Annotated in this window: 52 protein-coding genes (2 of these 52 cut by a window edge); 29 read left to right on the top strand and 23 right to left on the bottom strand. The window is 67.0% G+C overall.

Annotated elements, in window-relative coordinates; translation table 11 throughout:
- Positions 1–364, top strand: the 3' portion of a protein-coding gene (metE, locus tag MAY35_RS17080; RefSeq protein WP_238422499.1) for a 5-methyltetrahydropteroyltriglutamate--homocysteine S-methyltransferase. The gene continues 1,940 nt to the left of window position 1, outside the view; only the last 364 of its 2,304 coding nucleotides appear in the window; its start codon lies beyond the left edge, outside the window; its stop codon occupies positions 362–364.
- A gap of 91 nt (positions 365–455) precedes the next feature.
- Here metE and MAY35_RS17075 read toward each other — a convergent pair whose 3' ends face one another.
- From MAY35_RS17075 to prpD, 4 genes are read right to left on the bottom strand one after another with little or no spacing between them, the layout of a single operon-like run.
- Entirely contained in the window at positions 456–3,884 is a 3,429-nt protein-coding gene (locus MAY35_RS17075) for a pyruvate carboxylase (RefSeq protein WP_238422498.1), read from the bottom strand.
- A gap of 33 nt (positions 3,885–3,917) precedes the next feature.
- Positions 3,918–5,069, bottom strand: a complete 1,152-nt coding sequence (locus MAY35_RS17070) for a bifunctional 2-methylcitrate synthase/citrate synthase (RefSeq protein ID WP_238422497.1) — start codon at positions 5,067–5,069, stop codon at positions 3,918–3,920.
- On the bottom strand, positions 5,066–6,010 hold the full coding sequence (gene prpB, locus MAY35_RS17065) for a methylisocitrate lyase (protein WP_238422496.1): 945 nt from the start codon (positions 6,008–6,010) through the stop codon (positions 5,066–5,068). The genes MAY35_RS17070 and prpB overlap by 4 nt, the downstream gene beginning before the upstream one ends.
- Positions 6,010–7,512, bottom strand: a complete 1,503-nt coding sequence (gene prpD, locus MAY35_RS17060; protein ID WP_238422495.1) for a 2-methylcitrate dehydratase PrpD — start codon at positions 7,510–7,512, stop codon at positions 6,010–6,012. Before prpD ends, prpB begins: the two co-directional genes overlap by 1 nt.
- Positions 7,513–7,666: 154 nt before the next feature.
- On the opposite strand from prpD, the gene MAY35_RS17055 reads away from it, so the two are divergent.
- The 6 genes from MAY35_RS17055 to fdhD all read left to right on the top strand — a co-directional run bounded on the left by MAY35_RS17055 (position 7,667) and on the right by fdhD (position 13,973).
- The gene (locus tag MAY35_RS17055; protein WP_238422510.1) at positions 7,667–9,094 is read left to right on the top strand and encodes a short-chain fatty acyl-CoA regulator family protein; all 1,428 of its coding nucleotides are present in this window, start codon (positions 7,667–7,669) and stop codon (positions 9,092–9,094) included.
- A 177-nt stretch (positions 9,095–9,271) separates the two neighbouring features.
- Complete coding sequence (locus tag MAY35_RS17050) at positions 9,272–9,664, top strand: phage holin family protein (RefSeq protein ID WP_238422494.1); 393 nt, start codon at positions 9,272–9,274, stop codon at positions 9,662–9,664.
- Positions 9,661–10,401 (top strand): SIMPL domain-containing protein, encoded by a 741-nt coding sequence (locus MAY35_RS17045; protein ID WP_238422493.1) that lies wholly within the window; start codon positions 9,661–9,663, stop codon positions 10,399–10,401. The genes MAY35_RS17050 and MAY35_RS17045 overlap by 4 nt, the downstream gene beginning before the upstream one ends.
- A gap of 14 nt (positions 10,402–10,415) precedes the next feature.
- Positions 10,416–10,865, top strand: coding sequence for a D-aminoacyl-tRNA deacylase (gene dtd / locus MAY35_RS17040; protein WP_238422492.1), 450 nt, complete (start codon positions 10,416–10,418; stop codon positions 10,863–10,865).
- Positions 10,866–11,100: 235 nt separating this feature from the next.
- Positions 11,101–12,975: a hypothetical protein gene (locus tag MAY35_RS17035; protein ID WP_238422491.1), complete on the top strand. Its 1,875-nt coding sequence runs from the start codon at positions 11,101–11,103 to the stop codon at positions 12,973–12,975.
- A gap of 83 nt (positions 12,976–13,058) precedes the next feature.
- Complete coding sequence (fdhD, locus tag MAY35_RS17030) at positions 13,059–13,973, top strand: formate dehydrogenase accessory sulfurtransferase FdhD (RefSeq protein ID WP_238422490.1); 915 nt, start codon at positions 13,059–13,061, stop codon at positions 13,971–13,973.
- On the opposite strand, the gene MAY35_RS17025 is transcribed toward fdhD, so the two are convergent.
- The 5 genes from MAY35_RS17025 to MAY35_RS17005 form a co-directional block, all read right to left on the bottom strand.
- Positions 13,903–15,036 carry an ABC transporter ATP-binding protein gene (locus MAY35_RS17025; RefSeq protein ID WP_238422489.1) on the bottom strand — a complete coding sequence of 378 codons (1,134 nt, stop codon included), beginning with the start codon at positions 15,034–15,036 and terminating at the stop codon, positions 13,903–13,905. The genes fdhD and MAY35_RS17025 overlap by 71 nt on opposite strands.
- A gap of 52 nt (positions 15,037–15,088) precedes the next feature.
- Positions 15,089–16,396, bottom strand: a complete 1,308-nt coding sequence (locus MAY35_RS17020) for an ABC transporter substrate-binding protein (RefSeq protein ID WP_238422488.1) — start codon at positions 16,394–16,396, stop codon at positions 15,089–15,091.
- A gap of 121 nt (positions 16,397–16,517) precedes the next feature.
- On the bottom strand, positions 16,518–17,354 hold the full coding sequence (locus tag MAY35_RS17015; protein ID WP_238422487.1) for a carbohydrate ABC transporter permease: 837 nt from the start codon (positions 17,352–17,354) through the stop codon (positions 16,518–16,520).
- A 113-nt stretch (positions 17,355–17,467) separates the two neighbouring features.
- Entirely contained in the window at positions 17,468–18,382 is a 915-nt protein-coding gene (locus MAY35_RS17010; RefSeq protein WP_238422486.1) for a carbohydrate ABC transporter permease, read from the bottom strand.
- Between the two features lie 109 nt (positions 18,383–18,491).
- Complete coding sequence (locus tag MAY35_RS17005) at positions 18,492–19,106, bottom strand: TetR/AcrR family transcriptional regulator (protein WP_238422485.1); 615 nt, start codon at positions 19,104–19,106, stop codon at positions 18,492–18,494.
- A 64-nt stretch (positions 19,107–19,170) separates the two neighbouring features.
- Between MAY35_RS17005 and kstD the strand changes: the two genes are divergently transcribed.
- Positions 19,171–20,844, top strand: a complete 1,674-nt coding sequence (gene kstD / locus MAY35_RS17000) for a 3-oxosteroid 1-dehydrogenase (RefSeq protein WP_238422484.1) — start codon at positions 19,171–19,173, stop codon at positions 20,842–20,844.
- Here the strand turns inward: kstD and MAY35_RS16995 are convergent.
- The 10 genes from MAY35_RS16995 to rpsH form a co-directional block, all read right to left on the bottom strand.
- Positions 20,830–22,917 (bottom strand): bifunctional lysylphosphatidylglycerol flippase/synthetase MprF, encoded by a 2,088-nt coding sequence (locus MAY35_RS16995; protein WP_238422483.1) that lies wholly within the window; start codon positions 22,915–22,917, stop codon positions 20,830–20,832. The two genes, kstD and MAY35_RS16995, sit on opposite strands and share 15 nt — an antisense overlap.
- An 88-nt stretch (positions 22,918–23,005) precedes the next feature.
- Positions 23,006–23,803: a type I methionyl aminopeptidase gene (gene map / locus MAY35_RS16990; protein ID WP_238422482.1), complete on the bottom strand. Its 798-nt coding sequence runs from the start codon at positions 23,801–23,803 to the stop codon at positions 23,006–23,008.
- A 38-nt stretch (positions 23,804–23,841) separates the two neighbouring features.
- Positions 23,842–24,396: an adenylate kinase gene (locus MAY35_RS16985; RefSeq protein ID WP_238422481.1), complete on the bottom strand. Its 555-nt coding sequence runs from the start codon at positions 24,394–24,396 to the stop codon at positions 23,842–23,844.
- Positions 24,393–25,721, bottom strand: coding sequence for a preprotein translocase subunit SecY (gene secY, locus MAY35_RS16980; RefSeq protein ID WP_238422480.1), 1,329 nt, complete (start codon positions 25,719–25,721; stop codon positions 24,393–24,395). The genes MAY35_RS16985 and secY overlap by 4 nt, the downstream gene beginning before the upstream one ends.
- A 205-nt stretch (positions 25,722–25,926) precedes the next feature.
- Positions 25,927–26,367 (bottom strand): 50S ribosomal protein L15, encoded by a 441-nt coding sequence (gene rplO, locus MAY35_RS16975; protein WP_238422479.1) that lies wholly within the window; start codon positions 26,365–26,367, stop codon positions 25,927–25,929.
- Positions 26,364–26,549, bottom strand: a complete 186-nt coding sequence (gene rpmD, locus MAY35_RS16970; RefSeq protein ID WP_058251976.1) for a 50S ribosomal protein L30 — start codon at positions 26,547–26,549, stop codon at positions 26,364–26,366. The genes rplO and rpmD overlap by 4 nt, the downstream gene beginning before the upstream one ends.
- Positions 26,550–26,551: 2 nt before the next feature.
- Entirely contained in the window at positions 26,552–27,202 is a 651-nt protein-coding gene (rpsE, locus tag MAY35_RS16965; protein WP_238422478.1) for a 30S ribosomal protein S5, read from the bottom strand.
- Positions 27,203–27,248: 46 nt separating this feature from the next.
- Positions 27,249–27,653, bottom strand: a complete 405-nt coding sequence (gene rplR / locus MAY35_RS16960; RefSeq protein WP_238422477.1) for a 50S ribosomal protein L18 — start codon at positions 27,651–27,653, stop codon at positions 27,249–27,251.
- A gap of 3 nt (positions 27,654–27,656) precedes the next feature.
- The gene (rplF, locus tag MAY35_RS16955; RefSeq protein WP_238422476.1) at positions 27,657–28,193 is read right to left on the bottom strand and encodes a 50S ribosomal protein L6; all 537 of its coding nucleotides are present in this window, start codon (positions 28,191–28,193) and stop codon (positions 27,657–27,659) included.
- Between the two features lie 13 nt (positions 28,194–28,206).
- A complete protein-coding gene (gene rpsH / locus MAY35_RS16950) occupies positions 28,207–28,605 on the bottom strand; it encodes a 30S ribosomal protein S8 (protein WP_010842213.1) in 399 nt (132 codons plus the stop codon).
- 273 nt (positions 28,606–28,878) lie between these two features.
- Here rpsH and MAY35_RS16945 point away from each other — a divergent pair, with 273 nt between their 5' ends.
- The 7 genes from MAY35_RS16945 to MAY35_RS16915 all read left to right on the top strand — a co-directional run bounded on the left by MAY35_RS16945 (position 28,879) and on the right by MAY35_RS16915 (position 38,796).
- Entirely contained in the window at positions 28,879–29,961 is a 1,083-nt protein-coding gene (locus MAY35_RS16945; protein ID WP_238422475.1) for a sorbosone dehydrogenase family protein, read from the top strand.
- Positions 29,962–30,287: 326 nt separating this feature from the next.
- On the top strand, positions 30,288–30,629 hold the full coding sequence (locus MAY35_RS16940; protein WP_238422474.1) for a cupin domain-containing protein: 342 nt from the start codon (positions 30,288–30,290) through the stop codon (positions 30,627–30,629).
- A 128-nt stretch (positions 30,630–30,757) separates the two neighbouring features.
- Complete coding sequence (locus tag MAY35_RS16935; protein WP_238422473.1) at positions 30,758–34,477, top strand: nitrate reductase subunit alpha; 3,720 nt, start codon at positions 30,758–30,760, stop codon at positions 34,475–34,477.
- Positions 34,477–36,168 (top strand): nitrate reductase subunit beta, encoded by a 1,692-nt coding sequence (narH, locus tag MAY35_RS16930; protein ID WP_238422472.1) that lies wholly within the window; start codon positions 34,477–34,479, stop codon positions 36,166–36,168. The genes MAY35_RS16935 and narH overlap by 1 nt, the downstream gene beginning before the upstream one ends.
- Positions 36,165–36,830: a nitrate reductase molybdenum cofactor assembly chaperone gene (narJ, locus tag MAY35_RS16925; RefSeq protein WP_238422471.1), complete on the top strand. Its 666-nt coding sequence runs from the start codon at positions 36,165–36,167 to the stop codon at positions 36,828–36,830. Before narH ends, narJ begins: the two co-directional genes overlap by 4 nt.
- Positions 36,831–36,838: 8 nt before the next feature.
- Complete coding sequence (gene narI, locus MAY35_RS16920) at positions 36,839–37,588, top strand: respiratory nitrate reductase subunit gamma (protein WP_238422470.1); 750 nt, start codon at positions 36,839–36,841, stop codon at positions 37,586–37,588.
- The gene (locus MAY35_RS16915; RefSeq protein WP_238422469.1) at positions 37,585–38,796 is read left to right on the top strand and encodes a NarK/NasA family nitrate transporter; all 1,212 of its coding nucleotides are present in this window, start codon (positions 37,585–37,587) and stop codon (positions 38,794–38,796) included. Before narI ends, MAY35_RS16915 begins: the two co-directional genes overlap by 4 nt.
- A 70-nt stretch (positions 38,797–38,866) precedes the next feature.
- On the opposite strand, the gene MAY35_RS16910 is transcribed toward MAY35_RS16915, so the two are convergent.
- The gene (locus MAY35_RS16910) at positions 38,867–40,090 is read right to left on the bottom strand and encodes an MFS transporter (RefSeq protein ID WP_238422468.1); all 1,224 of its coding nucleotides are present in this window, start codon (positions 40,088–40,090) and stop codon (positions 38,867–38,869) included.
- Between the two features lie 151 nt (positions 40,091–40,241).
- On the opposite strand from MAY35_RS16910, the gene MAY35_RS16905 reads away from it, so the two are divergent.
- The 13 genes from MAY35_RS16905 (at position 40,242) to MAY35_RS16845 (ending at position 55,303) form a co-directional block, all read left to right on the top strand.
- Positions 40,242–40,709 (top strand): MarR family winged helix-turn-helix transcriptional regulator, encoded by a 468-nt coding sequence (locus MAY35_RS16905; protein WP_238422467.1) that lies wholly within the window; start codon positions 40,242–40,244, stop codon positions 40,707–40,709.
- Between the two features lie 89 nt (positions 40,710–40,798).
- Positions 40,799–41,404, top strand: a complete 606-nt coding sequence (locus MAY35_RS16900; protein ID WP_238422466.1) for a DUF4262 domain-containing protein — start codon at positions 40,799–40,801, stop codon at positions 41,402–41,404.
- Between the two features lie 139 nt (positions 41,405–41,543).
- Complete coding sequence (locus tag MAY35_RS16895) at positions 41,544–42,944, top strand: O-antigen ligase (protein WP_238422465.1); 1,401 nt, start codon at positions 41,544–41,546, stop codon at positions 42,942–42,944.
- A gap of 32 nt (positions 42,945–42,976) precedes the next feature.
- On the top strand, positions 42,977–43,927 hold the full coding sequence (locus MAY35_RS16890; RefSeq protein WP_238422509.1) for a glycosyltransferase family 1 protein: 951 nt from the start codon (positions 42,977–42,979) through the stop codon (positions 43,925–43,927).
- 8 nt (positions 43,928–43,935) lie between these two features.
- Positions 43,936–45,474: a flippase gene (locus MAY35_RS16885; RefSeq protein ID WP_238422464.1), complete on the top strand. Its 1,539-nt coding sequence runs from the start codon at positions 43,936–43,938 to the stop codon at positions 45,472–45,474.
- Complete coding sequence (locus MAY35_RS16880) at positions 45,471–46,568, top strand: glycosyltransferase family 4 protein (protein ID WP_238422463.1); 1,098 nt, start codon at positions 45,471–45,473, stop codon at positions 46,566–46,568. Before MAY35_RS16885 ends, MAY35_RS16880 begins: the two co-directional genes overlap by 4 nt.
- A 61-nt stretch (positions 46,569–46,629) precedes the next feature.
- Positions 46,630–47,727 carry a cellulase family glycosylhydrolase gene (locus MAY35_RS16875; protein ID WP_238422462.1) on the top strand — a complete coding sequence of 366 codons (1,098 nt, stop codon included), beginning with the start codon at positions 46,630–46,632 and terminating at the stop codon, positions 47,725–47,727.
- Between the two features lie 145 nt (positions 47,728–47,872).
- Positions 47,873–49,387, top strand: coding sequence for a hypothetical protein (locus MAY35_RS16870; protein WP_238422461.1), 1,515 nt, complete (start codon positions 47,873–47,875; stop codon positions 49,385–49,387).
- A complete protein-coding gene (locus tag MAY35_RS16865; protein ID WP_238422460.1) occupies positions 49,377–50,483 on the top strand; it encodes a glycosyltransferase in 1,107 nt (368 codons plus the stop codon). Before MAY35_RS16870 ends, MAY35_RS16865 begins: the two co-directional genes overlap by 11 nt.
- Positions 50,470–51,747 carry a hypothetical protein gene (locus MAY35_RS16860; protein WP_238422459.1) on the top strand — a complete coding sequence of 426 codons (1,278 nt, stop codon included), beginning with the start codon at positions 50,470–50,472 and terminating at the stop codon, positions 51,745–51,747. The genes MAY35_RS16865 and MAY35_RS16860 overlap by 14 nt, the downstream gene beginning before the upstream one ends.
- Before the next feature lie 35 nt (positions 51,748–51,782).
- A complete protein-coding gene (locus MAY35_RS16855) occupies positions 51,783–52,958 on the top strand; it encodes a lipase family protein (protein ID WP_238422458.1) in 1,176 nt (391 codons plus the stop codon).
- 51 nt (positions 52,959–53,009) lie between these two features.
- Positions 53,010–53,678 carry a GAF domain-containing protein gene (locus MAY35_RS16850; protein WP_238422457.1) on the top strand — a complete coding sequence of 223 codons (669 nt, stop codon included), beginning with the start codon at positions 53,010–53,012 and terminating at the stop codon, positions 53,676–53,678.
- 131 nt (positions 53,679–53,809) lie between these two features.
- Complete coding sequence (locus MAY35_RS16845) at positions 53,810–55,303, top strand: sugar transferase (RefSeq protein ID WP_245404199.1); 1,494 nt, start codon at positions 53,810–53,812, stop codon at positions 55,301–55,303.
- A gap of 14 nt (positions 55,304–55,317) precedes the next feature.
- Here MAY35_RS16845 and MAY35_RS16840 read toward each other — a convergent pair whose 3' ends face one another.
- Positions 55,318–55,458: a hypothetical protein gene (locus tag MAY35_RS16840; protein ID WP_238422455.1), complete on the bottom strand. Its 141-nt coding sequence runs from the start codon at positions 55,456–55,458 to the stop codon at positions 55,318–55,320.
- A 267-nt stretch (positions 55,459–55,725) separates the two neighbouring features.
- Between MAY35_RS16840 and MAY35_RS16835 the strand changes: the two genes are divergently transcribed.
- Positions 55,726–56,385, top strand: coding sequence for a TetR family transcriptional regulator (locus MAY35_RS16835; protein WP_238422454.1), 660 nt, complete (start codon positions 55,726–55,728; stop codon positions 56,383–56,385).
- A gap of 53 nt (positions 56,386–56,438) precedes the next feature.
- Here the strand turns inward: MAY35_RS16835 and MAY35_RS16830 are convergent, their stop codons facing one another.
- The gene (locus MAY35_RS16830) at positions 56,439–57,419 is read right to left on the bottom strand and encodes a PDR/VanB family oxidoreductase (protein WP_238422453.1); all 981 of its coding nucleotides are present in this window, start codon (positions 57,417–57,419) and stop codon (positions 56,439–56,441) included.
- A gap of 46 nt (positions 57,420–57,465) precedes the next feature.
- Positions 57,466–57,671, bottom strand: the final stretch of a protein-coding gene (locus MAY35_RS16825) for a GNAT family N-acetyltransferase (RefSeq protein WP_238422452.1). It continues 781 nt past the right edge of the window; 206 of the gene's 987 nt are visible here — the last part of the coding sequence; its start codon lies beyond the right edge, outside the window — the gene reads right to left on this strand; the stop codon is at positions 57,466–57,468.

Genomic DNA, 57,671 nt, shown 5'->3' with positions numbered 1-57,671 from the left:
CCACACGCACCTCTGCTATTCGGAATTCGGCGAGGTCATCGGAGCGATCGCCGACCTCGACGCCGACGTCACCTCGATCGAGGCGGCGCGGTCTCACATGGAGGTGCTCGACGACCTCGACGAGGCAGGCTTTCGTAACGCGGTGGGCCCGGGTGTCTACGACATCCACTCGCCGCGCGTGCCCGACCAGGACGAGATCTTCTCGGCCCTGTCGTCGGCGCTGTCGAGCGTCGGCGCTTCCCGTCTGTGGGTCAACCCGGATTGCGGGCTGAAGACCCGCGGGACCCCGGAGGTGGTGGGCTCGCTCACCAACATGGTGGCCGCGGCAACGCGACTGCGCGGGACGATCCCGCTGTCCGGCTAGGCAGTCAACCGGCTCCACAAATGACCCCGGCCGTCGCACTCTCCCGTGAGTGCGACGGCCGCGGTCTGCAATACCGACTGCGTGTTGTGCGTCAACCGATCTCGACGAGCAGATCGCCAGGCGCGACCTGCGTGATCGCGTCGATCGCCAGCCTCGCGACCCTGCCGTCGACGGGTGCGGTGATCGTGGCCTCCATCTTCATGGCCTCGATGGTGCCGATGGCCGCGCCGGCGGCGACCTCGTCGCCGACACCGACACTCAGCGAGACGACCCCGGCAAACGGTGCGCCGACGTGACGGGGGTCGGCCCGGTCCGCCTTCTCCGAGACAGCCACCTCGGCGTCGACCGATCGGTCACGCACCTGCACCGGCCGCAGTTGTCCGTTGAGAATGCCCATGACGGTGCGCATGCCGTTGTCGTCGGGTTCGCTGATCGCCTCGAGCCCGATGAGCAACTCCACGCCCGGTTCGAGCTCGACGCGGTGCTCCTCGCCGTAACGCAACCCGTAGAAGAACTGATTCGCCGACAGCCGTGAGGTGTCGCCGTAGGTTTCCTGATGGTCGTCGAACTCCTTTGTGGGACCTGGGAACAGGAGTCGGCTGAGGGTGTGCTGCCGCTCCGGCCCCGCGGTGTCCAATGCCACCGAGTCCTCGGCCGACAGGTCCTCGGTCGCCGCCGCGTCGGCGCGTCCTTCGAGCGCGACCGTTCGCAACGGTTCCGGCCACCCGCCGGCCGGGTCGCCGAGCTCGCCTCGCAGGAAACCGATCACCGAGTCCGGGATGTCGTGGGACCGCGGATCGGCGGCGAACTCCTCGGCGGTGATCCCCTTGCCCACCAGTGCCAGCGCGAGATCGCCCACGACCTTCGACGACGGGGTGACCTTGATCAGCCTGCCCAGCATGCGGTCGGCGGCGGCATAGGCTTTTTCGACCGCCTCGAATCTGTTCCCGAGTCCGAGCGCGATGGCTTGTTGCCGCAGGTTCGACAATTGCCCGCCCGGGATCTCGTGCGTGTACACACGTCCGGTCGGCGCCGGTAACCCCGATTCGAAGGGCGCGTACACTTTTCGCAGCGCTTCCCAGTATGGCTCGAGATCGCAGACCGCCTGGAGGTCGAGGCCGGTGTCGCGGTCGGAATGCGCGGCCGCGGCGACGATCGCGGACAGCGCGGGCTGGCTGGTGGTGCCGGCCAGCGCGGCGCTGGCGCCGTCGACCGCCGATGCTCCGGCCTGCCACGCCGCGAGATAGGTCGCCAACTGCCCACCGGGGGTGTCGTGGGTGTGCACGTGCACCGGCAGGTCGAACTCCCGGCGCAACGCCGACACCAGCGTTGTCGCAGCAGGGGCACGCAGCAGCCCGGCCATGTCCTTGATCGCCAGCACGTGCGCACCGGCATCGACGATCTGCTCGGCCAGCCGGAGGTAGTAGTCGAGGGTGTACAGATCTTCGGCCGGGTCCGCCAGGTCGCCGGTGTAGGACATCGCCACTTCCGCCACCGCCGTGCCGGTCTCGCGGACCGCATCGATCGCCGGGCGCATCGCCTCGATGTTGTTGAACGCGTCGAAGATCCGGAAGATGTCGATCCCAGTCGCCGTCGCCTCGGCGACGAACGCGGTGGTCACCTTCGTGGGGTACGGCGTGTAGCCGACGGTGTTCGCGCCGCGCAGCAGCATCTGCAGACAGATGTTGGGCACCGCTTCGCGCAGCTGCGCCAGCCGATCCCACGGGTCCTCCTTCAGGAAGCGCAGCGCGACGTCGTAGGTGGCACCACCCCAGCACTCCAGAGACAGCAACTGCGGAGTCATGGCCGCGATATACGGAGCCACGGCCATCAGGCCGGTCGTACGCACCCTTGTTGCCAGTAGCGACTGATGCGCATCGCGGAAGGTGGTGTCGGTGACGCCCAGCGCCGTCGCATCGCGGAGGTCATCGGCGAATCCCTGTGGCCCCGATGCCAGCAACCGTTGCCGCGATCCGTCCGGAGGCGATGCCAGCGTCACCCGGTCCAGGGTGGGTAGCTTGTCGCGCGGGTAGACCGAGGTCGGGCGCTCGCCATGGGGCTTGTTGACGGTGACATCGGCCAGGTAGGTCAGGATCTTCGTGCCGCGATCGGCCGACGATCGCGAGGTCAGCAACCAGGGCCGGTCCTCGATGAACGAGGTCGTGACCCGCCCCTCGCGGAAGTCGACGTCGTCGAGCACCGCCTGCAGGAACGAGATGTTGGTGGCCACACCGCGGATGCGGAACTCGGCCACCGCACGTCGGGCCCGTCGCGCCGCAGTGGCGAAATCGCGTCCTCGGCACGTCAGTTTGACGAGCATCGAGTCGAAATGACCGCTGACCTCCCCACCGAGTACCGCGCCACCATCCAGGCGCACCCCGGCACCCCCGGGACTGCGGTAGGCGGTGATACGCCCGACGGCAGGCCGGAAGTCGTCGGCCGGATCCTCGGTGGTGATGCGGCACTGCATCGCCGCACCGCGGATCTGTAGCCCGTCCTGACTCAGACCGAGGTCGTCGAGTGATTCACCCGAGGCGATCCGCAACTGCGCGGCAACCAGATCCACGTCGGTGATCTCCTCAGTCACCGTGTGTTCGACCTGGATTCGCGGATTCATCTCGATGAACACATAAGGCTTGGACTCACTCGCCCCGCTCGCTGCGCTCCCGGCGGCGGCCTGTTCATCGAGCAGGAACTCGACGGTCCCGGCACAGGTGTACCCGATGTGCCGGGCGAAGGCGACTGCGTCGGAACAGATCTGCTCCCTCAGCGCCGAGGAGAGGTTCGGTGCCGGCGCCAGCTCGATCACCTTCTGGTGACGGCGCTGCACCGAGCAGTCCCGCTCAAAAAGATGGATGACATTGCCCTGGGTGTCGGCGAGGATCTGCACCTCGATGTGGCGCGGGTTGACGACAGCTTGTTCCAGGAACACCGTCGCATTGCCGAAGGCGGCCTCGGCCTCTCGAGAGGCCACTCTGATCGCATCGGCCAGGCCGGCGATCTCCTCCACCCGGCGCATACCTCGGCCCCCGCCGCCGGCGACGGCTTTCACGAACACCGGGAAGTCCATGTCGTGCGCGGCCCGCACCAACTCGTCCACATCCGCCGACGGCTCCGACGACGCCAGCACCGGCAGTCCGGCCGCCTTGGCAGCGGCCACCGCCGTCGCCTTGTTTCCGGTCAGCTCGAGCACGTCGGCCGACGGCCCGACGAAAGTGATCCCGGCCTCCGCGCACGCCCGGGCCAATCCCTGGTTCTCCGAGAGGAATCCATAACCCGGGTAGACCGCGTCAGCGCCGGAGCGTTCTGCCGCCGCGACCACCCCCTCGACCGACAGATACGCGCGCACCGGTTGACCCGGATTCCCGATCTGATACGACTCATCGGCTTTCGTCCGGTGCACCGAATTGCGGTCTTCGTAAGGGAAGACCGCAACCGTTCGGGCACCGAGTTCGAAGGATGCGCGGAAGGCGCGCACAGCGATCTCGCCGCGGTTGGCGACCAGGACTTTCTCGAACACGTGACTCTCTCTCGTCGGGCTGGGATGTGGCGGCTAGGCCGAGGTCAGCGACCGCTGGGGCGATCCGGAGTACTGGCTGAGCGGGCGTATCAAGGCGTTGGAGGCCACTTGCTCCATGATGTGGGCGGTCCAACCGGTGATCCGGCTCATCACGAAGATCGGGGTAAAGGAACCGATGTCGAAACCCATCAGGTAATACGCAGGACCCGTGGGGAAATCGAGGTTGGGTTTGATCCCGGTCCGCGCATCCATGACGGCTTCGAGTTCACCGTAGATCTCGCACCACTTCGTCTCGCCGAGATGATCCGCAACGTCGAGGAGGGCCCTCTTCATGGTCGGCACTCGCGAGTCACCGTTCTTGTAGACGCGATGGCCGAAACCCATGACCTTCTCCCTGGCGTCGAGTTTCGCGGTGAGCCAGGGCGCGGCGCGGTCGGGCCGATCGATGTCGATCATGTCGTACATGACCGCCTCATTGGCCCCGCCGTGCAACGACCCCTTCAGCGCACCGATCGCCGCGGTGACCGCACTGTAGATGTCGGACTGCGTCGACGTGACCACGCGGGCGGCGAAAGTCGATGCGTTGAAACTGTGTTCGGCGTACAGCACCATCGACTGCTCGAACGCCCGGACGATCACCGGATCGGGAACCTCACCGAAGCACATGTTCAGGAAGTTCTCGGCATACCCCAGTCCGTGGTGCGGAGCGATGGGATCCTGACCGCGGCGACGGCGCATGTCGGCGGCGACGATGGTCGGCAGGACGGCGAACATCCGAAGCGACTTGTCGTAGTTGGCTTCCGGGGTGCTGAGTTCTTCGTCAGGGTCCTCGGTGCCCAGGAAACTGATCGCGGTGCGCACCACATCCATCGGGTGACAGTTCTCCGGAATACGGTGCACGACAGACAGGATCGTTCGATCGAGTCGCCGGTACGCGCGTTCACGCTGCGTGAACAGCGCCAGTTGCCCGTCGGTGGGGAGTTCGCCGTGCCAGAGCAGGTAGGCGACCTTCTCGAACGAGCAGTGCTCGGCCAGATCCTGCACGGCGTACCCGCGATAGGTCAGCGAATTGGTCTCGGGGACGACCTTGGAGATGGCCGTGGTATCGACGACGACACCGGCGAGTCCTTTGTAGATGGTGGGGGTCTCGACCGTGTCGGCGGCGCCCGCGTCGGCTGTGGTCATTGCGGTGCTCCCTCGATGGTGAAATTGAACAGGTCGGAGTCGAAGTCGTTGTAGTCCTCGTAACGAAGCAATTCGTACAGCCTGCTGCGGTGCTGCATGTCGTCGAGCATCGCGGATTGTGTTCCCTGCGAGTCGATGTCACGCAGGCCGCGCTCGACCGCGCCCATTGCGATCCGCAATGTGGTCACCGGATAGATGACGGCGTTGTAACCGACACTCGTCAACTGCTCGGCAGTCAACAGGTCGGACTTGCCGAACTCGGTCATGTTGGCGAGCAGCGGCACGTCGACGGCCTTGCGGAACCGCTCGAACTCGCCGAGGTCGCGCAGGGCCTCGGTGAAGATGAGGTCGGCGCCGGCGTCGGCGTAGGCCTTGGCCCGGTCGATGGCGGCGTCGAGTCCCTCGATCGCGCGGGCATCGGTGCGGGCGCAGATGACGAAGTCGCTGTCGCGGCGGGCGGCGAGCGCCGCGCCGAGTCGCTTGACCATATCCCCGACGGGCGCGACGTCCTTGCCGTCGAGGTGGCCGCAGCGCTTGGGATTCACCTGATCTTCGAGGTGACATCCGGCGAGCCCTGCGTCCTCGAGCATCGCGACGGTACGAGCGGCGCTCATCGGTTCGCCGAAGCCGGTGTCGGCGTCGACGAGAGTGGGCAGTTCGGTTGCGCGGGCGATGGTTCCGGCGCGCGCCGCGACTTCGCTGAGGGTGGTGAGCCCGATGTCGGGAAGTCCCAGGTCGGCCGAGAGCACCGCGCCGGAAACGTAGACACCATCGAAACCGATGTCCGCGATCAGTTTTGCCACGAGTGGCGAGAATGCTCCCGGCCAACGCTGGAGGGTCCCGGAATCGAGGCTCGCCCGCAGGGTCTGCCGCTTCGCCGATGCGGAGGTGCTCGACGAGAACAGACCCGAGACCGTGGAGTCGGAGGTGGTCGATGTCATCAGAAGATGCCCTTCCCGGTCTGCGGGGCCTTGTCCAGGACCGCCGGCAGCACAAGCGTGTTCAGCGTGGAGAGACTGCCGGGGGTGAGGGTCTCGAGCTTCTCGACGTCGCCGAGGAAGCGATCCTGCTCGTCGGTGTCGATGACGCCCTCGGCCATCGACCGGAACTTGGCGATGTACTGGTCACGGCCGAACGGGCGGGCGCCGAGCGGATGCGCGTCGGCGACGGCGAGCTCGTCGGTGATGATGTCGCCGTTGCGCAGGGTAATGACCGCCTTTGCACCGAAGGCCTTCTCGTTCGGGTCGGTCGAGTGATATCGGCGTGTCCATTCGGGGTCCTCGACAGTGGAGATCTTCTGCCACAGCGTGATGGTGTCGGGCCGGTTGGCCCGCTCCGGTGCATAGGACTTCTCGTGATCCCAGGTGCCGTCCTGGAGCGCGACGGCGAAGATGTACATCACGGAGTGGTCGAGGGTCTCGCGGCTTGCACTCGGATCGAACTTCTGCGGGTCCCCCGACCCGGTCCCGATGACGACATGGGTGTGGTGGCTGGTGTGCAGCACGATCGACTCGACGTCGTCGAAATCGCCGATCTTCTCGCGCATCCGGCGGGCGAGGTCGATCGGGGCCTGGCTCTGGTACTCCGCGGAGTGTTCTTTGGTGTAGGTGTCCAGGATCGCCCTCTTCGGCTCACCCGGCCCGGGCAGCGGGATCATGTACTCGGCCTCGGGACCACTCAGCAGCCAGGCGATGACGCCGTCTTCGCCCTCCCAGATCGGTGCGGGGGCGCCCTCACCGCGCATCGCCCGGTCGACGGCCTCGACAGCGATCTTGCCGGCGTGCGCCGGTGCGAAAGCCTTCCAGCTGGAGATCAGACCCTTGCGCGACTGGCGGGTGGCCGTGGTCAGATGCAACGCCTGCCCGATCGCCTGGTAGATGGTCTCGGCGTCGAGGTCCAACATGGTTCCCAGGCCCGCGGCCACCGACGGCCCCAAGTGGGCAACGTGGTCGATCTTGTGCTCGTGCAGACACATTCCACGAACGAGGTCGACCTGGACCTCGTAAGCGGTGGCCAGCCCGCGGATCAGATCGTGGCCGCTGGCACCGACGTGCTGACCGACCGCGACCAGCGCCGGGATGTTGTCGCCGGGATGGGAGTACTCCGCGGCCAGGAAGGTGTCGTGGAAGTCGAGCTCGCGCACCGCGACTCCGTTGGCCCATGCCGCCCACTCCGGCGAGAAGCCACCTTCGACCCCGAATACCCGCGCGCCCTGCGCCTTCGGATGAGCCTGCGCCTGCCGACGTGCCGAGGTGACCGGCCGACGGATGACCGAGGCGGCACTCACGGCAGCGTTGTCGATGATGCGGTTGATGATCATGTCGCGGGTGTCCGCGGGCACCTCGACCGGATCGACCGCGATGTCGGCGATCTTCTGAGCAAGGTGCTCAGACTGTGGAAAATCCTCGGAGCTGCGGCGGGTGCGAACGTGGTGAGTGATCATGTTCGCACCGTACGCATCGCTGGTCATCCGTGAAAAGCCCTGGCAGATGCGTACTCTTGCGGATGCGATCAGCCAATCTTGCGAACGTTGTGGATTCCTCGCCCGCTATGCTGCCGTCGTGGTGAGAGCAACGGACGGAACCTCCGGTCGACGGATGTTCGTGGGTGCGCGCCTCCGTCGGCTGCGCGACGAACGAGGGCTGTCGCAGGCCGCGCTGGCCCGGCGCATCGACCTATCGACCAGCTACGTCAACCAACTCGAGAACGATCAGCGACCACTCACGGTGCCCGTGTTGTTGACGTTGTCGCGCGAATTCGACCTCGACGCCGACTATTTCGCCCCGGACGGAGACGCCCGGCTGGTTGCCGACCTCGCCGACGTCCTGGCCGCCCAGCCCGACATCCCCGACATCAGCCGCGCGGAGATCGCCGAACTCGTCGCGCGCATGCCGGCGGTCGGCACGACGCTTGTGAACCTGCATCGCCGCCTGACCGCAGCCGCCGGCGAAGTGGAGAACTACCGGGCGCAGGTGTCCGGCGACGCGGCCCGTCCGGCGTCGACCCCGATGCCTTTCGAGGAGGTCCGCGATTTCTTCTACGACCGACGCAATCACATCGACGTTCTCGACCTGGCCGCCGAGCGGATCTTCACCGAAAACGGCCTCTCGATAGGCGGTCTCGATCTCCAGCTTGCCGAGGTCCTCGCCGCCGACCACGGTATCCGCGTAGCCATCGCGCATGATCCCGATCCGACAGCGCGCGCATACACGCCCAAACGACGGTTCGATCCCGCCGACCGCACCGTGCACCTCGCCGGACGACTGACCGCGGGACAACGCGCGTTCCAGTTGGCGACCCAGTTGGCCATGGTCACCCAATCGGAGGTGATCGACGGGATTCTCGCCGACGCCGATGATCTCAGCGACGAAGCCGTCCCGGTTGCCCGTATCGGGCTGGCCAACTATTTCGCCGGAGCACTACTACTCCCCTACGAGGTCTTCCGGCGGGCCGCCGCCACCGCCCACTACGACATCGAAGTGCTCAGCCTCGGTTTCGAAGTCGGTTTCGAGACCATCTGCCATCGCCTGTCGACCCTGCAGCGCCCGGGCAGTCGCGGAATCCCGTTCATCTTCGTGCGCGTCGACCGAGCGGGGAACATCTCGAAACGTCAGTCCGCTACCGCGTTCCACTTCTCTCGGGTCGGCGGGAGCTGCCCGCTCTGGGTCGTACACGACGCGTTCGCCACACCGGGACGGGTCGTCACCCAGGTCTCGTCCATGCCCGATGGGCGCTCGTACTTCTGGCTCGCCCGCACCACCGCAGAACCCGGCGGATACCTCAGCCCCCACAAGAGCTTTGCGATCGGACTGGGTTGCGACGTCGCGCACGCCGAGCGCCTCGTCTACTCCACCGGAGTGAATCTCACCGATACCCGTACCGTCGTACCGATAGGCGCCGGGTGCAAGGTCTGTGACCGTCCGGCGTGTTCCCAGCGCGCATTCCCCCAACTCGGTCGGCCCATCCATGTCGATCCCGAGGTCAGCGACTCGGTCCCCTACCGTCCCCGCCCGACTCCGGACTAGCATTCTCACCACGCGAGTACGGAAATCAGGCTCGCGAGGTCACCCGATCGCGCGCAGCAGCGGCGCATGCCCAGACGATCTCTCCGAGGACGGCTCCCACCTGGGGCACCAACTGTTGGAACGAGGTCGAGCAGTCCCTGACCCCGAGAGTGGACCCGAACTGGCAGACTGTCGCCCATGCTTGCCTTCCTCGTCCGGACCGTGCTCACCGCGGTGGCGCTGTGGGTCGCGACGCTGATCGTTCCCGGTATCGACTTCGTGGGCGGTTCGACGACCGCCGAGAAGATCGGCATCGCGCTGGTCGTCGCCGTGATCTTCGGTGTCCTCAACGCGATCATCAAGCCCGTCGTGCAGATCATCGCGATCCCCTTCTACATCCTCACGCTCGGGTTGATCCACATCGTCATCAACGCGGCGATGCTCGAACTCACCGCGTGGATCACGCGCAACACGACGCACTGGGGTCTGGAGGTCGACGACTTCTTCTGGTCGGCGATCTTCGGCGCGATCGTCGTGTCGGTCGTCGGGTGGCTGCTCGCCCTCGTCATGCGCGATCCGGCGGATCGATGAGGACCGGCCGCGGAAACCGCACGATCGTGCGGGCGTCGGCACTGGCCGTGATCGCTGCGGTGGCGGTCGTCGTGTCCGGCTGCGGGAGTGACCCGGCCGGCGACCAGCCGCGGTCGGTGACTGTGGTCGGAACGGGACAGGTGACCGGCACCCCGGACACCCTGCGCGCCGACATCGGTGTGGAGGCCACCGCCTCCGACGTCACCACCGCGCTGAACGAGACCAGCGCCAAGGTCACCGCCGTCACCGACGCGGTGGTCGCCGCCGGGGTGGAGCGCAAGGACGTCGCGACACAGCAGGTGTCGGTGAACCCGCAGTACACGAACCCCTCCCCCGGCGCGACGAGCGAGGTCGGGGGCTACCTGGCGACCAACACGATCCGGGTGACCATCCGGGACATCGCGAAGGCCTCCGCCGTGCTGAGTGCGGCCGCCACCGCGGGCGGCGACAACACCCGCATCAGCAACGTGTCCTTCGCCATCGACGACGACTCGGATCTCCTCGACCAGGCCCGCGAGGCGGCGTTCACCGACGCACGCGGTCGCGCCGAGCAATACGCGAACCTCGCCGGCGACTCCCTCGGCAAGGTCCTGACCATCACCGAGAGCACGAGTGGTCAGGAGAAGTCCGCGGCACCGGGCACCTTCGAACGCGATGTGGCCGCGGCGCCGGTCCCGGTCGAACCCGGGCAGCAGGAACTCACGTTCACCGTGAACGTCACCTTCGCCCTCGACTGAGAGCCGACATCGACATGCGCGCCGTACTCCAACGGGTCAGCAGAGCCAGTGTGAGCGTCGACGGTGAGGTCGTCGGTGCACTCGACATCAACGACGGCGGCTCGGGACTCGTCGCGCTCGTCGGGGTCACGCACGACGACACCGCCGACCACGCCGCCAAGCTCGCCGACAAGATCTGGCGTCTGCGGATCTTCGACGGCGACGACGGACCCGAACGGGCAGCCGTCGACGTCGACGCACCGATCCTCGTCATCAGCCAGTTCACGCTCTACGCCAACACCGCCAAGGGTCGACGCCCGTCGTGGAACGCCGCCGCGCCCGGCCCCGTCGCCGAACCCCTGGTCGAGGCGGTGGTCGACGCGCTCCGGACTCTCGGGGCCACCGTGGCCACCGGGCGTTTCGGCGCGCACATGGAGGTTGACCTCGTCAACGACGGTCCGGTCACCCTGGTGATGGATGTGTGAGGCCTAGTTGGCATAGAGTTCAGGAGGTCGCGGCGTAGCCCCACCCCAAAGCTGGGTGCGAGTTCGCTCGGCGGCCCGGTGGATAGACAGCATTGCCCGCACCGACTTGCTGGGTGGCACCCGACGGCCCGCACCCGGAACACAAGACAACTGCAGAACTGCTGAGAGTCAATCTTGGCGCACTCAGGGGCCGTCCATAGCCCCGACTGGAACCTGCAGGTGACAAGATTGGCACATGGACGATGACGTGTTAGTCGATGCGGATGATGCCGAAGAGGAGTTCATACATAACCCGGCGGCAATTCCCGACATCGCAGCTGCGATCGATGCAGCTGCATCAGTCGCCGGACAGACCCTGGATTGTCTCGCTCTCGAAGCGAGTCGAAGGCTTTCACTTCCCCTCGGTGACCCTCTCGCACGCCAGCTACTGGAGCTGTTTCATCACCACATCGCGGTTGCGATGACGGACCCGAAGCGGGCTGGGGCCGAGCTGACGTCAGTCACCTCGGCCGGTTCGAAGAGTTGCTACCCCGTGCCACTTGCCGATGCTCAGGAAGATTCTGTCGAGTTTTGGAGAGCGCTTTCTGCCCAAGTGTCGCACCCACTCGTTGTCGGTTACCTCCACGATATCCTCTTTTCGCGCAGGGACGGAGACGTCGGGGCACACCTGTCGGGTGCTGTGGATGCGTACCTTGAAGCGGCATCTATCCCATCACTCGCGATTTCCGCGCGGACCGAATGCGCGATGCGCGCGTGGAGCTTGTCGCGAAACTCCAAGAATTACGCTGGGGCGGCCGTAAGTCGCCGCTTACTCGCACAATTGACGGAGGAGACGTTTGCCAATCCACAGCCTCTCCCTGGAATAGCATTACCGGCACTTGCAGCGCTTGTAACGCCGACTTCGACACAAGGTCCGGATCAGTTTGATATCGATTCGCTGTTAGATCGCGCCGTAAAGAAACACGGAACCCCCGACCACATTGACTATATAGCGCAGTTGCTCCAAAGAAACGTCATCAATCCTCTACCCGAGGTCGAGGCGAAGAAGCTTCGTATCCGGAGCAGAATTACTGCAGGCGACTCGACGACGGTAAACCACCTCAAACTCTACTGGTACAACGAAGCGGCACGCATCGCGGGAGAACTTGGAGTTCCCGAGCTTCGAGAAACGTCCGTGAAATTGATGCAGGCGATTGACCCGGCAGATTTAGAATGGATACGCTTTCCAGTTGACCTTAGCCCGAGGCCTTATCTCGTTGAGGCGTTCGTTCGGAATATCACTCGTGATCACGATTGGCGACTGGCAATTGAACGATGGCTTGACACCAGCGCCCCTTCCGGTTCCTATCAGAGAAACGTCGACTCAACTAAGACTAGTCTTTCTGGACTAATCTTTCATTCGATTTTTCCTGCACAGCAGTTCGGTGCGCACGGTCTTCCTGAGCGTTCCGAGACGGCCACTGGCGAAGGGGTACCAGATTCCGAAGTGCGGAGAACAGAGTACTTCAATGCCCTCACCATGGGCGGCATGCTGGCGCTAGCCCTTCAGAGAATTGGAGAATACGGTCCCGCAGGGCCTGAGATCGAAGAGTTCTTGCGAAACTCTCTGAAATGCAACGCCAGGGATGCTCATGTGATGGCGAGGGCAATTCTGCTTTTCTGGAATGGGCAATACCTGGAGACTGCGTACTTGATTACACCATTCGTCGAATCAGGAGCCCGAAGGCTACTACTTCTAGTCAACGCTCCATTGTATCGGGTTGAGCAGAATAAGAAGATTGGCCAGTTTCCGGGCCTCGGGGCATTGCTGCCTCTATTAGAAAAAGAAGGGATGGATGAAGACTGGATACGCTTTATTCAAACACTGCTCCTGCCCGAAGGGCAGAATCTTCGGAACCTCATCGCACACGGCTTTACCTACCAGGTCGACCAGATTCACGCCGCACTTCTCATTCGTGCTGCTGCTGTCATGATGCTCATGCCCAACTTGCCTCCGACCGGAGAAGAAGAGAGTTTGCGAAAACGTCGCGGCAGTCAGGGCCGAAAGCGTTCACTTCGCCAACGTTTCGCAGCGGCTGTTGCCGCGGCACGATGGGCTTTCGATGCGTAACTCAGCTGCTTTGAGTGGCACTCGACTTGTGAGGCCATCCCCGTCGACGACCGTCCTACGCACGGACAACTAAGGTCGGAACGGTGGGACGAATCACCGCACGGCGCCGCGTCACCCGCATCCGACGGGATGCCGCCCCGACGCAGCGTGCCGACACCCTCGCGGTGGAGGAACCGCTCGAGATCCGGGTGGGCGGGACGACCATCTCGGTGACCATGCGCACGCCCGGCAACGACTTCGAACTCGTCGCCGGCTACCTCGTCTCCGAAGGCGTGATCACGACCGGCGCGGACTATTCGACCGCCCGCTACTGCGCGGGCACCGACGCCGACGGGATCAACACCTACAACGTCGTCGACGTCTCACTCGCCGCGCACGTTCCCGCGGCGGGTCCCGGACTCGCGCGTGCCACCACCACGACGAGCGCCTGTGGCATCTGCGGCAAGGACAGCATCGAGTCCGTGCACACCGCGTCGGTCCACGACCCCGGCGCCGACCCGATGACGATCGCAGCGAACGCCGTCCTGGATCTGCCCGATCGGTTACGCGCCGAACAGACCGTCTTCGACAAGACCGGCGGTCTGCACGCCGCGGCTCTGTTCGCCGCGGACGGAACGTTGCTGACGGTCCGCGAGGACGTCGGCAGGCACAACGCCGTCGACAAGGTCGTCGGGTGGGCTGTACTCGCCGATCGACTGCCGCTCACCGGCACGGTCCTGCAGGTCTCCGGCCGAGCGAGTTTCGAACTGGTTCAGAAGGCCGCCATGGCCGGCATCCCCATGCTCTGTGCCGTGTCGGCGCCGTCCTCGCTGGCCGTCGACGCCGCCGACGACCTCGGGATCACGCTCGTCGGATTCTCACGCGGCGAGTCGATGGTGGTCTACACGCGACCCGACCGGATCACGGCCCCAGTCACCGAACACGCGGTCACCGAACACGCAGCGGTCGCCCCGAATTCAGTTCGTGGCGGCTCGGATCGTCGAGTGCGACCCCGGTGACGGGATCGAACCAGTAGGTCTCGTCGACCACCGGCGTCAATCCGATTACGTCGCCGGCCTCGATGGTCCGCCGATGGTCGACGCGGACGACGACCCGGCTGTTCCGCAGCGACAGGTCCGCGCTGCAATAGACGAACTGCTCGGCGCCGAGTTCCTCGACGAGGTCCACCGTCGCGGACAGGGTGCCGGACTGGGGAACCGCGGACACCTGCCAGGATTCGGCACGCAGCCCCACGACCACGTCGCGCGAGGTCAGCGACGCGAGCACCGAGCCCGGGACCCGCACGCTCGCATCACCGAGTCGGACCGACTCGTTCTCGACCCGGGCGTCGATCAGGCACATCTGCGGCGAACCCATGAAGGACGCCACGAACAGGTTCGCCGGACGGGAGTAGATCTCTCGGGGCGTCCCGACCTGTTGCAGCACACCGTGATCGAGGACCGCCACCCGGTGCCCCATCGTCATCGCCTCGACCTGGTCGTGCGTGACGTACAGGGTGGTGATGCCGAGTTCGCGCTGCATGGAGGCGATCTGGGCGCGGGTACTGACCCGCAACTTCGCGTCGAGATTCGACAGCGGTTCGTCCATGCAGAACACCTTGGGGCGCCGGACGATCGCACGACCCATCGCCACCCGCTGACGCTGCCCACCTGACAGTTTCGCCGGCTTGCGATCCAGCAGCGCGGTGAGCTCCAGCATCTCGGCCACCTCCGACACGCGGCGCGCGGTGTCGTCCTTGCTCATCCCGGCGTTGCGCAGCGCAAAGCCCATGTTCGCGGCCACTGTCATGTTCGGATAGAGCGCGTAGTTCTGGAAGACCATCGCGACGTCCCGAGCCTTCGGGGCCACGCCGACGACGTCGGCTCCATCGATGAGGATCGCTCCGGACTCGACCGGTTCCAGGCCCGCGACCATTCGCAGGCTGGTCGACTTACCGCATCCCGACGGGCCGACCAACACCATGAACTCACCGTCGGCGACGGCCAGGTCCAGCGCGTCCACGGCCGGTTTCTGACCGTCCGCGAAGCGTCTCGTCGCACCCTCGTAGGTCACCGACGCCACGCGTCATCCCTCCGCTCGTGTTGTGTATCCCTCGAGTTGACGCTGTGCATCATCACGGGAGTTTCGGCTTGATCTGGGTGTCGTAGATCTGGGCGATCTGCCGCTGCGTGTCGGCGAGAGTCGAGGCGACGTCGGCGTTCTGCAGACCGATCCGCTCGTACCCGGTACCGATGATCTTGTCGCCGCCGGGCACGAAGACGCGCGCGTAGTTCTGCGGCTGGGTCCGCGGCAACTGCTCGATGGCGGTCGCGAAGTTCGGGTTCTTCGCCAGGAACGCGACCATCGACGGGTCGTCCTGCGCCGCCTTGCGCACCGGCATGTACCCGACGTTCTGGGAGAAGTACGACGTGTTCTCGGTATTGGTGATGAACTCGATGAACTTGAGGGCGTTGACCTTCCGGTCCTCGGACAGCTTCGCCGGGATGGCCAGTCCGGCGCCACCCGTCGGGCACCCCGAAACCCCCTGCGGCGCGGGCAGGAACGCGGTGCCGAACTCGAAGGTGGCGTTCTCGGTGATCCCCGACAGGTCGCCGGTCGACGCGATCGTCGATGCGATGATGCCCGCACTGAAATCGCCGGCGATGTCGTTGGAGATCTTCGCGTAGCGCTTGGTGTTGATCGAATCGCTCAGGTACTGGGCGGCGGCGACCGTCTTGGGGTCGGTGAACTTCAGTTCCCAGTCGTTGGAGTAGGCACCGCCGAAGGTCCAGGTCGGGCCCTGGAAGGTCCAGCCGAGGTAGTCGACGGCGTTGCCCCACCCATGAGCGCGCTTGTCGCCACCGACCACGGTCTGGATCCGGGGACCCCACTCGTCGAACTCGTCCCAGGTCTGCGGTCCGCGGTCGGGCAGGCCGGCCCGCCGCCACACGTCCTTGTTGTAGTAGAACAGCGGCGTCGACCGGGCGTACGGCAGCGCCCATGTCTGGTCGTTCCACTTGTAGTCGCCCACAAGCGAATCGACGTAACCGGCGGTGTCGACGCCGGCGCGGCCGAACAGGTCGTCGAGCGGGGCGATCGCACCGATGAGCGCGAAGTTGAACCACCACACGTCGGACAGGATCATGATGTCGGGCACCGCGCCACCCGAGAGGGCCGCGTTGAACTTCTGGGCTGCTTCTTCGTAGTTCTTGCCGGCGTCGACGAGCTGGACGGTGATGCCGGGGTTGGCCGCCTCGAATCGCGAGATCAGTTCGCGTTCCACCTCGACCGACTTGCCCGGGTGGTTCGACCAGAAGGTGAGCTTCGAGGCATCACCCGACGACGAGCCGCCGTCGCCCGTGCCGGCGCAGGCCGTGACGAGGGCTCCGGCCGCCGCGGTCGCCGATGCGGCCAGGAAGCCGCGGCGGGACATGTTGATCATTGTCGTCTCCTGTCAATCGTTCTCATGCGAAGGCGTTCTCGTGCGAAGGCGTTCTCGTGCGAAGGTGTTCTCGTGCGAACGCAAGGTGCGTGAGGCATCGGCGGGTGCGGGCAGTGCGCGGTCAACCCTTGACCGCCCCGGACGTCAGGCCCTTGATCATGTGTCGCTGCAACGCCAGGAAGATGGCGAGCATGGGCAGCATCGTGAGCACGGTGGCCGCCATGACCGGACCCCAGTTGGTCAGCCCGTCGCTGTTCTGCAGCTGGGTGAGTCCGACGGGCAGGGTGGCGACGGTGTAGTCGTCGGCCATGAGGAACGGCCAGAGGTACTCGTTCCACTCGTTGACCAGTGTGATCGTCGCGAACGCGACCATCGTCGGGATCGACAGCGGCAGGACGACGCGGGTGAGGAGTCGGAAGTGCCCGGCCCCGTCCATCCGTGCGGCCTCGATGATCTCGGGTGGCAGCGAGAGAAAGTGGTTGCGCATCAGGAAGGTTCCGAAGGCGACGCCCGCGAGCGGGAGGATGATGCCGATAAATGTGTTGCGGAAGCCGAGTTGGGCGACGAGTGCGTAGTTCGTGATGACCGTGATCTGGTTCGGGACCATCAGCGCCGCGATGATGACGACGAACACCACGTTCTTTCCCGGAAACCGCAGGAACACCAGGCCGTAGGCGCTGAGCACGCCCAGCACGAACTTCGATGCGCCGAGGATTCCGGTCACGATGACCGAGTTGCGCAGAAAGGTCCAGAAGGGCACCGACGTCGTGGCCTCGGAGTAGTTCTCGGGACGCCACGCCGACGGCCACCAGACGGCCGGCTGCACGTAGATCTCGGTGCGATCTTTCAGCGAGGCCAACAGGATCCAGATCAGCGGCAGGGCGATGATCACCAACACCACCGCCATCGCGGCGTATCCACAGGCGTCGGCCACCCGTCGTCGGGTGGCCGGGGGCATCCTCGGCACGTCGGGGTGTCCCGGCCTCCTGGCCGACGAAGTCGGAGTCGATGGCTTTCCGGTACTCATCTGCGGGGCATCGGCTTTCGCAACCGAACCGGCGACGACGGGCCTCATCGGGTACCTCGATCCATCATGCGGACCTGGACGACGGTGATGACCAGGAGGACGACGAACATGACCGTTGCGACCGTGGCACCGTAACCGGCCCGGAAGTTGACGAAGCTCTCCTCGTACACCTGGTAGACCATCGTCGTGGTGCCGTTGCCCAGCGGCCCGCCGCGGGTCATCACGTTGATGATGTCGAACACCTGTAACGAGTTGAGCAGCACGGTGATCGACAGGAAGAAGGTGGTCGGACGCAACTGTGGAAGCAACACCTTGCGGAAGTACGTCCACCATCCGGCACCGTCGACCGCCGCCGCCTCGTCGAGGTCGGAACGCTTGCCCTGCAGGGCCGCCAGGTAGATCACGAACGTGTACCCGAGGTTCTTCCAGATGTAGGTCACCGTGATCATGAACAACGCCCAGTGCGGTTGCTGGTAGAAGTCCGGCGCGGTACCGAGTCCCAGACGTCCCATCATGTCGTTGATCAGCCCGAAGCTGGGGTCGAAGACGAACTGGAAGGCGATCCCGACGGCCGCACCGGACAGCACGAACGGCGCAAAGGCCGTCGACCGCACCAGATTGCGGCCGCGCAGCTTACGGTCGAGCAGCAGAGCCAGACCCAACCCCGCGATCATGCTGCCCGCAACGGCGGCCACGGTGAAGATGACCGTGTTGGACACGATCACCCGCGTATCGGCATGGGTGAACCACTCGATGTAGTTGTCCAGACCGATGAACGTGGCCCCCGACTGGGCGATATTCCAGTCGTAGAACGACATCCGTACGTTCTCGACGAGCGGACGATAGGTGAAGACCGCGAGCAGGATCAGGTTGGGCGCGACGAGCAACAGGAACAACCCGTAGCTCCGCCAGGGGCGTCTGCCGGTGGCGGGCAGGACATGTTCGTCGACCGATGGCACTGGCGAAGTTTCGCCGTAGGAGACGACCGGATGGTGAACTCAGGCAGCGACTCCGGTGAACGATGCCTTCACAACCGACGCTTCGGCACCAGTCGAACCCGTGGTGACGTCACGCCTCTTGTGCTCCCTCAGCAAGGATCGAGGCGGCCAGGGCCGAGTCGATGACGTCGAGCAGGGAGACGGTCTCGTCGTCGCTCGTCAGCCAGCGCTGGTAGGCGTACTCGACGATGGCGAGCACCATGCTCACCATCACCCCCGGGCGTAAGTCGACGGCCGTGTCGAGCGACATCCGTTCCCCCGCCAGGCCGATCAGTCTCGCTCGATCGTCGGACCCGATCAGCGCCACCCTCGCGATGACCTCGGGGACGTCGGCCACAACCGCTCGCCACTTCCGCATCTCCACGGCATCGACGTCCGCCGTCTGCGTACGGACCGCCGCGATGAGTGCATCGGCGAGGCCCAGTTCCTCGGCCTGCGACGCGAACCCGGCGACGATGGCCGCACTGCTCGCACGAAGCGGACGCAGCAGCAGATCGTCTTTGGTCGGCACATATCGGTAGTAGGTGCTCGGCGAGATGCCGGCGGCGCGTGCGATCTCCTCGCCCGTCACCGCCGCGTACCCACGTTCGGCGAACAGACCCAGTGCGGCGGCGTCGATGTCCCGCCGCACCCGTTGCCGCTGTTTCGCACGTAATGACGACGCCATGGCACGCCATGATGCCATCTTGTGCGACCTGGACCCAAAGTGATAGTTACTGTCATATGGACTCATACTGTCAGGAGAACGCATGAGCAATGTAGACGTGGACATGATCGTCGTGGGATCGGGCGCGGGCGGGATGGCCACCGCCATCACGGCAGCAACACACGGGCTCTCCACGGTGATCCTGGAGAAATCGCGGTTCTGGGGTGGTTCGACCGCGCGGTCGGGGGGAGGCGTGTGGATACCCGGCAACGATGTGTTGCGCGCGCACCTCCCGCCCGCCGATGCCGAGGCCGCCCGTGCCTACCTGTGCGCCATCGTCGGTGACGACGTCGACCGACGCCGTATCGACACGTTCATCGATCGGGGCGGCGAAGCCCTACGCCACCTGACCGAGAACTCCGGTCTCGACCTGGAGTGGGTTCGCGGCTATAGCGACTATCTACCGGAGGAATCCGGCGGCTCACCCGACGGACGTTCCTGCGAGCCCCGGCCGTTCGACGCCCGACGCCTCGGCGACGACCTCGCGACACTGCAGCCGTTCTACACCCGAACGCCACTCAATGTGGTTGTCCAGCAGTCCGACTACCGCTGGTTGAGTCTCGGTACGCGACATTGGCGGGGGCCCGTGCGAGCGCTCCGGGTGGGCGCTCGCACCGCTGTGGGCAGAGCTCGCGGTGCCAGACTGCTCGGCCTCGGCGGGGCACTGGCGGGCTCGCTGATGCTGGGTGTGCGACGGGCCGGCGTACCCGTACACCTCCAGACCGCGGCGGAAAAACTCACGATGGTCGACGGTCGAGTGGCGGGCGTCGTCTGCGCGGACGGTCGGTCGTTCACGGCCCGACGCGGCGTCGTGCTGGCGAGCGGCGGGTTCGACCACGACGCCACGATGCGCGCACGCCACCACCGACCGCCCGCGGGACCCGAACTGTCCCTCGGTGCCGACACCAACACGGGCGACGGCATCCGGGCGGCGATGGCCGCAGGGGCAGACACAGCGTTGATGGACGACGCGTGGTGGGCGCCGTCCATCCCCTTGCCCAAGGGGCCATGGTTCGCGCTCGCCGAGCGGTCTCTTCCCCGCAGCATCATGGTCAACGGCTCGGGGAAGCGTTTCATGAACGAGTCGTTGCCCTACGTCGAGGCAACACATCGCATCCTCGGGGGCCACCACGGGCAGGGCAAGGGACCCGCCGACAACCTGCCCTGTTGGCTCGTCTTCGACCAGACATACCGAAACCGGTACATGTTCGCGGGGAAACCGGCGCGAGCGACGCTGCCCGCCGCCTGGTTCGACAGCGGCGCGGTGAGTTCGGCGGGATCGATCACCGAGTTGGCGACGGCCATCGGGGTTCCGCCGGACGCCCTGGCCCGGACCGTCGGGACATTCAACCAGTTTGCCTCCGCGGGGCACGATCCCGACTTCGGGCGGGGAGAGTCCGCCTACGACCGGTATTACGCCGATCCCGCCAACCGACCCAATCCCAGCCTCGGAGAGCTCACCACCCCGCCCTTCTACGCGGCCCGGATGGTTCCTGCCGATCTGGGAACGAAGGGCGGCATCGTGACCGACGAGGATGCCCGGGCCCTCACCGCGGATCGGCGTCCGATTCCCGGCCTGTATGCGGTGGGCAATGCCTCGGCCGCGCTCATGGGCCACACGTACGCGGGCCCGGGTGCAACCATCGGTCCGGCACTCGTCTTCGGGTATCTGGCGGCACTGCACGCCGCCGGCTCAGCGGGGTCAGTCGTGTCCTGACGCCGCCAGGCGGACGAGCTGGCCGGCCGTCGCGTCCGGTAGGTACGCCCTCGACACCGCGAGACCGATTCGGGGAAGGTCGGATTCGTCCCGGAACGCGAGGTACACCGGCTCGTACCGCGGATTGAACTTTTTCTTGAACGTGTGCAACGACCGGAATCCGTAGTAGGGCTCGAGGGCCGCCCCCAAGGTGTCGAGAAGTTTGTCCAGCGGTTCCGCGTCCGACTCGCCCGTGCGTGCCAGCGGCGCTCCCGACAGTGAGATGAACTGTGCTCCCTCGTCTTTGAAGGCGACCGCCGACGACGCGATGAGATATTCGACGACCGGCCCGAAGCCGTCCGTCCGTCGTCTCATGATGTCGAGCGTCCAGCCTGCCACCTCGCCGCCGGGCGCATACACCGGCAGCCACGACAGCACACCGTGCACATTGCCTGCTGGGTCGACCGCAAGCGCGACCCGCACGGCGGGGTCCATCGCCTCCTCGACGCTGCCCAGGGTGAAGCCCATCTCGGGCAGCCCCTTGTCCCCCACCCATTCCTCCGAGATCGCACGCACCTGCGTCCGGACGGCGAACGACTCCTCGGACAGCGACACCATCCGCGTCGAGATTTCCTGTTTGGTCGCCTTGTTCATCGCCGATCGCACGTGTTGCCACGGTTTGCCCTTGAACTCCAGTCCCGGCAGGTCGACGATCGTGTCCTCGGCGATCTGCACGCTGAGCCAGCCGCGTTCGGTGACGATCTCGGAGGTGGCCGACCCGATGGAGAACCAACACGGCGTCGTACCCGAACTCTCGGCGAGGTCGACGAAGGCCCCGACCGCGTCTCGCAACCGTTCGGGCGCACAGACCGGATCCGCCAGCGCCAGCATGGTTCCGACGTGCTTCTGGTAGGTCACCACGGCCTGACCGCCGAGGTCACCTTCGGGCCCGGTGAACTGATAGCTGTTGCCGGGCCACGTCGTCATCCACGACATCGTGCCGCCGCCGTGGGTGCGCAACAGTTCTCGGACCCGTTCCACCGGATCGTCGTCGTCACCGACAGTGCCCACCTGCCGCACCCGCCATGGCACGGCGAACGCGAACCGCCCCGGGATGAGGATCGCCAGCACGAGCACCCAGAGAAGCGTGGTACCGAGGGTGACGGCACCCTCGGTCGACACGTCGGTGAAGATGACGAGGAACAGCGCCAGCACGGTCACGATGACGTTCAGCGCGCCGATCACCACGGCGACCCACCAGGCCCATCGTTTGCCACGGCGCAACTGGTCGGCGATGAGAAGGTTGACGGCCAGGCCGATCAACATCGTGAACACCGAGTCGTCGCCGGAGTCCGTCGGCCCCAGGGGACCACTACCGGGGAAGAGGAAGACCAGCAGGTTGGCGCCGGCGATCACCAGAAGCGCGGCGCATCCGAGCATCCGGACCTCGCGCCGGGTGCGCGGCATGAACCCACGCTCGTTGGTCGCGAAGTACTTCTCCCCGACGACGAGCATGATCGCCGCTGCCACAACGTATTCGACTGACGCCAGGGTCCCCTGGAAGAGGAAGGCGATGGCGACGACCGCCCCGGTGAGCACCCGAACACGTAACCGCCACGGCGACCGCACCGTCGCCGAGGCCACCGCGACCGCCGACACGACGAACGCGCCGACGCCGGTCGCGCGCGACTCGGCGAGCTCCTCCGCCCACCGCCACGAGGTCACCTCCGAGGAGAGGAGCCAGAGCAGCAGCACCGTGACGAAGCAGGCGACCAGGTGGCCCGCAAGGCCCACCAGGACCGCCTTCACGGTGCCCAGTTGCCACTCGGCCCAGCCCATTCCGACGACCACGGCGAGCACCGCCACCACGTACAGCCACGGCCCCGGTTCGACGAACGCCGAACTCAGCGGCGTCCACCACTTCCCCTCGCGCAACGCCGGCAGCCCGAAGGCCACCTCGCGGTACCAGGACTTGTCACTCGCCCGGCCCCACATCGAACCGGTGGCGACGCCCACCACCACCAAGGCCACGGCGAGGGCGGCGGTGAACGGGAGTCGGCGCACGGCGGTGAGCCACGACACGTCAGAACGCATGGTCAACGGTACGACGACACAACCTGCAGAGTGCGGTGTTCGTACCGGTTTCCGGGACGGATCCCGCCTTCGGTGACCGGGAGTGGACTCAGGCGGGACGCGGAGTGAGGATTCGCGGTCCGTCCGCGGTGACCGCGACGGTGTGTTCCCAGTGGGCGGAGCGGGAACCGTCGTCGGTGACGACGGTCCAGTCGTCGTCGAGAACCGAGGTGTCCTCGGTACCGAGCGTCAGCATCGGCTCGATGGCCAGAGTCGAGCCGATCACGAGGGTCGGTCCCTTGCCGGGCTCACCCTCGTTCGCGAGGAACGGCTCCATGTGCATCTCGCGGCCGATCCCGTGTCCGCCGTAACCGTCGACGATGCCGAACGGCCGGCCGAACTGCTTCTCGGCGGCTCGGGTACCCAGTTCGATCGCGTGCGAGATGTCGGTGAGGCGTGCGCCGTCGACCATGGCGGCGATCCCCGCCTCCATCGACAGCCGCGTCGCCTCGGACAGGTCCGCGTCGGCGCTCGACAACTCACCGACCCCGAACGTCCAGGCCGAGTCGCCGTGCCAGCCGTCGAGAATCGCGCCGCAGTCGATGGACACGAGATCGCCCTCGGCGAGAACGACATCGGCCGACGGGATCCCGTGGACCACCACCTCGTTCACCGAGCTGCAGATGGACCCGGGAAACCCGTGGTAACCCTTGAACGACGGAACCGCGCCGGCTCCGCGGATGACGGACTCGGCCACTTCGTCGAGGTCGAGCGTGCTCACCCCGGGCCGTGCCGCGTCGCGCACCGCCACCAGCGCGGACCCGACGATCGCGCCGGCTGCGGCCATGGCGTCGAGCTCGCCCGCGCTGCGGAACGGCACGACACGCTTGCGCTTACGAAAACCCATGCGTTACAGCGATTCCCCGGTTGACAGATTGCGCCGTGTCAGGAGACGCCGGCGCCGAGTGCGCTCAGCACGCGCTGGTGAACGCCCTGGATGTCACCGACGGCGTCGATGGTCTTGACCTGGTCGCCGTAGTAGGCGAGCAGTGGCGCGGTCTCGCGGGTGTAGACGTCCATCCGATTGCGGATGACCTCTTCGGTGTCGTCGGCGCGGCCACGCGCGAGCATGCGCTCGACCACCACGTCGGTGTCGACGACGAACGAGAGCACCGCGTCGAGCGAGGCGTCGAGGTTCGCCAGGATGTCGTTGAGCGCATCGGCCTGCTCGGTCGACCGCGGGAACCCGTCGAGGATGAAGCCCTTGGCCGCATCCGGCTCGGCCACACGCGCACGCACCATGTCCACGGTGATCTCCGAGGGGACGAGGTTGCCCGCGTCGAGGTACTTCTTGGCCTCCACGCCGACGGCGGTGCCCTGGGAGATGTTGGCGCGGAAGAGATCGCCGGTCGAGATGTGGGGAATCCCGAGTGCTTCGCTCAGGAGTTCCGCCTGGGTGCCTTTACCTGCTCCGGGCGGGCCGAGGATGACAAGTCTCACTTCAGGAACCCTTCGTACTTGCGTTGCATCAACTGACTGTTGATCTGTTTCATCGTGTCCAGACCCACGCCGACCATGATCAGCACGGCCGTACCACCGAACGGCAGGTTCTGGACGTTGCCGCTGTTACCGATCTCGAGGAACAGGTTCGGGAGTACGGCGATGATACCGAGGTAGATCGAGCCCGGCAGAGTGATACGGCTGAGCACATATCCGAGGTATTCGGCGGTCGGGGCCCCGGGCCTGATGCCCGGGATGAATCCACCGTACTTCTTCATCTCGTCGGCACGTTCCTCCGGATTGAACGTCACCGCCACGTAGAAGTACGTGAAGAAGATGATCATGAGGAAGTAGACGGCGATGTAGACACCGTTGCTGGGATCGGTCAGGTACCGCGTGACGTACTCCTGCCACGTCGACTGCGTCCCATCGGGATTGCGCGTCAGCTCGACGATCAGCTGCGGCAGGTACAGCAGTGACGAGGCGAAGATCACCGGGATGACGCCGGCCTGGTTGACCTTCAGCGGCAGGTACGTCGACGACCCGCCGTACATCTTGCGGCCCACCATGCGCTTGGCGTACTGGACCGGGATGCGGCGCTGGCCCTGCTCGATGAACACGACACCGGCGACGATGATCAGTGCGGCGACGCAGACGAGCGCGAAGACGAGGCCGCCGCGGCTGCTGAGGATGGTGCGACCTTCGGCAGGGATACGGGCGGCGATACCGGCGAAGATCAGCAGGGACATGCCGTTGCCGATGCCGCGCTCGGTGATGAGCTCGCCGAACCACATGACGACACAGGCGCCGGCGGTCATGACGAGCACGATGACGGAGAGTCCGAAGATGCTCGAATCGTTCAGGACCTCACCGCTTGTCGCACAGGACTGCGGGAGGAGCTGACCACGATCGGCGAGGGCAACGATGCCGGTCGACTGCAGCAACGCGAGGGCGACGGCGAGATAGCGCGTGTACTGCGTCATCTTGGCCTGCCCGGCCTGGCCCTCCTTGCGGAGCTGCTCGAACCGCGGGATGACCACGGTGAGCAGCTGCACGATGATGGCCGCGGTGATGTACGGCATGATGCCGATCGCGAACACCGAGAGCTGGAGCAGTGCTCCACCGGAGAACAGGTTGATCAGGGAGTAGACCGAACTCGACTCACCCGACGAGACCTCGTCGAGACACGCCCGCACGGCCTGGTAGTCGACGCCCGGAGACGGGACCGTCGCGCCCAGCCGATACAGGATGATGATGCCGAGAACGAAGAGGATCTTCTTCCTCAGGTCCGGCGTCCGAATGGCCGCGAAGAGGGGGGAAAGCACTAACTCCTCCTAGGAACGACCACGCGAGGCGTACGTCCCGGGTCGTGGGCGACCCGGTCCCCGTGTGCTCGGCAATCGACGATGATCTTGGGATGCGGCGATCTCGGGCGGATGCGGCGGGACAACGACTGCGACTCTAACAGTCACGCCGAAACGCCCCGGTCGGGCGGCAGCTCAGCTGCCGCCCGACCGCGGTGTGTTCCGTCTAGAGTTCGGTGACGCTGCCGCCGGCAGCGGCGATCTTCTCCTTGGCGGAAGCGGTGAACTTGTCGGCGGTGACGTCGATCTTGACCGACAGGTCACCGTCGCCGAGAACCTTCACCAGCTTGTTCTTCCGAACGGCGCCGGCAGCGACGAGCTCGTCGACCCCGATGGTGCCGCCCTGCGGGAACAGGCGGGCGAGATCGCCCACGTTGACGACCTGGTACTCGATCCGGTTGCGGTTGGTGAAGCCCTTGAGCTTCGGCAGCCGCATGTGGATCGGCATCTGGCCACCCTCGAAGCCGGCGGGCACGTTCTTACGTGCCTTGGTGCCCTTGGTGCCGCGACCTGCGGTCTTGCCCTTGGACCCCTCACCGCGACCCACACGGGTCTTGTCGGTCTTCGACCCCGGAGCGGGGCGAAGGTGATGGAGTTTGATGGTCATGCTTGAACCTCTTCGACTGTCACGAGGTGACGAACCGCGTTGATGAGGCCGCGGTTGATCGGCGTGTCCTCGCGGGTGACGGTCTGGCGGATGCCCTTCAGTCCGAGGGTCCGCAGGCTGTCACGCTGGTTGCTCTTGGTACCGATGGTGCCCTTGACCTGGGTGATCTTCAGCTGAGCCATGATCAGACCCCCTGTCCTGCACGAGCGCGGAGCATACCGGCCGGAGCGACGTCCTCGATCGGCAGACCACGACGGGCCGCGACCTCTTCGGGACGCTGCAGCATCTTGAGCGCCGCGACGGTGGCGTGCACGACGTTGATGGCGTTGTCCGAGCCGAGGCTCTTCGCGAGGACGTCGTGGACGCCCGCGCACTCGAGCACGGCACGCACCGCGCCACCGGCGATGACACCGGTACCGGGGCTGGCCGGGCGCAGCATGACCACACCGGCGGCCGCTTCACCCTGAACCGGGTGGGTGACGGTGGCGCCGATCATCGGCACGCGGAAGAAGTTCTTGCGAGCCTCTTCGACGCCCTTCTGGATCGCGGCCGGAACTTCCTTGGCCTTGCCGTAGCCGACGCCGACCATGCCCTGGCCGTCGCCGACGACCACGAGAGCGGTGAACGAGAAACGACGTCCACCCTTGACCACCTTCGAGACGCGGTTGATGGTCACCACGCGCTCGAGCTGGTTGCGATCCTGGTCGCGGCCGCCACGGTCGCGACGGTCACGACCGCCGCCACCGCCACGGCGATCGTTGCCGCCGCCGGCGTTGTTCTGGTTGTTGTCGTTACCGGCGGGTCCGTTTCCGCCGTCACGCTGACGTCCGGGCATCAGAGGTTCCCTCCGGTGTTGTGGATATAGCTGGTGAAGATGGTCATCAGAAGCTCAGGCCTCCCTCGCGGGCGGCGTCGGCGAGCGCGGCGATCCGGCCGTGGTAGTCCTTGCCACCGCGGTCGAACACGACGGCGTCGACACCGGCAGCCTTGGCGCGGGCGGCGATCAGTTCGCCGACCTTGGCAGCCTGCGCGGACTTGTCGCCGCCTGCGGCACGCACGTCGGCCTCGATCGACGATGCGGCGGCCAGCGTCTTGCCGGCCAGGTCGTCGATGAGCTGCACGTGGATGTGGCGCGAGCTGCGCTTGACCGCGAGACGCGGACGAGCGGGGGTGCCGCTGACCTTCTTGCGGAGACGGAAGTGACGGTTGGCGGTCGCCTTACGACGACGCGTCGAGACGTCCTTGCCGACCGGCTTGCGCACTGTCTTGGTAGCTGAATCACTCATGGCTTACTTACCCGTCTTTCCGACCTTGCGACGGATCTGCTCACCCTCGTAGCGAATGCCCTTGCCCTTGTAGGGGTCCGGACGACGCAGGCGGCGGATGACCGCCGAGATCTCGCCGACTTGCTGCTTGTCGATACCCGAGACCGAGAACTTCGTCGGGGACTCCACGGCGAACGTGATGCCCGCCGGGGCCTCGATCGGCACGGGATGGCTGTAACCGAGCGCGAACTCGAGGTCGCTGCCCTTGGCCTGCACGCGGTAACCGACACCGAAGATCTCCATCTTCTTGGTGTAGCCCTGCGTGACGCCGACGACGAGGTTGTTCACGAGCGAACGGCTCAGGCCGTGCAGCGCGCGGCTGCGACGCTCGTCGTTGGGGCGGGTGACGACAACGGAGTTGTCCTCCTTGGCGACCGAGATGGGCTCGGAGACGGTGAGCGAGAGCTCACCCTTCGGGCCCTTCACGGTGACGTTCTGGCCGTCGATGGTGACGTCCACGCCAGCGGGGATCTCGATGGGGTTCTTTCCGATACGCGACATGTTGTTACCTCCCCTACCAGACGTAGGCGAGGACTTCGCCGCCCACGCCCTGGTTGGCTGCCTGGCGATCGGTGAGCAGACCCGACGACGTGGAGATGATGGCCACGCCGAGGCCGCCCAGAACCTTGGGCAAATTGGTGGACTTTGCATACACCCGGAGACCGGGCTTGGAGACGCGGCGCAGGCCGGCGATGGAACGCTCACGGCTCGGGCCGTACTTCAGCGAGACGACGAGGCTCTTGCCGACCTCCGCGTCTTCGGTGCGGTAGTCGGTGATGTAGCCCTCGCGCTTGAGGATCTCGGCGATGTTCACCTTGATCTTCGACGAGGGCAGTGTCACCTCGTCGTGGTACGCCGAGTTGGCGTTACGCAGACGCGTCAAGAAGTCTGCGATCGGGTCAGTCATGGTCATGGGTGACCGTCAACCTTTCTCGTAGCGGTTCCCATACAGCGCCGGACGCGGGGACATCCCCGTGACCTGCGGTGGGCCTTCCACGAAGTGGATAGTTGTTTCTGAAGGTTCTCGCCGCCGATGCCCTTGGCTTTTCGCCGGCACCGGAGACTATTCAGTTGTGTCCCGGACACCTGAGGTGCACAGGCAACCGGTCTAGTGTAGGGAATCCGCAGCGTAGACCCAAATCGACGCCGACAGCACACCCTCCGCGGTTCGGGCACCATCGAGGGTATGGACCGCCGACAGTTGCTCAGAAGCGGACTCCTCGGAGCTGGGCTGGTCGCGGGTACCGCGCTGGTGTCCGGGTGCACCGAGCCCGACCCGCCCCGTACCGGCGCACCCGACGCCGGCTCGCCCGACCCGGCAGGACCCGAGGTCATCGCGTCGGGACTCGAGGTCCCGTGGGCGATCGCGTTCCTCCGCGACGGAGACGCACTGGTGACCCAGCGCGACGCCGCGACCGTGGTCCGGGTCTCCCCCGGTGGCGACGTACGGACCGTGGGGGATGTCGCCGACGCCGCGCCGCGGGGTGAGGGCGGTCTCCAGGGAATCGCCGTCGCACCGGGCGACGACAGCGTCGTGTTCCTCTACTACACCACCGCCGGCGACAACCGGCTGGTGCGAATGGATTTCGACGGCACGCGGCTGACCCGTCCGCGGACGCTGATCAGTGGGCTCGACGCCGCCTACAACCACCACGGCGGCGCGCTGCTGTTCGACGCCGACCGCAGTCTGTTCGTCGCCGTCGGCGACGCGGCGGTACCGGAGGTGGCCCAGGACGTCCGGGCACTCAACGGCAAGATCCTGCGCGTGGACCGCGACGGGCGGCCGTGGCCGGGCAATCCCTTCGACAACGAGGTCTGGTCCTACGGCCACCGCAACGTCGAAGGGCTCGCCCTCGACGCGTCGGGGCGCCTCTGGGCGAGCGAGTTCGGCCAGAACAGTCGCGACGAGCTCAACCTGATCCGCCGCGGCGGCAACTACGGGTGGCCCGAGGTCGAGGGCGAGTCCGACGATCCGCGGTTCGTCTCCCCGGCAGCGGGGTGGACGACGGACGAGGCCTCGCCGGCCGGACTGGCCATCGTCGGCGGGCGCGCGTACATGGCCGCACTGCGAGGCCGACGCCTGTGGGAGATCCCTCTCGACGGCGACACGGCGGGAGCACCGACCGCCCGGTTCACGGGCGACTACGGCCGGCTCCGCGCGGTGGCGGCCGCGCCCGACGGTTCGGTGTGGTTCGGCACGAGCAACAGGGACGGACGCGGCCGGCCCACCGGTTCCGACGACCGCCTGCTCCGCATGCGTCCGGCCTGACCCGGCAGAGGGTCTCGCCTGTCCGAGCACGGGTCCCGGACGCAGTTGGCAGACCTTCGACAGAATGCGATGGGGTACAGCACCTCGGCATATGTTTCCATCCATGTCGCGGTGTCCGCATCTGATCGTGGACATCTTTCGGAACGCATTCGAGAAATCGTCTCTTCGGTCGGGCGTTCACGAAACCACAAAGTGCCGTCCTCGGCTTTTCGCACTACTCGTGTGCGCTATTCCCGGCCTCGGCGAGACCGGCCGGTGAACAACGAACCGGCCTCGATCGACCCGAACGACGTGTCGGCTCCCGCCGGCGGTGCCATGGTGGAACAGTGAATTCGACCCACTTGCCCGAACTCGTCGATCAACTCCTGTCCTCAGCGCGCGAGGCGTCGAGCCGACGCGCGTCGCATACGTTGCACGGCAACTCTTCTCGACATCTCCGGCAGACCGTCATCGCCCTGACCGCCGGTGCGGCGCTGTCCGACCACGAGAGTCCCACCGAGGCCACCCTGCATGTCCTGCGCGGTCGCGTCGTCCTCACCACCGCAGACGGCGATCCGGACGGTTCCTGGAAGGGAGCAGAGGGCGATCTCGTGACGATTCCGTCGACACGTCACGGATTGACCGCCGAGGAGGATTCGGCGATCCTGCTGACCGTCGCAACCCGGTGATCGGGCCGGTCCGGTTCGTGTTCTCCATATGTGCGACGAATGTATTCTCCGGAAACATTCTGCGCCGCACTTGATCGACTTTTCGATTCGCAAAGAAAATCCGGCACGTCGTCCGTAGGGTGACGCACATGGCCCGGTCTGACGACATCCAGGGCACTGCAGCCACAGCCCTGCTGAACATCGGAAAATTCTTCACCCGCTGGGACGAGACGGACGATCGCCGCGCGGTCTTCCGCGAGGGCGGCCGCGCCGGCGACGTGTTCTACCGCGACCGGTGGAGTCACGACAAGATCGTCCGCTCGACCCACGGCGTCAACTGCACCGGATCGTGCTCGTGGAAGGTCTACGTCAAAGACGGGATCATCACGTGGGAAACCCAGGAGACCGACTATCCGTCGGTCGGTCCGGACCGTCCCGAGTACGAACCGCGCGGGTGTCCACGCGGGGCCGCCTTCTCCTGGTACACCTACTCACCCACACGCGTGCGGCATCCGTACGCCCGCGGTGTGCTCGTCGAGATGTACCGCGAGGCGAAGAAGCGCCTGCAGGATCCCGTCCTGGCCTGGGCTGACGTGGTGGGCGATCCGCTGCGCCGCCGTTCTTACCAGCAGGCGCGGGGCAAGGGCGGGCTCGTCCGCGTCTCGTGGGACGAGGCCATCGAGATGGCGGCCGCCGCACACGTGCACACCATCAAGACGTATGGCCCCGACCGTTGCGCGGGCTTCTCCCCCATCCCCGCCATGTCGATGGTCAGCCACTGTGTCGGCACCCGCTTCATCCAGCTCATCGGTGGCGTGATGACGTCGTTCTACGACTGGTACGCCGACCTCCCGGTGGCCAGCCCGCAGGTGTTCGGCGACCAGACCGACGTTCCCGAGTCCGGCGACTGGTGGGATGCGACCTACCTGATGATGTGGGGATCCAACGTTCCCGTGACGCGGACCCCGGACGCGCACTGGATGGCCGAGGTGCGTTACCGCGGCACCAAGGTGGTCTCGGTCAGCCCCGACTACGCCGACAACACCAAGTTCGCCGACGAATGGCTACCCGCGCAGGCAGGTACCGACGGCGCCCTCGCGATGGCGATGGGCCACGTCATCCTCACCGAGTTCTTCGTGCAGCGCTCGACCGGGTTCTTCGACGACTACGTGCGCCGCTACACCGACCTCCCGTTCCTGATCCATCTCGACGAGCAGGGGGACGATCTCCCTGGGCGGTTCGTCGCAGGCAAGTTCGTCACCGCCGACGAGCTCGACGCGGGAGGCCGGGTGTCCGCCGGCGAAGACGTGTGGAAGACCGTCTTCTGGGACTCCGAGCAGGACCGGCCGGTGGTTCCCAACGGTTCGATGGGGTTCCGGTATGCAGAGTCCGGCAAGGGGCGGTGGAACCTCGACCTCGAGGACGCACGCCCAGCGCTGACGTTGCTCGGCGACGCGGCCGAGTACGTCGAAGTCGCCTTCCCCGTCTTCGACGCCCCCGACGGCAGCGGCGCCGTGGTCCGGCGAGGTGTCCCCGCGCGGCGCATCGGCGGGCGGCTCGTCACGACCGTGTTCGACCTCATGCTCGCGCAGTACGGCGTCGCCCGGGACGGGCTCCCCGGCGAGTGGCCCACCGGCTACGACGACGCGTCGGCGCCGTACACACCGGCGTGGCAGGCCGAAATCACCGGCGTCCCGGCGGCTGCGGCGATCCGGGTCGCACGGGAGTTCGCCGCGAATGCCGAGGAGTCGCAAGGCCGCTCGATGATCATCATGGGCGCCGGGATCTGCCAGTGGTTCCACGGCGACGCCACCTACCGGGCGATCTTGTCCCTGTTGATCCTCACCGGCTGCATGGGCCGCAACGGCGGCGGCTGGGCGCACTACGTGGGGCAGGAGAAGTGCCGTCCGATCACCGGCTGGATCTCGCTGGCCAACGCACTCGACTGGACGCGGCCGCCACGGACCATGACGGGGACGTCGTACTGGTACATGCACACCGGGCAGTGGCGCAACGACGGCTACTCGACGTCGTCACTCGCCTCTCCGCTCTCGCGCGGCACGATGGACCACGAGCACACGGCCGACGCGATCGCCCAATCCGCGCGGCTCGGCTGGATGCCCTTCTATCCCCAGTTCTCGACCAACCCGCTCGACGTCGCCGACGAGGCAACCGCGGCCGTGGACCGCGGCGAGGCGACCGACGCCGCCGCCTACGTCGCCGAACGACTGCAGAACGGCGAACTGACACCCGCCATCACCGATGTCGATGCTCCGGAGAACTGGCCGCGCACCCTGGTGCTGTGGCGGTCGAACCTGCTCGGCTCGTCGGCGAAGGGCAACGAGTACTTCCTTCGCACTCTGCTCGGTACCCACCACAACGTGCTGGGCACCGAGAACCCCGACACCCCACGGCCGAGCGAGATCCGTTGGCATGACGACATCCCCGAAGGCAAGCTCGACCTGCTGCTCTCCGCGGACTTCCGGATGACGTCGACCACGCTGCTGTCCGACATCGTGTTGCCCGCCGCGACCTGGTACGAGAAGCACGATCTGTCGTCGACGGACATGCATCCGTTCGTCCATGCGTTCACCCCGGCGATCGACCCGCCATGGGAGGCCAAGTCCGACTTCGACCTGTTCCACCGTCTCGCACGCAAGCTGTCCGACCTGGCCCGAACACATCTGGGGACACGTCATGACCTCGTGAGCGTGCCGCTGCAGCACGACACCCCCGGCGAGGTCGCGCAACCACACGGTCGGGTTCTGGACTGGCAACGGGATGGCGTTGCCGGCCAGCCTGGCCGGAACATGCCCAACTTCAGTGTGGTGGAACGGGATTACACCGCGATCGCGGACAAGCTGGCGTCCATCGGACCGCTCGCGGACAAGCTCGGCTTCACCGTCAAGAACGTGACCTACCCGCTCGAGGAGCAGACACGCAAACTCGCCGAGTCCAACGGCGTGATGCTCGGCGGGGCCGGCGACGGACGACCGGCGATCGACACCGACGAGAAACTCGCCGAGGCGATCCTGACGTTGTCGGGGACCACGAACGGTGAACTCGCAGTGGCCGGCTTCGAACAGCTCCAGCAACGCGTCGGGTTCCGCCTCGACGATCTGGCCCGCGGGTCGGAGGAGAAGCGGATCCGCTTCGCCGACACCCAGAAGGCACCCGTGCCGGTCATCACGTCGCCGGAGTGGTCCGGATCGGAGACCGGGGGTCGACGGTACGCACCCTTCACCGTGAACATCGAGCGGCTCAAGCCGTTTCACACCCTCACCGGGCGGATGCACTTCTACCTCGATCACGACTGGATGATCGACATGGGCGAGTCGTTCCCGATCTACCGTCCGCCACTGGACATGCACCGCCTGTTCGGTGAGCCGAAGCTCGGCGCCGACGGGTCGCGGGAGATCACGGTCCGGTACCTGACCCCGCACTCGAAGTGGTCGATCCACTCCGAGTACCAGGACAACCTGTTCATGTTGTCGCTCTCGCGCGGCGGTCCGATCGCCTGGTTGAGCCCACAGGACGCCGCCTCGATCGACGTCGCCGACAACGACTGGATCGAATGCGTGAACGCCAACGGTGTTTTCGTCTGCCGCGCGATCGTCAGCCATCGCATGCCGGCCGGGGTCTGCTACGTCCACCACGCCCAGGAACGCACGATCGACGTCCCGAAGTCGGAGGCGACGGGCCGCCGTGGCGGCATCCACAACTCGCCGACCCGGTTGCTGGTCAAACCTACCCACCTCATCGGCGGGTACGCCCAGTTGTCCTACGCCTTCAACTATCTCGGGCCGACCGGCAACCAGCGCGACATGGTGTCGACCATCCGCAAACGCAGCCAGGAGGTGACGTACTGATGCGGGTCATGGCCCAGGTCGGGATGGTGATGAATCTCGACAAGTGCATCGGATGCCACACCTGCTCGGTGACCTGCAAGCAGGCCTGGACCAATCGGTCCGGAACCGAGTACGTGTGGTTCAACAATGTCGAAACGCGCCCCGGACAGGGATATCCGCGGCGTTACGACGACCAGGACACCTGGCAGGGCGGGTGGGTGCTCAACCGCAACGGCAGGCTGCGGTTGCGGGCAGGCGGCCGGATCCGAAAGCTGTTGACCCTGTTCGCGAGTCCGGTCCAACCGACCATCGAGGACTACTACGAACCCTGGACCTACGACTACCAGACCCTGATCGACGCCCCGCTCGGCGACGACTTCCCCGTCGCCCGTCCGAAATCGCTGCTGACCGGCAAGGACACCAAGGTCACCTGGTCGGCGAACTGGGACGACAATCTCGGCGGCGCACCCGAACTCGCCAAGCGCGATCCCATCGTGGAGAAACTGCGTCGCGAGTCCGAGGACGCCGTGAAGTTCGGGTTCGAGCAGACGTTCATGTTCTATCTGCCGCGCATCTGCGAACACTGCCTGAACCCGTCGTGCATGGCGTCGTGCCCCTCCGGCGCGATCTACAAACGCAGCGAGGACGGCATCGTGCTCGTCGACCAGGATCGCTGTCGCGGCTGGCGGCAGTGCATCACGGGTTGTCCGTACAAGAAGATCTACTTCAACCACAAGTCCGGCAAGGCCGAGAAGTGCACGCTCTGCTACCCGCGCATCGAGGTCGGGCAACCCACCGTCTGTTCCGAGACGTGCGTCGGACGACTTCGCTACCTGGGCATCTTTCTGTACGACGCCGATGCCGTGACGGCGGCCGCGTCGACCCCGGACGAACGCGATCTCTACGAGGCCCAGCTCGACCTGATGCTCGACCCCGACGATCCCGACGTGATCGCCGCGGCCCGTCGAGACGGCATCCCGGACGACTGGCTAGAGGCCGCCCGCCGATCCCCGGTGTACGCGCTGGCCAAGAAATACCGCGTCGCACTCCCCCTGCATCCGGAGTACCGCACCATGCCGATGGTCTGGTACGTCCCGCCGCTCTCGCCGATCGTCGACCTGCTGGCCGAACAGGGTCACGACGCCGAGGGCGCGGGCACCCTGTTCGGTGCCATCGAGGCGCTACGCATTCCCGTGGAGTACCTGGCCGAATTGTTCACCGCCGGTGACACGGCCGTCGTCGACACGGTGCTGCGCCGCCTGGCCGCCATGCGCTCGTACATGCGCGACGTCACGTTGGGCCGCGAGCCCGACGCCGGCATCCCGGCCGCGGTGGGGATGACCGAGGAAGAGATCTACGAGATGTACCGCCTCATGGCCATCGCGAAGTACGACGACCGCTACGTGATCCCGACCGCGCATCTCGAGCAGGCCGAGAAGCTCGACGAGATGGGCTGTTCACTGGACTACGACGAGGGGCCGGGCATGTTCGACTCCTCACCGTTCGGCGAGGCCAGCGGACGCCCGGCTCCGGTGTCGGTGGAGACCTTCCACGCGCTCAAACAGCGTCAGAACACCGACACCGCGGCCGGCGAGCGCGCGATGGCGGGCCGGACGAACCTGCTCAACTGGGATGGGAACGGCGCCCCGCCCGGCCTCTTCCCCGAACGCATCCCGCGCGCGTCGACGACGCCGGGCGAGGAGACGCGATGAGAGACCTACGGGTCTTCGATCGACGACCGCGGACGACGGCCGAGCCCAGCGTGATCCGGTTGGTCGCGTCCTGGTGCCTCAGCTACCCCGACGACGAAGTGCTCGGCCGCGTCGAGCTGATGCGCGCAGCCCTCGACGAGCAGGACGATCCCCGCGCGACCGAACCGCTGCGGCAGACCATCGATCACCTCGACGGCGGCGAACCGGACGCGCTGCGCCGCAGCTACATCGATCTCTTCGATCTCTCCAAGCGGCACACGCTCTACCTGTCGTATTGGTCCGACGGCGACACCCGTCGGCGGGGCACCTCGCTGGGCGAGTTCAAGCAGGCCTACCGCGACAGCGGTTTCCTCGTCGACCTGCACGGCGAGCTGCCGGACCATCTGCCGATCGTGCTCGAGTTCAGTGCGCGCGCCGACCCGGCCCGCGGCGTCGAACTACTCGAGAAGCACCGCGCGGCAGTGGAGTTGATCCGGTTCGCGCTCCTCGACGCGGATTCGCCGTACGCCGGCGCGGTGCAGGCCGTCTGTGCGACCCTGCCCACCCCGTCCCCGCCCGACAGGGCCGCGGCGATGGCCATGTGCGGCCCCCCGAAGACCGAGACGGTGGGCCTGGAACCCTTCGATCCCCGACTGTTGCCGATCAACCCGACCCGAGCGTGAGGTGACCCGTGGACATCTTCCTGTGGGGCGTGGTTCCCTACGCGACGCTCGGACTGCTCATCGGTGGAACCATCTGGCGCTATCGCTACGACAAGTTCGGGTGGACGACACGGTCGTCGGAGCTCTACGAGTCCCGGCTGCTGCGGATCGCCTCGCCCCTGTTCCACTACGGCGTGCTCGTGGTGATCATCGGCCACGCGATCGGACTGCTGATCCCCGAGTCGTGGACCGAGGCCATCGGCGTCTCGGAGACCGTTTACCACTGGGGCGCGGGCGGTTTCGGACTGCTCGCCGCGGTCGCGACGCTCGTCGGGGTCGGCATGCTGGTGTACCGGCGACGCACGGTGGGGCCGGTGTTCATGGCGACCACGCGCAACGACAAGGCGATGTACCTCGTGCTGGTGACCGCGCTGCTGGTCGGCACCTACATCACCCTGATCGGGACCCTCGATCCCCATGCCGAGGGGGTGAACTACCGCGAGACGGTGTCGCCGTGGTTCCGGTCGCTGTTCGTCCTGCAGCCCGACGTCTCGGCGATGGCGGAGGCGCCGTTGCGCTTTCACGTGCACATCCTCATCGGGATGCTGCTCTTCGCGATGGTGCCGTTCACCCGGTTGGTGCACATCTTCACCGCGCCCGTGCACTACCTGTTCCGTCCCTACATCGTGTACCGGAGTCGCGACCAGAGGTCGATGCCGGGCAATCAGCCGTACCGCCCGGGATGGGCGCCCGTCGGAGTGAAGGATCGTGATCGATGACCACCGAGACCACCGCCACGCCGCCCTCCGTCGCCGCCGGGCAGACCAGGAACCTGGTCCTGGCGACCGTCGCCTTCGCGATCAGCTTCTGGGCCTGGAACCTCATCGGCCCGCTGGGGGTCGTCTACACCGACCAGCTCGACCTGAGCGCCACCCAGAAGTCGATCCTCGTCGCCATCCCGATCCTGGTCGGCTCGCTGGGCCGGATACTCACCGGCGCACTCACCGACCGGTTCGGCGGACGCCTGATGTTCACCGTGCTGCTGGTCGTCACGATCCCCTTCGTCCTGTTGGTCGCAGCCGCCGGACACTTCGCCAGTTATGCCCTGCTCCTCGTGGCGGGGTTCTTCCTCGGCATCGGCGGGACGACCTTCGCGGTCGGGATCCCGTTCGTGAACGCCTGGTACGACAAGTCACGTCGCGGGTTCGCGACCGGCGTCTTCGGCGCAGGCATGGGCGGAACCGCGTTGTCGGCCTTCTTCACCCCGCGTTTCGTGTCGTGGTTCGGGTATGTCGCGACGCACGTCATCATCGCGGTCGCGCTCGCGGTGGTCGCCGTGATCTGCTGGCTGTTCATGCGCGACTCACCCAGGTGGGCAGCGTCCCACGACTCGGTGGTCCCCAAACTGATCGGTGCGGCCAAACTGCCGATCACCTGGCAGCTCGGATTTCTCTACGCAGCCGCATTCGGCGGCTTCGTCGCGTTCAGCACCTATCTCCCGACGTACCTGAAGGACGTATACGACTTCGATCTGCAAGCAGCGGGTACCCGGACAGCCGGCTTCGCGATCGCCGCGGTCATCGCACGTCCCCTCGGCGGCATCCTCTCTGACCGCTTCGGGCCACGCATCATCACGGTGATCTCGTGCGGCGGCGCCGCGGTACTCGCCGTCTGGATGATCACCAAACCACCGGTCGAGATACCGGCGGGTATCGACTTCGTGCTGATGGCCGTCTGCATGGGCCTCGGCTCGGGCTCGGTCTTCAGCTGGGTCGCCCAGGCCGCTCCTGCCGAACGGGTCGGGTCGGTCACCGGGATCGTGGGCGCACTCGGCGGGCTCGGCGGCTTCTTCCCCCCGATGCTCATGGGTGCGACATACGACGCGGCCACCCACAGCTACACGATCGGCCTCGCCCTGCTGGTCGTCTTCGCGACCTGCGCGGCACTGTTCACGGTGTTCGGCATCCGGCAGCGCGCCGACACCTGACCGGAGTCCGTTGGAGACGATGACACTCGACCCGTAGAAGCCCGACTGCGCTGGCGGTCAGAGCCAGACCTCACGCACGCTCGGCCGGCATGCGCTGAACCTGCGACTCGATGGTCGTCGGGGCGGGCTGCGTCTCGGTTCGGGTCGTTCGACTGTGGAGAACAGTGGCGACCAGCAGTACCGCGAGGCCCAGGACGGTCACGCCCGCACCCGCCCAGATCGGTGATGTGTAACCGAGACCGGCAGCGATGGTCATTCCGCCGATCCAGGCACCGAGGGCGTTGCCGATGTTGAACGCGGCGATGTTCGCACCTGACGCCAGAGTCGGCGCGGTGGCGGCGTGATTCATGATGCGGGTCTGCAGCGCCGGCACTGTCGCAAAGCCGAATGCGCCCATCAGCAGCAGTGACACGACGCTCATGATCTGGTTCGACGCGGTCGCCGCGAAGACGATGAGCACGACCGTCAGGATGGCCAACGTCGCTGTGAGTGAGGTCGTCAACGCACGATCCGCGAGCTTGCCGCCGACATGGTTCCCGATGAACAGGCCCGCCCCGAACATCACGAGAAGCCAAGGGACAGTGGATGACGCGAACCCGGATACGTCCGTGAGGGTGTAGGCGATGTAGGTGAACGCGCCGAACATCCCGCCGTAACCCAGGATCGTGATGGCGATGGAGAGCCATACCTGGGTGGATCGGAATGCGCCGAGTTCGGCGCGGAGGCTGGTCGGCGCCGCGTGGCCCTCGGTGGCGTCGGGCACCAGCGTGAAGATTCCCACCAGCGCGACGATGCCGATGGCGGTGATGGCCCAGAACGTGGAGCGCCATCCCAGTTGCTGTCCCAGGAATGTCCCGAAGGGCACCCCGAGCACGTTGGCGACGGTCAGTCCCGCGAACATCATCGCGACGGCAGCCGCGCGTTTGGCTGGGCCGACCATGCTCGATGCGACGACCGCACCGATTCCGAAGAATGCACCGTGGCACAGGGCGGCCAGGATTCTGCCGGCCAGCATCGCTTCGTAGGTGGGCGCGACGGCAGAGAGCAGGTTGCCGCCGATGAACAAGATCATCAGCGCCATCAGTACCCGTTTCCGATCGAACCGTATGACAGCCGCGGTCAGCGCGACGCCGCCGACTGCCACGGCCAGCGCGTAGCCCGAAATGAGGTAGCCGGCAACCGCTTCGGTGACACCGAATTCGGCGGCGACCTCCGGGAGAAGGCCCATGATCACGAATTCGGTGAGTCCGATCCCGAATCCACCGACCGCGAGCGCTAGAAGTCCGATGGGCATGCTCGCCCCTTCCAATTTGTTGTGAACACCGATAGCAAGCGTATGCACTAGTTGCACACGCGCCATAGATAGTTGCATGCGCCGTCTATCGGTGCAAGCTGGTAATCTGGACGAGCGCTCGACGACGGGTGCGGGCGACACAGAGGACACCATGGGGATTGCAGACGACGCAGTGGAGATCCGCTCGCAGGGCTGGCGGACCCTGGCCGCGCTCTACGGCACCTTGGACACCGAACTCGAGCGCGCGCTGCAGCGTGAACATGCGCTGTCGGTGGTGGAGTACACCGTTCTCGACGCCCTCAGTCGACAGGACGGGTGGCACATGCGGATGGCGCAGCTGGCTCGCGCCGCCGCCCTCAGCTCGAGTGCCACCACCCGGTTGGTCAACCGCCTCGAGGATCGCAACCTGTTGCGACGCATCATCTGCGCCGACGACCGTCGCGGAATCTACACCGAGTTGACGGACAGCGGACGCGAACTCCTGCGGGCCGCGCGACCGGTGCACGACTCCACTCTGCGCACCGCACTGGACGACGCCCGTCGAATCCCGGAGCTGGCACCGTTGGTGGAGGCCCTGCATCGATTACCCGCGGCGCCGGCGCCCAGCGGAGCAGGCTGAGCCCCGGCGTCGGGGCCCGGGCGGCGCAGCCCGGGAATTGTCGGGACCCCGTGGTGTCATGGTCGCACCGTCGAACAAAGGAGCGATCCATGTCAGACCACGCTGCCGCGATCCGAGGTCTGCCCAGGTGGCATCCCAACCCCGTCATCCGCTCGACCATCGAGACCATCCGGCGTTGCGGATGGCAGGTCACCGCCATCGGCGAGAGCGTGCCCGAGTTCGACGAAGCGTCCACACCGACGGAATGCTGTTTCTCCTACACCGCCGGCCTGTCGCTGCACTCCATTCCCGAGCTGGCCGTCTACGGTCTCGATCCGCTCACCGCGCACTACGTCCTCAACGAACTGGGCGACCTGCTCCATCGTGAGGACTGGCGCGATCTGGTCGCCCGGCGCGCCGACATCCGGCTACAGACGGTGGCGGTCACGGTTCGTCTCATCGAGCAGCTCGACGTAGACGAGTTGATCCTGGCGAACCTGTTGTTCCCGGACCAGCCGAAGCTGCAGGTGGTGTGGCCCGACGACTACGGCCACCTGCCGTGGGACGCCGACTACACCCTGCTGCCGATGCATCAGCCGGTGAAGGGTCTCCCCCAGCTCACCGACGCCGTCGTCGACGAGCCGCGGCTCCTCACCACGGAACCGGGGCCCGACCGGACGCGACCACGCAAGCAGCGCCGCATCTCGGGGCACTGACCTGCGCGGACCCCCTCCGCCCGCGCTCGGCACGACACGCCTGTGGCCGTTGGCCCGGACAACGGGCGCTCGGGGTGCCACCATGGATGATCGGGGGCTCGAACACACCACGGGGGCATGAGGGGAAGGCGGGTCGGGCGTGGCGTACCTCCCGGTCGTGGGTGCCGTCCTCGTCGTCCTCGTGCTCGCCGGCGCCTTCGTCTCGTTCATCTATCGGCGCCCGCAGCGGGGGCTGCTGGTGCTGGCCGCGCTCACGCCGCTCGACGGTCTCCTCGACATCGCCCCGGTCCCCGGGATCGCCTCGGCGTGGAAAGAAGGCGTTCTCGCGCTGACGCTGATCTGCGCGTACAACCGACGCATCCGGCCCGCCGACCGCACCGGCCCACCCCTGCACATGCCGTGGTGGCCGGCGGCGGCGGTGCTGGTCGCCTTCGGTGTCGTGTCCGCGCTCTACGTCTACGGCCCGATCGGCCTGTACGGCGTCAAGGTGACCTTCTTCTATCTGTTCGTCGTCCTCGCGCTGTGGTTGACGCCGTTCGACGCCCGCGATCGCGACCGGTTGGTGTCGGTCATCATGGCGCTCGGGGTGATCACCACGCTCGTGGGAATCGGCCAGCAGCTCCTCGGTCCGGCACGGCTGGTGGAGCTCGGCTACACCTACGGCGAGCAGGTCCGATCCAGCGGCCCGCTGTTCCGGACGTTCAGCACCTTCAACCAGCCGTTCGGCTTCGGGCTGTTCGTGATGCTCGCGCTCCTGGTCGGCGGCGCGGTGGCGTTGTCCGACACCGGCCGTCGTCGCAATCAGCTGTTCCTCGCGTGCTGGCCGATCATGGCGGTCACGATGGCCACGTCGGTGGTCCGTGCGGCCATCCTCGGTCTGGCCGTCGGGGTGATCTGGCTGGCCGCGTTGCGATTCCGCCGACTCATCGCCCCGCTCCTCGCTCTCGGGGTGTTCGCCGTCGTGGCGCTGCCGTTCCTGCCGTCGAGCATCACCAAGGTGTTCTTCTCGTCGAGCAGTCTGAGCCAGCGCGGCTCGGGATGGGGTGACATCTTCGCGAGCATCTGGGTGCACCCACTCGGGACGGGGCTCGCGTCGAGCGGTTCGGCCGCCGACGCGATGTCCGCGGCCCGGGGTGAGACGACACCGACGATCACCGCGGGTGCCGACGGGACGGTGCAGCAGTTGTCCCGGAACTATCAGCCGGACAACTACTACGTGAAACTCCTGCTCGAGCTGGGGCCGATCGGGTTGTGGTTGTTCCTGGCACTGATCGTGACCGCGGTGATCTGGTGCGTGCAGTACTCGCGCCGAATGCCCGACCCGGATGGAGCCTTCGTCCTGGGTGTGAGTGCGTCGATGGTCGCGGCGATGGTGGCGTGCCTGGTCGCCACCTACTTCGAGATCTTCCCGCTCGACTTCTTCTTCTGGTTACTGTTGGGAGCTGCTGGATGCGCGACGGCACAACACGAATCACGTACGGTGCGCTTGCACTTCGTCCCGGAGGAAGCGGAGTCCAGACCTACATCCGCGAACTCCTGAGGGCGCTGCCGGCGCACCTGACCGGCACCCCGCTGTCAGCGGTGGTCCAGACCGATGCGGTCGACGAACTGCCCTCGACGATCACCCCGGTGGAACGTCCCGTCGCCGACGGCGTCCGGCGTGCGGTGTTCGGCGTCCTCCCCATGCGTTCGGCGAATGTCTTCCACGGCCTCGACGTCGATCTTCCCCTCGCCGGGCCGTCGACGACGGTCGCGACGGTGCACGACCTGTCGGTCCTCGACATGCCCTCGGCGTCCAGCCGTTTCCGGGCCGCGGGTGAGTCCGTCCTCGTGCGTGCGACACTTCGACGCGCCGACGTGCTGATCGCGGTGTCGGAGTTCACGGCCGAACGCATTCGCGAGACCTGCGGGCGCGACGCCCACGTCACCGAGCTCGCGCCGGCCCCGTGGGCTCGTCCGCCGGCGAGCGCCGATGTCGACCGCGTCCGCGCGAAATACGATCTGCCCGACCGCTTCATCATGCAGATCGGCACCGTCGAGCCGCGCAAGAACGTCGCGCTGGTGGCCGCGGTCGCACGCCGCCTCGACATCCCGTGCGTCCTCGGTGGCGCCGGGTCGAAGGGTCCCGATGCGCCGTCGTCGGCCGTGGGGCTCGGATATGTCGACGTCGAGGACCTGCCCGCGCTGTACGCGGCGGCCACGGTCACCGCGTACGCCTCGTTCTACGAGGGATACGGACTTCCGCCGGTGGAGGCCATGGCGAGCGGCGGCGCGGTCGTCGCGAGTGCCGTCGGGGCACTGCCCCAGGTCGTCGGCGACGGCGCGGTGCTGGTGTCCGGCCACGACGAGGACGACTGGGTCCGCGCGCTGGAACCGATCGTGCGAGACGCCGACCGACGACAGACTCTCGTGCAGACCGGCGTCTCGGTCGCCGAGAACCTGACCTGGGAGACCACCGCCCGGCGGACGGTCGAGGCCTACCGGGCGTCGGGCATCGACATACCCGCCCCGGGGGCGCCGTGAGCCCTGACGTGACCGGCCCACTGCCCTCCGACCTGCTCGTCGAACAGCAGGCGGAGGCCGAGTTGCAGGCCCGGGCAACGCCTTCCGGCGACCCCGGCCCGCACCCGGCGTCCGACGCCCGGGCCGCCGCCCGCGCGACGGTCGCGATGCTGGTGAGTCGCCTGGTCATCGCGGGGCTCGGCTGGACGGGCAGCGTCATCATCGCCCGCACCCTCTCCCCCGAGGACTGGGGCACCTATTCGTTCGTCTTCGCGCTGCTGGGACTCACCGCGATCTTCACCGATCTCGGGGTCGGTCGCGCGGTGATGGCACGCCTGATCTCCGACGACCCCGACGACGTGGCGAAGACGGCGTCGTCCTTCATCGCCCTGCGGGTCCTGCTCGGATTCATCGGCTACCTCATCGCCGTGCTCTACGTGATCGTCCTGCAGTACCCGGGCGACGTCATCCGGGCGACCCTGATCGCCGGACTCGTCGTCGTCTTCGCCACCCCGGGCCAAGCGCTCACCGTCATCTTCCAGAGCCGCCACCGACTGCTGCTGACCGCGATCGCCGAAAGCCTCGGTCAGGTCCTGCAGCTCGCCCTGACGATCGCCGCCGCACTGGCCGCCCCGGTGCTGCTGATCTTCGTCCTCGCGCCGGTCGCGAACGAGATCTTCGCGCTCATCGTGAAGATCGTCGGCATCGCGCGCCGGTCCTCGGGTCTGCGGCCCTCGCGCATCGTCGAATGGTCGCGCTGGAAGCCGATGCTCACCGATGCCCTGCCGCTCGCGCTCGGGTTCGCGCTCACGATCGCGCTGCAGAAGATCGACGTCCTGTTGCTGAGCCTGCTCGACTCGCTGGACGCGGTCGGCATCTACAGCATCGGCTACAAGTTCTCCGACATCATGGACACCCTCATCCTCGCCGCCGCCGGACCGATCAGCACCCTGATGGTCGCGGCGTGGCCGGACAAGCCCGCCGAACTCCGTCAGCGATGCCGCACCGCCGCGATCGTCTTCGGTGCCGGTGGCGCCGTCGTCGTCGCCGCGTTCTGGCCCAGCGCCACCCAGGTCATCGAACTCCTCTACGGGGAGCGGTTCGTCGTCGGCGCCGATGCCGCACGCTTCCTGGTGCTCGGCGCGGCCATCATGGCCCTGGTGGTGCTGGGAATCTTCCTGCTCGCGGCCACGGGGCACGCGAGCCGGTACCCGTGGATAGCGATCGGCGGCCTCGCGCTGAACGTCGCCCTCAACGTGATCCTGATCCCGCGCTACTCGTACAACGGCGCGGCGGTGTCCACGGTCGTCACCTTCGCCGTCGCGGCGATCGCGCTGTGGGTCGTGATCCGCCGGACACTGCCGGTCACCGGGCTGCTGCCGGTGGGCTCGCTGGTGGCGCTCGTCCTGGTGACCGCCGTGGTGAGCGCTCTCGGGGTCTGGGCGGTGGACTCGGTGCCCTGGCCGGTCGTCTCGGCCGTCGCCGCACTGCTCGTCGCAGGCCCCGCAGTTTTGCTGATCCGGGCGGCGACCTCGCCCCTCGGCCGACACGCGAAGGTGGTTCGATGACCGGTCCCGCACAGCCGCGCACGATCGTCTTCGTCGCCCACACCGGGCAGGTCTCCGGGGCGGAGAAGGTCATGCTCGACCTGATCGACGTCGCGCTCGACCGCGGTCACGCGGTACGGGTCGTCAGCCCCGACGGACCGCTGCCCACACGGCTGCCGCCGGGCGTCGACCACGTGACGATCCCACCGCTCGGTCTGAGCGGCGAGCGCGGCATGGCCCGGCTTGCCGGCGCCGGCCGCCTCCTGGGGGCGTGGGTGCGCGCCGGCCGGATCCTGCGCCGCGTCTCCCGACAACCCGACACCTCGACGATCGTCAACTCGCTGTTCGCACTTCCGGCCGCTCGCGTCGCACGCCCGTCGGGCCGCATCTCCTGGCTCGTGCACGACACGCTGTCGTCGGGCAGGCAACGGGCGGTGATCCGCATCGGCTCCCCCGTGATCCGGCGTGCGGTCGCGGTGTCCGAGGCCACGGCCGCGCCGCTGCTCGAACTGGGGTTGCCGGTCGTGGTCGCGCACAACGGCGTCACCTGGCCGGTACCCGCGCTGTCCACCGAACTCCACGATCCGCGCGTCGTCGGCATCCTCGCACTGCTCACCCCGTGGAAAGGGCACGCCGTGCTGCTCGACGCCGTGGCCGACGTGCCCGGCGTCGAACTCGAATTCGCCGGCGGATCGTTTCCCGGTGACGCCGAACATGTTGCGGCACTGCATGACCGAGCCGAACGGCCCGACCTGGCCGGACGCGTCCGGTTCCTCGGCCACACCGATTTGCGCAGCGCGCTCGAACGCTGGGATGTCGTCGTCTCGGCCAGCGTCACACCGGAGGCCGGGCCGTTGTCGGTCCTCGAGGCCATGTCCTATGGAAAGCCGGTCATCGGCACCGATCACGGCGGCACAACCGAATTCCTCCGGAATGGCGCCGGCATCCTCGTCCCCCCGTCGGACCCGGACGCATTGGCGTCGGCGATCACCCGAATCCTCGGCGACGACGACCTCCGCCACGCGCTGACCAGCGAAGCCCGGCGACGAATCGCGGACGGACACGACAAGTCGGTCACGCTACCGCGTATGCTCGACGAGTTGCTGTCCAGCTGAGGAGAAACCGCGGCCGGACACTCTTCGCGCATTCTGCGCCCTCCCCTCAGATAGGCACCCCATGAGAAGGTCCCTGTACGCTCGGCCCCGGACGGTTCGATCCGCACTCGCGTACGCATGCATCGTCGTCGCCGCCCTGACCACCGTTGTGCTCGTGCGCAACGACGCCCACGCAGCGCCCGCCGCATGCTCGCTCGCCGCCGGTGATCACAAGGTCGCGGCGTCGCCGGGCGCGTCGTTGCTGAGCGCGTCCGACGCCGACCTCGACCGCGAACTGTCGGTGGCCGAGGATCTCGGCATGTGGGCGGTGCGCATCGACGTCGACTGGTCGGTCGTCGAGCCCCGCCGCGGCCAGCGCAACTGGGCGCCGATCGACCGGGTGGTGAATGCCGTCGTCGCCCACGGCATGTGTCCGCTCGGTCTGGTGACCTACACGCCGCTGTGGGCGGCGCGGGCCGGCGACTTCCCGCGCAACAGCCACTACCGGCCCGCCGACCCGCAGGTCTTCGCCTCTTTCGCCGCCGCAGCCGCGCAGCGCTACTCGGCGTCGATCGCGGTGTGGGAGATCTGGAACGAGCCGAACCTGGCGAACTACTGGCTGCCGCGGGCCAACTCGACCGAGTACGGACGGCTCCTGGCAGCTTCGTATTCCGCGATCAAGCGGGCGGTCCCGGGCACCGCGGTGATCTCCGGAGGTCTCGCCCCCGGCACCGACAACGGCCGCGACATCGCGCCGCTGACCTTCGTGCGCAATCTCTATCAGAGCGGATTCAACGACTCCCTGGACGCGCTCGGCGTGCATCCGTACACCTACCCGGCGCTGCCGAACGATCCCGCCGCCGCGTCGTGGAGCACTGCGGCCCGGATGTGGGACATGCGCGACGTGATGGTTGCCGCCGGTGACGGCGACAAGTCGATCTGGATGACCGAGTTCGGTGCACCCACCGGAACCGGGACCAACGCCGTCTCCGAAGACGTGCAGGCCCAGAGCATCGCGATCGCCATGGGCGCCCAGAACGACGCACCCTGGCTGGGCCCGCTGTTCGTGTACTCGCTGCGTGACGCAGGCACCGACCCGAACAACCTCGAGCACAATTTCGGTCTGGTGCGCCGCGACTGGACGCCGAAGCAGGCCTACACGATGCTGGCCTCGCGGTGACCGCTGGGCCGTGATCCGCGCGCGCCACGCCAATCGTCCTCGACCACCATCGCGCGGATCGTTGGTTATGGTGGACTGAAAGTCGATCGAGCACTGCAATGTCCGGGGATGGTCGGGGGGGCATCCGACACCACAGGAGAGACGTGTGAGCTCCAGCCTCGATGCCGGCGGGCGACGCGATGCGCCGCCCTCCATCGATCTGTTCGGGCACTTCCGCGATCTCGCTCGCGTTGCCATCCCGGCGATACTCATCGGCATCCTCGTCGGTGCGTCCGTGTTCGCCTTGCGGAGCGCTCTCGTGCCGAAGGAATACTCGGCGACCGTCACCGCAGAGATCACCCCGGCCGGCACGATCATCCCGGGCGATGCCTTCGTCGAACAGCTGCGTGCGCCGTTCGTCGCCCTGTCGACCGACGAGAACGTGCTGCGACAGGTGCTCACCCAGGTGGATACAGGGTGGACCACCGGCGAGTTGAGTTCACACGTGACCACCACGCCGGGTTCGGCGCCCACGATGATGGACTTCACCGCCACGGCGCCGACGAGCGAGCAGGCCGAGGACGTGGCCCGGGCGATGGTCACGGCCATCTCGGCCGCCTCACTGTCCAACCACGCGCGTGACATCACCCGTCAGATCGACCAGATGCGCGCGCAGGTCACCGCCGAACGCGTCCGTAACCGCGCCCTGCCCGACCGCAGCGACGCCAAGGTCGAGTCGGACGCGACACTCGCCGATCTCGACTCCCAGCTGACTCGCCTGCAGAACTCGTCGTCGGACACCCTCACCGTCCTCGCCGCGCCGTCGGTGAGCGATGTGCCGGTGGCGCCCAATCCCACGCAGGAGGGCGCGGTGGCGGGCATCGCCGCGACCATCATCGCGGCCGAACTGCTCGTCCTCTTCCGTGGACGCCGGGGTCGCCGCCCCAACCCGATCTGGGCGCGGCGTGCCGCGCACCGATTCGGTGCCCAGCTCACCTATGGGAAACGCGGCGAGCCGGCGCTGCCGTCGACATTGCTGCCCGCGTTCGCCCAGCGTCATCGTCGCGCTCAGGTCGCGCTGATCCTGACAGGCGAGAACGTCGACGTCCGTGGTCTGCTCGACGATCTCGCACCCCCTCCCGGCGACACCGGGGCCGGACACCGCATGCGGGTGGAGCAGGCGGCCCTGCAGGACGCCTGGTGGCAGCGCGTCGATCCCGCCGAGCTCGCATTGGCGGTCGTGGTCCTGTCGTCGTCGGGTCGTGACCGGAAGGCGGCCGACGCGGCGCTCTCGCAGCTCGCGGAGATCGGGTCGACGAGATATCTGATCGTGCTGCGGACGGCGAAGTCCTCGGCTGCGACCCCACCCGAGAGCACCGACCCCGGGCCATCGGGACCGACCGAATCCACCACCTCGACCGCACCCACCTCCAACGCCGCCACCTCGTTCTCGCCCGGCTCGACCGAGACCGCCACCCACCCGACCACCGCCCACCCCACCGGCACCCAGTCCACCGGCACCCAGTCCACCGATGTCCCGACCAGCGAGGCCTCCACGCACATGACACGTTCGCCTGCGCACAACGACCCCGGTACTCCCCATTCCCCCGACGCCCCGGAGCCGACCGATTCCGGTCGCTTCCGCGCCGTCCCGGGCGAAGTGGACAGCAATGCCCGCTGATCACGTCGCCGTCGTCCACGAACGGCTCACCGAGATCGCGGGTTCCGAGCACGTCGTCGAGCAACTGGCCGCAACCTGGCCACGCGTCGAGGTGCACGCCCCGATCGCGCGTCCCGCCGGCATCCCGGCGGGCCTCGACGAGCCGCCGGTCACCTCGTCCCTCAACCGCATCTACCGTCTCCTCGGCGAACGGACCTATGCGCCGCTGCTGCCGTTGATGCCGATGGCCTTCCGGCGGATGCCGCTGCGCGACGCCTCGGCCGTCGTCACCAGCCACCACGCCTTCGCCACCCAGGCGGTCCACGCCACCGAGGCCCCGGTCATCGCCTACGTGCACAGTCCGGCCCGCTGGGCGTGGGACCCGTCGCTGCGCGCCGGCGAGGGCGGCGGGGCTGCCGGCGCCGCGATCCTCTCGGCGCTGTCGGTGGTGGCCCGTCGCTGCGAGGTCGAGGCGGCGCCGCGCCTGCACACCGTGGTCGCGAACTCGTCGGCGGTCGCGGACCGCATCCGCGAGCACTGGAACCGCGAGTCGGTCGTGGTGCACCCGCCGGTGGACCTCGACGGTTTCACCCCCGACCCGTCGGTACCGCGGGAGGACTTCTATCTCCTCGCCGGACGCCTGGTGCCGTACAAGCGACCCGACCTCGCCATCGCGGCCGCTGCCCGCGCCGACGTGCGACTCGTGGTCGCCGGCGACGGCCGGGCGATGCAGCAGTGCCGCGAACTCGCCGGCCCCAAGACGACATTCCTCGGGCGCGTACCCCACGACACCCTCCTGAACCTCCATCGCGGCGCACGGGCCGTTCTGATGCCCGGCATCGAGGACTTCGGCATCGTGCCCGTCGAGGCGATGGCGACAGGGACCCCGGTGATCGCCCTCGGCGAGGGCGGCGCGCTGGACACGGTCATCCCGGGGTCCAGCGGCCTGCTCATCGAATCGGGAACCGACGACGAGATCATCGAGCGACTCGCCACCGCGCTCCGACAGTTCGACGCCGACGACTACGACCGGTCGGAGATCCGCGCCTGGGCCGAACGGTTCCGGCGCGACCGGTTCCGCGACGAGATGCGCGAGGTCGTCGATGCCGCGCGCTGACTCCTCCACCGCTCAGGGACGCGCTCGTGCGTCGGTCCTGGACCGGGCACTGTCCACCTCGCGCACGATCTCGGTGACCGGTCCGATGGCACCGTTGGACCTCGATCTCATCCGCACGCGGTTGACGCAGGCGTGTACGCCGACATCTCGACTCACCCTCGTCCCGGACCCGGCTTCGAAGACCTGGGCACATGACGTCACCACCGCGCCGGAGGTCTGCGACCGTCCCGATCTGGCTGACCTGCCCATCGGCGAGATCATGACCCGCCTGCGCAACCGCCCGGATCCGCTGCCCCGGCTGGAGGTGCTGGTGTGCGGGCAGTGGCTGGTCATCGATCACACGCACGGCATGGGCGACGGCCGGCTCGGCATCGAGCAGATCGCGGGCGTGGCCAGTCGTCATGATTTCCCGATGACCGAGCGGTTCGAACGCTCCCTGCCGGCCGATGCGGCGTGGCAGGCATTCCGTCGGCACGTCCTCCGCCATCCACGCCGACTCCGCGACATCATGCGTCTGCGCTCGGCCAATGCGACCGCGCCCGGCGATCACCCCGTCCGCACCATCACCGACTGGCGCTCGTCACGGTGCGCCGTCACCACCGCGATGCGGCCCGGACAGACCGCCGAACTGAAGCGCGCCATCGCCGACACCGGCGTCCGCATGTCGTCGGCTGCGGTGACCGTGGCCCTGTGGCGCACCGCGCTGGCCGCACAGGGCGTCGCACTGGACGAGCGGACCCAGATCCTGTTCGACTGCCGACGCTATCTCGACGCCGATCATGCCGAGGACCACGGCAACTTCGCCGTCGGGATCCCGCTGCGCTTCCCGGCCGGCGCGACACCGATGGAGATCGGCGACCGCATCCGGTCCGTCGCGGAATCCGGTTGGCCGGCCGCGGTTCTCGCCGCCGGAGAACTGCGCGAACGTGTGCGGCCGTCGAAGCCGGGTTCCGACCCCGGTCAGGAGCCGGAACGGGTGGAGGTTCCCGACCGGTTGCGACTGTCGGTCAGCGACCTCGGCCGGATCGCGATCTTCGGCGACATCCCCTGGGAACCCGCGGCGGCATCGCATCACCTGTTCGCCTATGTCGAGCCCGACGGTCCGGACGCGGCCAGCATGCTCGTGAGCGAGATCGACGGCTCGCGTAGCTTCACCACGACGTTCTGCAGCGACTTCATCGGGCGATCGGTGATCGAGGCAGCTCTGGATCACCTGTGTGAAGATCCGGTGTCCCTGCTGAATCAGCTGCTCACGCGGTCATGAGGGTGTCGTCGCGGCACCGTGTGCGCTCTGCCCCCGTGCTCGTGACAGTGCTCGTCGTGGCCGCCCTGCTCGTCGGCGCGTGTTCGTCCTCCCCCGGCGCCTCGACGTCCGATGCCGCTCCGGACACGACGGTGCCCGCGGGAGCCTCGGCCGGCGATCTCGTCGGTTCCCCGATCCCGACCGAGTCCTACATCTCGCTGCGACGGATCGTCGACCGAACGCTGCGTTTCCGGTATCTGTCCACCGATCCCGACTCCGGCGGCCTCACGCCGGTGTCGGCCGCGGTGTTCGTCCCGCGTGGCCGCCCACCCGCGGGCGGCTGGCAGGTCCTGGCCGTGGGACACCCGACGACCGGCACCGCGGGCAACTGCGCCCCGTCACTACACGCAGGTCTGTTGGGCACCGTCAGTCTGGTCGCCTCGATGCTGGAACTGGGATTCGTCGTCGTGCAGACCGATTACCAGGGTCTCGGTACGCCGGGGCGCCACCGCTACCTCGATCCGGCGCCGGCCGCGCGCGCCATCATCGACTCGGTCCGTGCGACTCGCACGATCATCGACGACACCAGCGACCAGTGGTGGGGCTTCGGGGTCTCGCAGGGCGGGCACGCAGTCTTCCACGCCAACGAGATCGCCGGCACCTACGGCCGCGGCCTGACCCTGCGCGGAACGGTCAGCATGAGTCCGGCGCTCGACGTCGCACCGCTGGCCGACGCGATGGCCGCAGGCACTCTCACCGAGGAACAGATCGCCTTCCTCCCGCTGGTGCTCACCGGCCTGCAGACCATCCATCCTGAGCTCGTCATCGACGACTACGTGCGGGGGCCGTTGCGAGAGGCGTTCGGCATCTTCCTCGAGTGCGAAGACGTGGCCCTGGTGCAGAAGCAGGCCGTCGTCGAGGCGACCCGGCCCGAGGACTACCGGCCCGTCGACGCCGCGGCCACCGACCGATTGCGTGGGTGGCTCCGCGAGGTGAGTCTCCCGCAGGGTCGGGCGGCGGCGCCGATGCTGATCGCTTACAGCGACGGCGATGAGGTCATTCCGGCGCCGTGGACGGCGAAGGCCATTGACCAGGCATGCCGTCAAGGTGATGTAATCACTTCGCTCCGGGTTCGTAATCAGCCGCACGGCATACTCGACATCGGCTCCGCGGCGACCGACTGGGTGGCAGCCGTCAGATCAGGGCAGCGCACGCCGAACACCTGCGCATGAGTTTCGTGCGTTGTCCGGGCCGAGCATCCAGGGCAGCGAGAGGAGTTGACGATGAGTTCGAACACCGAGGATGGTGACGCGATGACCGGCGCCGACGACCACTCGCGCGACGCGGAGGCACCGACGCACGACGCCGACCAGCTGGCCGCGTTCTTCGAGATGTCCCCCGAAGCCGGCCTGCACGCGGTCCTCGAAGCCGTCCGCGGACGCAACCCCGAGGTGGAGAACGCACTCCGGGCGATCCTGGCCGATCCCGAACGCATGCGTGCCCTGAAGGACAGCGGGTTGCTCGACGACCCACCGACCCACAGCCTCGACGAGACCATCCGACTCACCATCGATGCCGTCGGCGTTCCACACGTGGCCGTCAACGTCATCACGCCGGAGGAGCAGGCGACCGCGGCCATCGCCTTCCGCTCGGGCCAACCCGAGGGCCCCAGCACCAGGTCCCTGGTCAACTCCCTGTGCGTTCTGCCCGTCGTGAGCGGTTCGCCGCTGATCATCGACGACATCGCCGACCACGCGCTGCTCGCCGATCATCCGACCGCGACCAGCGGTGAGGTCACCTCCTACCTGGGCATCCCGATCGCCGACGACGATGGCCACGTCATCGGCACGTTCTGTGCCTGGGACTCCGAACCGCACCACTGGTCCTCCGCGGAGGTGCAGTTGATGTCCGATCTCTCGGTGCTGGTCCGGGAGCTCATCTTCGGTCGTTGAGACCGTCAGACAGGCCCGTTACAGGACCGTGAACACTCCGGTTCCCAACACGTACCCGGTAGGCGCACATGAGTGGTCGGGTACACCTACAATCGGCGGGAGCGGGGGGCCGTTTTGCGGATGGAGTGGACTTGTCGACCCGTGTATCGCAGGCCGAGAAACCAACGACGACGACGCGTGCCCAGCCGCCCGCGCCGACCGACACCAGACGGGGTTTCGACCAGCTGATCCGTGACGATCCCCTGAGCACCCTCGTCACCGTCTCCATCGACGTGCTGTCGGCGTCGATCGCGGTGGCCATGGGTCTCTGGTGGATCGCGAGCGGCCGGGGCGCACACCCGCCACTGTGGACGCTCCTCTTGTTCGTGCCGATCCTGGTGCTCATCTTCGCGGTGCGCGGGGTGTACCGGCGCGGGTTGAACCGCCGGTTCCTCGACGAGGTCGGCAAGGTCATGACCGGCTGCACGATCACGGCGATGATCCTCCTCTGCTCACTGCTGCTGTCGTTCGCCGACGATCGGCCGGGTGCCGCGGTGACCAAGGTGTGGGTGTCGGCGTTGTTCTGGGTACCGTTCGGGCGGCTGTTGCGCGACACCATCCAGCGGAGTCTTCGTAAACACGGGCACCTGCTGTCGCCCACCCTGATCATCGGCGACGGACCGGTGACCGCACAGGTCGTCGGTCGGATGGTCTCCGCCCCCGAGCACGGTCTGCGGCCGGTGGGTGTCCTGACCGCCGGAGCGCCGCCTCGCTCGGATCGCGACGAGGGACCGTCGAACAGGATCGATCAGCTCGGTGGGGTCGACGACCTGGACGACGCCATCCGCGCGACGAACGCCGAGATCCTGGTCATCGCCTTCGCGGTGACCAATGTCGAACGGCTGACCGCGGCGGTTCGCATCGCCCATCGGCACGGGGTCAAGGTCTGGATCGTGCCGCGCATGTTCGACGTCATCGGGCGTCGCAGCCGCGTCGACCACATCGGCGGACTCCCGCTGATGTCCGTGCCGCACACCAATCCACGCGGGTGGCAGTTCCGCACCAAGCACATCACCGACCGGATCATCGCGGCGATGATCCTCACGGCGATCTCGCCGCTGTTCCTGACCCTCATGCTGCTCGTGCGCCTCAGCTCGCCGGGGCCGATCTTCTTCGCGCAGCCCCGTGTCGGCCGTAACGCGCGCGTCTTCGACTGCCTCAAGTTCCGCTCGATGCGGCCCGAGGATCCCGAGGCGGAGAAGTTCAAACCCACCGAGGGCAGCGCGCCGGGCGGCGTCGAGGGAGTCGACCGGCGCACCAAGATCGGCAAGATCATGCGCTCGACGTCGATGGACGAACTCCCGCAGCTGCTCAACGTGCTCCGCGGCGACATGAGCCTCGTCGGTCCCCGTCCCGAGCGGCCCGAGTACGTCTCACTGTTCGACGTCCAGATCCGCCGCTACGGCGAACGCCACCGCGTCAAGGCCGGCGTCACCGGATGGGCCCAGGTACACGGCCTGCGCGGACAGACGTCGATCGCGGACCGCGCCGAGTGGGACAACTACTACATCGAGAACTGGTCACTCTGGCTCGACATCAAGATCCTGCTGCTCACCGTGTTGGCGGTGTTGAAAAAGGCGGAGTGAGCCTGTCCGCATCCTCAGGGAAACGGGCGTCGAGTGTCGTACGCCGTGCGATACGGCATTCGCCCACGGTCGTCGCGGACGGTGATGATCAGCGTGCGGACGACAACGGCGAGCAGGACTATGCCGCCGACGATCGCGAGAAGTAGTGCGGTCACGGGTGCCTCCCGACGCTCGAACTCGTTGTTCCACCGCAACATTCATCCGTCACGAGACTCTTCTGGTTCGGTGACGATGTGCGGATTCGATTGCCCGCTCATGGTGGCGCACGGCCGACTCCGGGCGCCACTGGTTTTCGGGCCGTCGCGCGGACGACCCGGCTCGAGTTCCTTCGCGAGGAGGTAGAAGCGGCACGCCCACATGGACATCCACCGTGCCTGAAACTACTCTTGTTAGGTCCGTTCAGGCACGAGGAGAGGTGGGACATGGCACGGCCGTCCAAGCCGTTGATCAGCCGCAAGGCAGCCGTGATGGCGTCCATCGAGATCATCGACTCCGAGGGACTCGACGCCTTCAGCCTGCCGCGGCTCGCGAAACACCTCGGAGTCCGCGCTCCGTCGCTCTATCACCACTTCGACGACAAGAACGAGATCCTCACCGAGGTCGCGCGCTACATCGCGGGCACCGCCGTCCGGCGCCCGCGGATGAACCCCGGACCCGACTGGCCCGAGTTCTTCGTGGCGCTCGCCCTGAACTTCCGGCAGTCGATCCTGCGCCATCGCAACGCCGCCCCGGTCCTACTGCAGCACCTCCCTCGTGATCTGTTCACGTCGACCTACGAGGACACAGCCCAGTTCCTGCTCGATTCCGGCGTGCCCGTGGACCTGCACGTCCGCATCCTCGACGGCATGGAGACCCTGTCGATCGGCGCGGTCCTGATGGAAGCGATGCGCCCGCCACGCCCCAAGTCGGCGATCTTCCCGAATGTGTCCGCGGAGTCGCAACCCCTTCTGGCGCAGGCACTCTCGAGTAACGATCTCACCCAACGCCAGCTCTTCGAGGGGATCGTGCGCAGCTTTCTGCACGGGATCATCCGTGATCACGATCTGCCTGCACCGGATGCGGAGCCCGCCGCCGCGGGATGACCGGAGTCGAGGGGCGCCCCGGAGCTCACTCCTCCCCCATCACCGCCCGGCGATCAGAGATCCAGTACCAGTCTCGGTGTGCAGCTACGAGACACACAGACCATCATGCAGTCGTTCGCAGCCTGCTCGTCCTCGGACAGCACCGAGTCGCGATGGTCCGGCACGCCGTCGAGCACAACCTGTTCACAGGTGCCGCAGGTGCCTTCCCGGCAGGAGAAGTCGACATCGATACCGTAGTCGAGCAGCGCGTCGAGCACCGACTTGTCGACCGGCACCGTGACGCTCCGCCCGCTCTGCTCGAGTACCACCTCGAACGCCTCGGCGGTTGATTCACCGTCCTGCGCAACTACTTTGGGGGCGAATCGCTCGACGTGGAGTTCGATGTCCGACCGGCTGCGGCAGACCTCCTCGATTGCGACGAGAAGCGGTTCCGGTCCGCAGCAGTAGACGGCAGTCCCGGCCGGGACCTCGGCGACGGCCCGAGCGAGATCCAGGAGTCCGTATTCGTCTTGGGGTCGTAGCGCGACATGCTCGGGATGTTGTTGCGCCAGCGCCTCGCCGAAGGCCATACCGGCCGCGGTACGGCCGCCGTAGAGCAACGTCCAGTCCGCACCCCGCGCGTGCACCTCGTCGATCATCGGCTTCAGTGGGGTGATCCCGATCCCACCCGCGACGAAGAGATAGGCCGGCGCATCCACGAGCGGAAAGTTGTTGCGCGGCCCCTTGACCGCGATCAGGTCTCCCACCGCCAGTTCGTCGTGGACGCGCGACGAACCACCGCGTCCGGCAGGCTCACGCAGGACGGCGACGCGCAACCGGTCCCGATCGGTCACCTCGCCGCACAGCGAGTACTGCCGGATCAGCTCGGGACCCAGGATGAGATCCAGGTGCGCGCCGGGTTCCCATGCGGGAAGCGGATTCCCGTCCGGATCGACGAGGGTGAGCGACACGACCCCATCGGCCTCCACCTGTTTGTCGGCGATCTGCAACTTGGCATCGTCGAGGAACTCGGTGGCGGTCACAGGCTCACTCATTCGGATTTCCCATTCTCACAACGATTGTCACCAGGCGCGGCCGCGTTCATCGGAACGCCGGCGGCGGGCTCGCACTTGTTCCGACCTGGTAGCAGGAGTGCACGTCCTCCTGCTCGAAGGCGAGCAGGCGGCACATGCGCACCGCACCGGCATCGTCCGGATCGATCCGTAACTGGGAGACCTGGATCCCGGCATCGCGTTGCCGCGCCAGCGCCGCCGTCAGCAGCGTCGACCCGAGTCCGAGTCCGCGTG

This window comes from Gordonia sp. 'Campus' (genome assembly GCF_022206305.1).
Classification (GTDB): Bacteria; Actinomycetota; Actinomycetes; order Mycobacteriales; family Mycobacteriaceae; genus Gordonia.
This window is presented reverse-complemented; position numbering and strand designations above follow the sequence as displayed.

Excerpts from the sequence above, each read along its gene's own strand:
- MAY35_RS17070 (WP_238422497.1), bottom strand. The coding sequence starts at position 5,069 with ATGACCACAGCCGACGCGGGCGCCGCCGACACGGTCGAGACCCCCACC.
- prpB (WP_238422496.1), bottom strand. The coding sequence starts at position 6,010 with ATGACATCGACCACCTCCGACTCCACGGTCTCGGGTCTGTTCTCGTCG.
- prpD (WP_238422495.1), bottom strand. The coding sequence starts at position 7,512 with ATGATCACTCACCACGTTCGCACCCGCCGCAGCTCCGAGGATTTTCCA.
- MAY35_RS17055 (WP_238422510.1), top strand. The coding sequence starts at position 7,667 with ATGTTCGTGGGTGCGCGCCTCCGTCGGCTGCGCGACGAACGAGGGCTG.
- MAY35_RS17050 (WP_238422494.1), top strand. The coding sequence starts at position 9,272 with ATGCTTGCCTTCCTCGTCCGGACCGTGCTCACCGCGGTGGCGCTGTGG.
- MAY35_RS17045 (WP_238422493.1), top strand. The coding sequence starts at position 9,661 with ATGAGGACCGGCCGCGGAAACCGCACGATCGTGCGGGCGTCGGCACTG.
- dtd (WP_238422492.1), top strand. The coding sequence starts at position 10,416 with ATGCGCGCCGTACTCCAACGGGTCAGCAGAGCCAGTGTGAGCGTCGAC.
- MAY35_RS17035 (WP_238422491.1), top strand. The coding sequence starts at position 11,101 with ATGGACGATGACGTGTTAGTCGATGCGGATGATGCCGAAGAGGAGTTC.
- MAY35_RS17020 (WP_238422488.1), bottom strand. The coding sequence starts at position 16,396 with ATGATCAACATGTCCCGCCGCGGCTTCCTGGCCGCATCGGCGACCGCG.
- MAY35_RS17015 (WP_238422487.1), bottom strand. The coding sequence starts at position 17,354 with ATGCCCCCGGCCACCCGACGACGGGTGGCCGACGCCTGTGGATACGCC.
- MAY35_RS17005 (WP_238422485.1), bottom strand. The coding sequence starts at position 19,106 with ATGGCATCATGGCGTGCCATGGCGTCGTCATTACGTGCGAAACAGCGG.
- kstD (WP_238422484.1), top strand. The coding sequence starts at position 19,171 with ATGAGCAATGTAGACGTGGACATGATCGTCGTGGGATCGGGCGCGGGC.
- MAY35_RS16995 (WP_238422483.1), bottom strand. The coding sequence starts at position 22,917 with ATGCGTTCTGACGTGTCGTGGCTCACCGCCGTGCGCCGACTCCCGTTC.
- map (WP_238422482.1), bottom strand. The coding sequence starts at position 23,803 with ATGGGTTTTCGTAAGCGCAAGCGTGTCGTGCCGTTCCGCAGCGCGGGC.
- rplO (WP_238422479.1), bottom strand. The coding sequence starts at position 26,367 with ATGACCATCAAACTCCATCACCTTCGCCCCGCTCCGGGGTCGAAGACC.
- rpmD (WP_058251976.1), bottom strand. The coding sequence starts at position 26,549 with ATGGCTCAGCTGAAGATCACCCAGGTCAAGGGCACCATCGGTACCAAG.
- rpsE (WP_238422478.1), bottom strand. The coding sequence starts at position 27,202 with ATGCCCGGACGTCAGCGTGACGGCGGAAACGGACCCGCCGGTAACGAC.
- rplR (WP_238422477.1), bottom strand. The coding sequence starts at position 27,653 with ATGAGTGATTCAGCTACCAAGACAGTGCGCAAGCCGGTCGGCAAGGAC.
- rplF (WP_238422476.1), bottom strand. The coding sequence starts at position 28,193 with ATGTCGCGTATCGGAAAGAACCCCATCGAGATCCCCGCTGGCGTGGAC.
- rpsH (WP_010842213.1), bottom strand. The coding sequence starts at position 28,605 with ATGACCATGACTGACCCGATCGCAGACTTCTTGACGCGTCTGCGTAAC.
- MAY35_RS16945 (WP_238422475.1), top strand. The coding sequence starts at position 28,879 with ATGGACCGCCGACAGTTGCTCAGAAGCGGACTCCTCGGAGCTGGGCTG.
- MAY35_RS16935 (WP_238422473.1), top strand. The coding sequence starts at position 30,758 with ATGGCCCGGTCTGACGACATCCAGGGCACTGCAGCCACAGCCCTGCTG.
- narH (WP_238422472.1), top strand. The coding sequence starts at position 34,477 with ATGCGGGTCATGGCCCAGGTCGGGATGGTGATGAATCTCGACAAGTGC.
- narJ (WP_238422471.1), top strand. The coding sequence starts at position 36,165 with ATGAGAGACCTACGGGTCTTCGATCGACGACCGCGGACGACGGCCGAG.
- MAY35_RS16915 (WP_238422469.1), top strand. The coding sequence starts at position 37,585 with ATGACCACCGAGACCACCGCCACGCCGCCCTCCGTCGCCGCCGGGCAG.
- MAY35_RS16910 (WP_238422468.1), bottom strand. The coding sequence starts at position 40,090 with ATGCCCATCGGACTTCTAGCGCTCGCGGTCGGTGGATTCGGGATCGGA.
- MAY35_RS16905 (WP_238422467.1), top strand. The coding sequence starts at position 40,242 with ATGGGGATTGCAGACGACGCAGTGGAGATCCGCTCGCAGGGCTGGCGG.
- MAY35_RS16900 (WP_238422466.1), top strand. The coding sequence starts at position 40,799 with ATGTCAGACCACGCTGCCGCGATCCGAGGTCTGCCCAGGTGGCATCCC.
- MAY35_RS16880 (WP_238422463.1), top strand. The coding sequence starts at position 45,471 with ATGACCGGTCCCGCACAGCCGCGCACGATCGTCTTCGTCGCCCACACC.
- MAY35_RS16875 (WP_238422462.1), top strand. The coding sequence starts at position 46,630 with ATGAGAAGGTCCCTGTACGCTCGGCCCCGGACGGTTCGATCCGCACTC.
- MAY35_RS16865 (WP_238422460.1), top strand. The coding sequence starts at position 49,377 with ATGCCCGCTGATCACGTCGCCGTCGTCCACGAACGGCTCACCGAGATC.
- MAY35_RS16860 (WP_238422459.1), top strand. The coding sequence starts at position 50,470 with ATGCCGCGCGCTGACTCCTCCACCGCTCAGGGACGCGCTCGTGCGTCG.
- MAY35_RS16850 (WP_238422457.1), top strand. The coding sequence starts at position 53,010 with ATGAGTTCGAACACCGAGGATGGTGACGCGATGACCGGCGCCGACGAC.
- MAY35_RS16835 (WP_238422454.1), top strand. The coding sequence starts at position 55,726 with ATGGCACGGCCGTCCAAGCCGTTGATCAGCCGCAAGGCAGCCGTGATG.
- MAY35_RS16830 (WP_238422453.1), bottom strand. The coding sequence starts at position 57,419 with ATGAGTGAGCCTGTGACCGCCACCGAGTTCCTCGACGATGCCAAGTTG.